General features: G+C 62.4%; 53 protein-coding genes, 1 pseudogene and 1 riboswitch (2 of these 55 only partly in view). Of the genes and pseudogenes, 24 read left to right on the top strand and 30 right to left on the bottom strand.

Translation table 11 applies throughout. The features are described 5' to 3' along the window. Positions 1–2,431 carry the 3' portion of a helicase-associated domain-containing protein gene (locus SB659_RS04545; protein ID WP_410549633.1) on the top strand. The gene continues 32 nt to the left of window position 1, outside the view, so only the last 2,431 of its 2,463 coding nucleotides appear in the window; its start codon lies off the left edge, out of view; the stop codon is at positions 2,429–2,431. 40 nt (positions 2,432–2,471) lie between these two features. Further along, positions 2,472–4,130 carry a DNA repair helicase XPB gene (locus SB659_RS04550; protein WP_410549634.1) on the top strand — a complete coding sequence of 553 codons (1,659 nt, stop codon included), beginning with the start codon at positions 2,472–2,474 and terminating at the stop codon, positions 4,128–4,130. Between the two features lie 477 nt (positions 4,131–4,607). Here SB659_RS04550 and SB659_RS04555 read toward each other — a convergent pair whose 3' ends face one another. Together SB659_RS04555 and SB659_RS04560 are read right to left on the bottom strand one after the other, a co-directional pair. Next, entirely contained in the window at positions 4,608–4,832 is a 225-nt protein-coding gene (locus SB659_RS04555; RefSeq protein ID WP_284977502.1) for a hypothetical protein, read from the bottom strand. A 96-nt stretch (positions 4,833–4,928) separates the two neighbouring features. Then, complete coding sequence (locus SB659_RS04560; RefSeq protein ID WP_410549635.1) at positions 4,929–5,855, bottom strand: LysR family transcriptional regulator ArgP; 927 nt, start codon at positions 5,853–5,855, stop codon at positions 4,929–4,931. 69 nt (positions 5,856–5,924) lie between these two features. Here SB659_RS04560 and SB659_RS04565 point away from each other — a divergent pair, with 69 nt between their 5' ends. The 4 genes from SB659_RS04565 to SB659_RS04580 all read left to right on the top strand — a co-directional run bounded on the left by SB659_RS04565 (position 5,925) and on the right by SB659_RS04580 (position 9,249). Continuing rightward, complete coding sequence (locus tag SB659_RS04565; RefSeq protein ID WP_410549636.1) at positions 5,925–6,557, top strand: LysE/ArgO family amino acid transporter; 633 nt, start codon at positions 5,925–5,927, stop codon at positions 6,555–6,557. A gap of 111 nt (positions 6,558–6,668) precedes the next feature. Next, complete coding sequence (locus SB659_RS04570; protein ID WP_284974162.1) at positions 6,669–7,379, top strand: response regulator transcription factor; 711 nt, start codon at positions 6,669–6,671, stop codon at positions 7,377–7,379. Between the two features lie 2 nt (positions 7,380–7,381). After that, positions 7,382–8,827, top strand: a complete 1,446-nt coding sequence (locus SB659_RS04575) for an ATP-binding protein (protein ID WP_410549637.1) — start codon at positions 7,382–7,384, stop codon at positions 8,825–8,827. A gap of 131 nt (positions 8,828–8,958) precedes the next feature. Beyond that, positions 8,959–9,249, top strand: a complete 291-nt coding sequence (locus SB659_RS04580; protein WP_284974160.1) for a WXG100 family type VII secretion target — start codon at positions 8,959–8,961, stop codon at positions 9,247–9,249. A 114-nt stretch (positions 9,250–9,363) separates the two neighbouring features. On the opposite strand, the gene SB659_RS04585 is transcribed toward SB659_RS04580, so the two are convergent. From SB659_RS04585 to SB659_RS04605, 5 genes are all read right to left on the bottom strand, one after another. Further along, positions 9,364–10,446 carry an RNase H family protein gene (locus SB659_RS04585; RefSeq protein ID WP_410549638.1) on the bottom strand — a complete coding sequence of 361 codons (1,083 nt, stop codon included), beginning with the start codon at positions 10,444–10,446 and terminating at the stop codon, positions 9,364–9,366. A 145-nt stretch (positions 10,447–10,591) separates the two neighbouring features. Then, positions 10,592–12,217, bottom strand: coding sequence for a chaperonin GroEL (gene groL, locus SB659_RS04590; protein WP_284977497.1), 1,626 nt, complete (start codon positions 12,215–12,217; stop codon positions 10,592–10,594). A gap of 310 nt (positions 12,218–12,527) precedes the next feature. Further along, positions 12,528–12,731, bottom strand: coding sequence for a cold-shock protein (locus tag SB659_RS04595; RefSeq protein WP_284974157.1), 204 nt, complete (start codon positions 12,729–12,731; stop codon positions 12,528–12,530). Between the two features lie 185 nt (positions 12,732–12,916). Continuing rightward, entirely contained in the window at positions 12,917–13,531 is a 615-nt protein-coding gene (locus SB659_RS04600; RefSeq protein WP_410549639.1) for a LytR C-terminal domain-containing protein, read from the bottom strand. 49 nt (positions 13,532–13,580) lie between these two features. Beyond that, the gene (locus SB659_RS04605) at positions 13,581–13,892 is read right to left on the bottom strand and encodes a DUF3263 domain-containing protein (RefSeq protein ID WP_410549681.1); all 312 of its coding nucleotides are present in this window, start codon (positions 13,890–13,892) and stop codon (positions 13,581–13,583) included. Positions 13,893–14,019: 127 nt separating this feature from the next. Between SB659_RS04605 and SB659_RS04610 the strand changes: the two genes are divergently transcribed. Both SB659_RS04610 and SB659_RS04615 read left to right on the top strand, forming a co-directional pair. Then, positions 14,020–14,790 carry a uracil-DNA glycosylase gene (locus tag SB659_RS04610; protein ID WP_410549640.1) on the top strand — a complete coding sequence of 257 codons (771 nt, stop codon included), beginning with the start codon at positions 14,020–14,022 and terminating at the stop codon, positions 14,788–14,790. Between the two features lie 161 nt (positions 14,791–14,951). Then, positions 14,952–15,794 carry a siderophore-interacting protein gene (locus SB659_RS04615; protein ID WP_284977493.1) on the top strand — a complete coding sequence of 281 codons (843 nt, stop codon included), beginning with the start codon at positions 14,952–14,954 and terminating at the stop codon, positions 15,792–15,794. 13 nt (positions 15,795–15,807) lie between these two features. Here SB659_RS04615 and SB659_RS04620 read toward each other — a convergent pair whose 3' ends face one another. The 8 genes from SB659_RS04620 to SB659_RS04655 form a co-directional block, all read right to left on the bottom strand. Next, positions 15,808–17,295, bottom strand: coding sequence for a threonine/serine exporter ThrE family protein (locus SB659_RS04620; RefSeq protein WP_410549641.1), 1,488 nt, complete (start codon positions 17,293–17,295; stop codon positions 15,808–15,810). Between the two features lie 28 nt (positions 17,296–17,323). Beyond that, the gene (locus tag SB659_RS04625; protein ID WP_284977491.1) at positions 17,324–18,640 is read right to left on the bottom strand and encodes a peptidoglycan bridge formation glycyltransferase FemA/FemB family protein; all 1,317 of its coding nucleotides are present in this window, start codon (positions 18,638–18,640) and stop codon (positions 17,324–17,326) included. Between the two features lie 107 nt (positions 18,641–18,747). Then, positions 18,748–19,836 carry a lipid II:glycine glycyltransferase FemX gene (locus SB659_RS04630; protein ID WP_284977490.1) on the bottom strand — a complete coding sequence of 363 codons (1,089 nt, stop codon included), beginning with the start codon at positions 19,834–19,836 and terminating at the stop codon, positions 18,748–18,750. Positions 19,837–19,939: 103 nt separating this feature from the next. Further along, a complete protein-coding gene (locus SB659_RS04635; RefSeq protein ID WP_284977489.1) occupies positions 19,940–21,352 on the bottom strand; it encodes an L-serine ammonia-lyase in 1,413 nt (470 codons plus the stop codon). 252 nt (positions 21,353–21,604) lie between these two features. Then, the gene (gcvH, locus tag SB659_RS04640) at positions 21,605–21,991 is read right to left on the bottom strand and encodes a glycine cleavage system protein GcvH (protein WP_284977488.1); all 387 of its coding nucleotides are present in this window, start codon (positions 21,989–21,991) and stop codon (positions 21,605–21,607) included. A gap of 43 nt (positions 21,992–22,034) precedes the next feature. Further along, positions 22,035–23,183: a glycine cleavage system aminomethyltransferase GcvT gene (gene gcvT, locus SB659_RS04645; protein WP_410549642.1), complete on the bottom strand. Its 1,149-nt coding sequence runs from the start codon at positions 23,181–23,183 to the stop codon at positions 22,035–22,037. Between the two features lie 12 nt (positions 23,184–23,195). After that, positions 23,196–26,054: an aminomethyl-transferring glycine dehydrogenase gene (gcvP, locus tag SB659_RS04650; protein ID WP_410549682.1), complete on the bottom strand. Its 2,859-nt coding sequence runs from the start codon at positions 26,052–26,054 to the stop codon at positions 23,196–23,198. Between the two features lie 163 nt (positions 26,055–26,217). Beyond that, positions 26,218–26,315, bottom strand: a riboswitch (glycine riboswitch). 92 nt (positions 26,316–26,407) lie between these two features. Next, positions 26,408–26,947 carry a TetR/AcrR family transcriptional regulator gene (locus SB659_RS04655; protein WP_284974145.1) on the bottom strand — a complete coding sequence of 180 codons (540 nt, stop codon included), beginning with the start codon at positions 26,945–26,947 and terminating at the stop codon, positions 26,408–26,410. A 72-nt stretch (positions 26,948–27,019) separates the two neighbouring features. On the opposite strand from SB659_RS04655, the gene SB659_RS04660 reads away from it, so the two are divergent. Further along, positions 27,020–28,570: an MFS transporter gene (locus SB659_RS04660; protein ID WP_284974144.1), complete on the top strand. Its 1,551-nt coding sequence runs from the start codon at positions 27,020–27,022 to the stop codon at positions 28,568–28,570. A 56-nt stretch (positions 28,571–28,626) separates the two neighbouring features. Here the strand turns inward: SB659_RS04660 and SB659_RS04665 are convergent, their stop codons facing one another. Next, positions 28,627–29,286 carry a cyclodeaminase/cyclohydrolase family protein gene (locus tag SB659_RS04665; protein WP_410549643.1) on the bottom strand — a complete coding sequence of 220 codons (660 nt, stop codon included), beginning with the start codon at positions 29,284–29,286 and terminating at the stop codon, positions 28,627–28,629. 74 nt (positions 29,287–29,360) lie between these two features. On the opposite strand from SB659_RS04665, the gene SB659_RS04670 reads away from it, so the two are divergent. Then, positions 29,361–30,581: an amidohydrolase gene (locus SB659_RS04670; RefSeq protein WP_410549644.1), complete on the top strand. Its 1,221-nt coding sequence runs from the start codon at positions 29,361–29,363 to the stop codon at positions 30,579–30,581. A 26-nt stretch (positions 30,582–30,607) separates the two neighbouring features. Here SB659_RS04670 and SB659_RS04675 read toward each other — a convergent pair whose 3' ends face one another. Beyond that, complete coding sequence (locus SB659_RS04675) at positions 30,608–30,829, bottom strand: hypothetical protein (RefSeq protein ID WP_284977481.1); 222 nt, start codon at positions 30,827–30,829, stop codon at positions 30,608–30,610. Between the two features lie 179 nt (positions 30,830–31,008). Between SB659_RS04675 and map the strand changes: the two genes are divergently transcribed. After that, entirely contained in the window at positions 31,009–31,785 is a 777-nt protein-coding gene (gene map, locus SB659_RS04680) for a type I methionyl aminopeptidase (RefSeq protein WP_410549645.1), read from the top strand. Between the two features lie 293 nt (positions 31,786–32,078). Then, positions 32,079–33,650, top strand: coding sequence for an APC family permease (locus SB659_RS04685; RefSeq protein WP_410549646.1), 1,572 nt, complete (start codon positions 32,079–32,081; stop codon positions 33,648–33,650). Between the two features lie 92 nt (positions 33,651–33,742). On the opposite strand, the gene SB659_RS04690 is transcribed toward SB659_RS04685, so the two are convergent. The 10 genes and pseudogenes from SB659_RS04690 to SB659_RS04735 form a co-directional block, all read right to left on the bottom strand. After that, positions 33,743–34,288 (bottom strand): hypothetical protein, encoded by a 546-nt coding sequence (locus SB659_RS04690; protein WP_410549647.1) that lies wholly within the window; start codon positions 34,286–34,288, stop codon positions 33,743–33,745. A 129-nt stretch (positions 34,289–34,417) separates the two neighbouring features. Continuing rightward, positions 34,418–34,720, bottom strand: a complete 303-nt coding sequence (locus tag SB659_RS04695; protein WP_410549648.1) for a DUF4193 domain-containing protein — start codon at positions 34,718–34,720, stop codon at positions 34,418–34,420. 104 nt (positions 34,721–34,824) lie between these two features. Then, positions 34,825–36,030 (bottom strand): L-2-hydroxyglutarate oxidase, encoded by a 1,206-nt coding sequence (gene lhgO, locus SB659_RS04700; RefSeq protein ID WP_410549649.1) that lies wholly within the window; start codon positions 36,028–36,030, stop codon positions 34,825–34,827. A gap of 118 nt (positions 36,031–36,148) precedes the next feature. After that, a pseudogene (locus SB659_RS04705) lies at positions 36,149–36,643 on the bottom strand (DUF805 domain-containing protein). Between the two features lie 158 nt (positions 36,644–36,801). Beyond that, positions 36,802–38,355, bottom strand: a complete 1,554-nt coding sequence (gene menE, locus SB659_RS04710) for an o-succinylbenzoate--CoA ligase (protein ID WP_410549650.1) — start codon at positions 38,353–38,355, stop codon at positions 36,802–36,804. An 11-nt stretch (positions 38,356–38,366) separates the two neighbouring features. Further along, positions 38,367–39,692, bottom strand: a complete 1,326-nt coding sequence (locus tag SB659_RS04715) for an MFS transporter (RefSeq protein ID WP_410549651.1) — start codon at positions 39,690–39,692, stop codon at positions 38,367–38,369. 37 nt (positions 39,693–39,729) lie between these two features. Beyond that, on the bottom strand, positions 39,730–40,185 hold the full coding sequence (locus SB659_RS04720) for a MaoC family dehydratase (RefSeq protein ID WP_026542563.1): 456 nt from the start codon (positions 40,183–40,185) through the stop codon (positions 39,730–39,732). A gap of 55 nt (positions 40,186–40,240) precedes the next feature. After that, on the bottom strand, positions 40,241–41,461 hold the full coding sequence (locus tag SB659_RS04725; RefSeq protein WP_410549652.1) for an acyl-CoA dehydrogenase family protein: 1,221 nt from the start codon (positions 41,459–41,461) through the stop codon (positions 40,241–40,243). A gap of 1 nt (position 41,462) precedes the next feature. Then, positions 41,463–42,353 carry an amidohydrolase family protein gene (locus SB659_RS04730; RefSeq protein WP_410549653.1) on the bottom strand — a complete coding sequence of 297 codons (891 nt, stop codon included), beginning with the start codon at positions 42,351–42,353 and terminating at the stop codon, positions 41,463–41,465. A gap of 2 nt (positions 42,354–42,355) precedes the next feature. Beyond that, positions 42,356–43,309 (bottom strand): SDR family NAD(P)-dependent oxidoreductase, encoded by a 954-nt coding sequence (locus SB659_RS04735; protein WP_410549654.1) that lies wholly within the window; start codon positions 43,307–43,309, stop codon positions 42,356–42,358. Positions 43,310–43,446: 137 nt separating this feature from the next. Between SB659_RS04735 and SB659_RS04740 the strand changes: the two genes are divergently transcribed. Further along, a complete protein-coding gene (locus SB659_RS04740) occupies positions 43,447–43,905 on the top strand; it encodes a MarR family winged helix-turn-helix transcriptional regulator (protein WP_284974509.1) in 459 nt (152 codons plus the stop codon). On the opposite strand, the gene ftsW is transcribed toward SB659_RS04740, so the two are convergent. Then, complete coding sequence (ftsW, locus tag SB659_RS04745) at positions 43,871–45,103, bottom strand: putative lipid II flippase FtsW (RefSeq protein ID WP_410549655.1); 1,233 nt, start codon at positions 45,101–45,103, stop codon at positions 43,871–43,873. The genes SB659_RS04740 and ftsW overlap by 35 nt on opposite strands. Before the next feature lie 181 nt (positions 45,104–45,284). Between ftsW and SB659_RS04750 the strand changes: the two genes are divergently transcribed. Both SB659_RS04750 and SB659_RS04755 read left to right on the top strand, forming a co-directional pair. Continuing rightward, entirely contained in the window at positions 45,285–46,016 is a 732-nt protein-coding gene (locus SB659_RS04750; protein WP_410549656.1) for a DUF72 domain-containing protein, read from the top strand. A gap of 158 nt (positions 46,017–46,174) precedes the next feature. Beyond that, a complete protein-coding gene (locus SB659_RS04755) occupies positions 46,175–46,477 on the top strand; it encodes a DUF3040 domain-containing protein (protein WP_410549657.1) in 303 nt (100 codons plus the stop codon). 38 nt (positions 46,478–46,515) lie between these two features. Here SB659_RS04755 and SB659_RS04760 read toward each other — a convergent pair whose 3' ends face one another. After that, a complete protein-coding gene (locus SB659_RS04760; RefSeq protein ID WP_284974126.1) occupies positions 46,516–47,277 on the bottom strand; it encodes a DeoR/GlpR family DNA-binding transcription regulator in 762 nt (253 codons plus the stop codon). A gap of 194 nt (positions 47,278–47,471) precedes the next feature. Between SB659_RS04760 and SB659_RS04765 the strand changes: the two genes are divergently transcribed. From SB659_RS04765 to SB659_RS04795, 7 genes are all read left to right on the top strand, one after another. After that, positions 47,472–48,794: an ABC transporter substrate-binding protein gene (locus SB659_RS04765; RefSeq protein WP_284974125.1), complete on the top strand. Its 1,323-nt coding sequence runs from the start codon at positions 47,472–47,474 to the stop codon at positions 48,792–48,794. A gap of 7 nt (positions 48,795–48,801) precedes the next feature. Then, positions 48,802–49,743 carry a carbohydrate ABC transporter permease gene (locus tag SB659_RS04770; RefSeq protein ID WP_284974124.1) on the top strand — a complete coding sequence of 314 codons (942 nt, stop codon included), beginning with the start codon at positions 48,802–48,804 and terminating at the stop codon, positions 49,741–49,743. Beyond that, positions 49,743–50,579 carry a carbohydrate ABC transporter permease gene (locus SB659_RS04775; RefSeq protein ID WP_284977468.1) on the top strand — a complete coding sequence of 279 codons (837 nt, stop codon included), beginning with the start codon at positions 49,743–49,745 and terminating at the stop codon, positions 50,577–50,579. The genes SB659_RS04770 and SB659_RS04775 overlap by 1 nt, the downstream gene beginning before the upstream one ends. Further along, positions 50,576–51,541: an ROK family protein gene (locus SB659_RS04780; RefSeq protein ID WP_284977467.1), complete on the top strand. Its 966-nt coding sequence runs from the start codon at positions 50,576–50,578 to the stop codon at positions 51,539–51,541. The genes SB659_RS04775 and SB659_RS04780 overlap by 4 nt, the downstream gene beginning before the upstream one ends. A 119-nt stretch (positions 51,542–51,660) precedes the next feature. Next, positions 51,661–52,818, top strand: coding sequence for an SIS domain-containing protein (locus tag SB659_RS04785; RefSeq protein WP_284977466.1), 1,158 nt, complete (start codon positions 51,661–51,663; stop codon positions 52,816–52,818). 81 nt (positions 52,819–52,899) lie between these two features. Beyond that, positions 52,900–53,874, top strand: a complete 975-nt coding sequence (locus SB659_RS04790) for a 1-phosphofructokinase family hexose kinase (protein WP_284977465.1) — start codon at positions 52,900–52,902, stop codon at positions 53,872–53,874. Further along, on the top strand, positions 53,865–54,719 hold the full coding sequence (locus SB659_RS04795) for a ketose-bisphosphate aldolase (RefSeq protein WP_284977464.1): 855 nt from the start codon (positions 53,865–53,867) through the stop codon (positions 54,717–54,719). Before SB659_RS04790 ends, SB659_RS04795 begins: the two co-directional genes overlap by 10 nt. Positions 54,720–54,769: 50 nt before the next feature. Here SB659_RS04795 and SB659_RS04800 read toward each other — a convergent pair whose 3' ends face one another. Then, positions 54,770–56,047 (bottom strand): NAD(P)/FAD-dependent oxidoreductase, encoded by a 1,278-nt coding sequence (locus tag SB659_RS04800; RefSeq protein ID WP_284977463.1) that lies wholly within the window; start codon positions 56,045–56,047, stop codon positions 54,770–54,772. A 139-nt stretch (positions 56,048–56,186) separates the two neighbouring features. On the opposite strand from SB659_RS04800, the gene SB659_RS04805 reads away from it, so the two are divergent. Together SB659_RS04805 and SB659_RS04810 are read left to right on the top strand one after the other, a co-directional pair. Then, positions 56,187–56,963: a histidine phosphatase family protein gene (locus SB659_RS04805; RefSeq protein ID WP_410549658.1), complete on the top strand. Its 777-nt coding sequence runs from the start codon at positions 56,187–56,189 to the stop codon at positions 56,961–56,963. Next, positions 56,941–57,671, top strand: the 5' portion of a protein-coding gene (locus SB659_RS04810; RefSeq protein ID WP_410549659.1) for an NAD(P)H-hydrate dehydratase. The gene runs 208 nt beyond the window's last position; only the first 731 of its 939 coding nucleotides appear in the window; its start codon is at positions 56,941–56,943; its stop codon lies beyond the right edge, outside the window. The genes SB659_RS04805 and SB659_RS04810 overlap by 23 nt, the downstream gene beginning before the upstream one ends.

Genomic DNA, 57,671 nt, shown 5'->3' on the forward strand with positions numbered 1-57,671 from the left:
GGAAGCGCGCAGCGATGACTCGCTGCGGGCGTTGTTTGCTGCGCGACCGGACTTGATCTCCCCCATGGCACCGGATTTCGCCGCGCTGGCAGCGCGGGCCAGCGCACGTGTCAGTGTGCAACGGGCCTTGGAACGGCTGAATAAACCGGAAATGCAGGTCCTGGAAACACTGCACCTTTGCACCAATACCGATACCGGCCACAGCGTGTCCGCTGCCGGACTGAAGAAAGTCATCGCCGGGTCCACGTTGACGGCCCTGGACCGCATCCTCGCCAAGCTGCAGGAGCTGGCCTTGGTTCACCGTGCTGATCCACCCGCGGGCTCGCCGGCCGCGACGGCGCGGCAACGCTTCTACCTTCCCGTCGGAAGCCTTAAGGACGTGATCGGCATCTACCCCGCGGGGTTGGGTCGTAGTTATACGGAACTGGTCCGGCTCCAGCCCGCTTACGCCCAGCGCGTGGTCCAGCTCGTGGCCGAACTCCACCACAGCGGTGAAGACATACAAGCGGCAAGCACCCCCATGGACGCGGCGCTTGCCCTGCAACGCTGGACGGCAACGCCGGAGAAGGTGCACGCCATTCTGGCCACCGCACCCGAACGTACTCTGGCGTTATTGGAAAAGTTCGGCGACTGGGCCATGGGCGCTGTGCCCCAAGCGCAACGCCGGGCTTCCGTGACCCACGAAAATTCCGACGTCGGACCCATCGATTGGTTACTGGCGCGCAGTCTCTTGGTCCCCCTGGACGCTGGCCATGTGGAGTTGCCCCACAGCGTGGGGCTGGCTCTTCGCGGCGGCTACATCGTGGAGGACTTCACGCTCTCTCCGCCAGTGCCGGAGCTCGGCAGCACCAGCGCCTCCCTGCGCCGCAACGCTGCCATGGGCGCCATCGCCGAGACTCTGCGCTTGGCCGGGGAGTTGCTCTTCGCGGTCCGTGAGCAACCCTTGGCTACGCTTCGCAGCGGTGGGGTGGGCGTCCGTGAGCTACGCCGTTTGGCTGAATCGATCCGTTGCGGCGAACACCAGACCGCCGTGCTGCTTGAGCTGTGCGCTTTGGCCGGACTCGTGCGCCTGGATGTGGACAGTTCGTCGTGGGTACAGCCACCGTCCCTAGAGTGGCTCGGCTTGCCCCGGCAGGAGCAGTGGCTATGGCTTGTCAACGCGTGGTTGGCCAGTGAGCGCGCACCCTCCTTGGTGGGTCAACGGCTCGCTGGTCCCACGTCTGCCTCCCACCCGGGAGGGGCTTCGGCCACCATTAACGTGCTGTCCGCAGAGGCCCAGCGTCCCGACGCCCCGGTGGTCCGGCGGAGGATCTTGGAAATCCTCAACGAACTCACGGCCGAAGCAGCCGCGCCGGACGGCAAGGCGCCTGTCCTGGATGCCCGCGCCGTGCTGCAGCGTGCCGAATGGGCCCAGCCCCGGATGGCCCGTCGGTTCAGCTCGCTGGTCCGCGGGATCCTGGAAGAGGCGGAGATCCTGGGGCTGATGGGCTCGGGCGCGTTCACGCAGTTGGGCTCCGCGATCGCCGCCGGCCAACCTGAGCGCGCACTCGATATTCTCGGCGAACATCTGCCTGCTGCCGTCAACCACATCCTCTTGCAGGCAGACCTCACGGCCGTGGCGCCCGGGTATCTGGCCCCCGAACTCAGCGAGACACTCCTGTTGATGGCCGACGCCGAAGGCCAGGGCCCGGCGTCGATCTACCGATTCTCCCCCACCACCATCCGCCGGGCGCTCGACGCCGGACAAGATGCGGACTCGCTGTTGGCGTTCCTCCGCGAACACTCCGCGACCCCGGTGCCGCAACCACTGGCGTACCTCGTGCAGGACACGGCGTCCAGGCACGGCCGCTTGCGGATCGGCACGAGTGCCAGCTTCATTCAAAGCGACGACGAAACAGCCATCATGGACCTGCTTCGCGAAGCCCGCACGTCCGCCCTGAGCCTGGTGCGTATCGCGCCCACTGTTTTGACCTCTTCGGCCAGCCCGCGCGAAACGGCGCGCGTGCTGCGTGAGCTGGGACTCTCCCCCGCCGTGCAAGAGGCCGAGCCCGCCGTCGTGCGTTTCAAGCGGACGGCGCCGGCTCCCGGCAGTGCCCGCCCCGTCTATACGGCTCCGCGCACAGCTCCCCCTGACGACGACGTCGAGGCGCAGTTGTCGGTTCTGCGGCGCCAACAGCCGGCTCCGGCTGACTCCACCGGTGAAACTGCCACGCAACTGGGGTTGGAAACACTCCAAAAGGCCATCCGGCTTAAGCAGGCTGTCACCATGAATGTGGTGGACAGCTTGGGGAATGCAAACACTGAAACCGTTGTTCCAGTGTCCGTGTCCGGTGGACGTGTGCGCGTATTCGATCCCGCCAAGGAAACAGAGCGTGTGCTGTCAATTCATCGGATTATCGATGTGGAACCCGCAGGAGAAGTGCATTCATGACGGCTGCCTTCGCCCAAGCCGTGCTAGTGAGGAATCAACCGTGACCGACGGTCCCCTGATCGTTCAAAGTGACAAGACCATCCTGCTCGAGGTGGATCATGAGCTGGCCACGGAGGCCAGGCATGCCATCGCCACTTTCGCCGAACTTGAGCGTGCCCCTGAACATATGCACAGCTACCGTTTGACTCCTCTGGGTCTCTGGAACGCGAGGGCTGCCGGATTGGACGCCGAGCAGGTGCTAGACACGCTGCTGAAGTATTCGCGGTTTCCCGTGCCGCACTCGCTGTTGATCGATGTCGAAGAAACCATGTCCCGCTATGGGCGGCTTCGCCTCGAGAAAGACCCCCAGCACGGCTTGGTGATGCGCACCGACGATTACCCAGTCTTGGAGGAGGTCATCCGGGCCAAGAAGATCGCCCCGCTGCTCGGGCCCAGAATCGATGGCGAAACCGTGGTGGTCCATTCCTCCCAGCGTGGTCAGCTGAAGCAACTGCTGCTCAAGCTCGGCTGGCCGGCGGAAGACCTGGCCGGGTACGTCGATGGGCAGCCGCACCTAATCAGGCTTGATGAAAGCAACTGGCAGCTACGCCCCTACCAGAAGGTGGCCACCGAGAATTTCTGGGCCGGCGGAAGCGGCGTCGTGGTACTTCCTTGCGGTGCCGGAAAGACGCTCGTGGGCGCCGCAGCGATGGCAACATCCTCCACCACCACGCTCATTCTCGTGACCAACACGGTCTCGGCCCGGCAGTGGAGGGATGAGCTGCTCAAGCGGACCTCACTCACGGAGGATGAGATTGGCGAGTACTCCGGTGCCGTCAAAGAAGTACGGCCTGTCACCATTGCCACGTACCAGGTGCTTACCACCAAGCGCGGAGGCCTCTATCCGCATTTGGAACTCGTGGACGGCCACGACTGGGGGCTCATCATCTATGACGAGGTCCATCTGCTGCCCGCCCCGATCTTCCGCATGACAGCAGACCTCCAGGCCCGCCGTCGGCTGGGACTAACTGCAACCCTGGTGCGGGAGGATGGCCGTGAAGGCGAGGTTTTCAGCCTGATCGGCCCCAAGAGGTATGACGCCCCGTGGAAGGACATCGAGGCCCAAGGTTATATCGCGCCCGCGGACTGTGTGGAGGTACGGGTGGACCTCCCCAGGGACGAACGGGTGGCCTACGCCATGGCAGACGACGCGGACAAATACCGGCTCTGTGCTACCTCGCAAACCAAGACCGCCCTGGTGGAGGAACTCGTTGACGTGCACAAAGGCGAACAGCTCTTGGTGATCGGGCAGTACATCGACCAACTGGACGAGATCGCCGAGCGTTTGGGTGCCCCGCTTATCAAAGGCGAAACCACGGTCAAGGCACGCCAGAGCCTCTTTGACGCCTTTAGAAGGGGCGAAATCACCACGCTGGTGGTGTCCAAAGTGGCCAACTTTTCCATCGATCTGCCAGAAGCTTCGGTAGCCATCCAAGTCTCCGGTTCCTTCGGCTCACGCCAGGAAGAAGCGCAGCGGCTGGGTCGGCTGCTGCGTCCCAAAAAAGACGGCCGTGCCGCGCGTTTCTACTCGCTGGTGGCCCGGGACACCTTGGACCAGGACTTCGCTGCCAAACGCCAACGCTTCCTGGCTGAGCAAGGCTACGCGTACCGGATCATGGACGCCAAAGACGTTGGGAAGGGCATCGAGCAAGGGCAATAGCCGCGGCAATCCAAGCCCGGGGGTCTTGCGGTTAACCTCCAGCGACTTTACGATTCGAAGTGAAGCTTTCCGCCCTGAAGGGTTGCCCTTGGTCCAGGCAACTTGGCGGCCAGTCGTCGGCGGTGGGGGTAGCCCGTAGCCAGGGAGCCGACGGTTTAAGGGCCTGAAGTCCTGCGATAGTCCCACGAGCACTCCACCCTGCGTAACGCCCGGTGGTCCACGCTTGGATCTGTGATGTACGCGGGAACTATCCGTTGCTTGCTGTCATCAGTGTCTCTTTCCTGCTTTGGTGGCGGGCAGTTGTTGTCTGGCCCGTTGATCGGGCGACCAGCAACCTGCCTCGGACCGCCATCCGCGCGGCTTGGGCCGCGAGAGCCGGTGTTCCGTCATCGCTGAGGACCCGGAACACCGGCTCCAAACTTGATGCGTGCGCAGTTGCCAGGCAACCATGCAGCCGCTGCGCAGCCATTGCAGTTGCTAGGCAACCATCCTGCTGGTGGCCGTGACCTTGACGTGGTCCACGACAGCCCAGCAGTCGGCGTCGCGAAGTTGGGCACTGGCAAAGCGTTCCGCCGCGGCGAGGTCTTGGAAGTCTTCGCGGCGGACCCGGCCGGTATCGGTGTCCAGGTAAGTCACGTGGAACTCGACACCCTCGAGGTCTTGGAGCTGGTGGATGCTTACTGGAGCTGCTGAGTTTGCCATGTTTTAAGTGTGGAACCGGGCACTGACATTTTTAGCAGCATCCGTGGGCGTGTTCTGAATTTCAACGGACCGTGTTTCAGCATCTGAAGCAGGCGTTCAGCGGATCCGGAGCAGATACTGTCCCGAGACCGCCCGCACCGTGTCACTGAGCGCCTCCAGGACCGGGGATGCCGTCTTCCACCGTTGCCAATACAGCGGCACGTCAAAGGGGCGGTCCGGAAAGAGTTCCGTCAGCCGACCCCTGGCAATATCCGGTGCGCATTGGGCCTCGGGGATCAAGCCCCAGCCAAGCCCCAAACGGATGGCGTCCGCGAAGTCCTGGGTTGCCGGAACATAGTGCCGCGGTCCCTTGCCCTCAGGAACCACACCCCCTGTCGCTTTGCCGAGTGCCTGCACATAGGCCCACTGGTATGTGTCTTTCCGATCGAAATCGACCGCCGGTGCTGCGTTGAGGACGTTGGCGTCCATCCCCTGCGGAAACTCGGAGAACCAGCGCTTGACAAAGGAGGGTCGCGCCACGGCCCGGTACCTCATGACCCCGAGGCTCTCCACGCGGCACCCTTGAACAGCCTCAGGTGTTGACGTAACCGCTGCCATGACCGTCCCGGAACGCAGCAGCGAGGTGGAATGCTGTTCGTCGTCGCGATGCAGATCAAAGGTGAGGTTGAGTTCGTCGGGGACCTGGGCCAGGGCCTTCAGAAACCAGACCGCCAAAGAGTCAGCGTTCACCACGATGGGGACAGCAACCTGCGCCCCGTCCAGGCTGAGTCCCAATTCCCGCCCGGCGTCCGCCTCGAGTTGGGCCACCTGCCTCGCCAAACGCAACACCACCTCGCCGGCTTCAGTGGCCTGGGCGGGGTTGCTTCTCTGCAGCAAAACCCTGCCGGCCGACTGCTCCAAGGCCTTCAGGCGCTGCGAAACCGCCGACGGCGTGATGTGCAGTACCCGCGCGGTAGCATCCAATGTGCCCTCCGAGAGGACCGTGGCGAACGTGAGCAACTGCTCGGAGGAGAAACTGGACATAAGGAGATCTTACGCTAACGAAGTTTCTTTAGCTGGTCTAATTTACCCCTCTATCAGTAGCTTGAATGAGTGACCTACCAAGACTTTCTCCACACCGCCGGCCTCGGCCTTGCCACGGGACTGGCCCTCATCGTTGCCATCGGCGCTCAGAACGCCTTCGTTCTACGGCAGGGAATCCGCGGGGAGCACATAATTCCGATTGTTGCGGTCTGCGCCCTGTCCGACGCCGTCCTCATCGCCGCAGGTGTGTTGGGCGTCGGCGCCCTCGTGACGGCGGCGCCTACCGCCGTCGTCGTGCTTCGCTTTGTTGGTGCAGCCTTCCTGGTGACCTACGGTGCCATGGCGGCCAAGCGTGCACTGACTCCGCAATCGCTCAGCGCGGACGCGGCTCCGGTGCCCGGGGAACCCAAGCGGGGCGCGATTACCCTCGTGACTACGATGCTGGCGCTGACGTGGCTTAATCCGCACGTGTACTTGGACATCGCCCTGATTGGTTCACTGGCCAGCGCACAAGGCGCCTCCCTGCAGTGGTGGTTCGGCGCCGGTGCCATGGCCGCAAGTGTCCTCTGGTTCTGCTCCCTGGGATTCGGAGCCCGCTTCCTGCGCGGCTTCTTCGCGCGCCCGCTGTCCTGGCGAATCCTTGACGGCACCATCGCCGTCACGATGGTGGCGTTGGGCCTAGGGCTAATACTCGGCCGGTGACGGCAGCGAATCCATGTGGGGTCCGCTCCACCAGCGGCACCAACGACGACGCGCAGTAAGCACACATGCGGTATCCAGAAAACTCCCAGAAACTGGGAGCATCATGGATGCATGAAAAAGAACGGTCCGGAAGCAAAGCTGCTTGTCGTCGATGACGAACCCAACATTCGCGAGCTGCTGTCCACGTCGCTGCGCTTTGCAGGCTTCGAGGTCGTTGCTGCGTCGAATGGTCGCGAGGCCCTGGCTGCCGCGGAACTCCACGCTCCGGACCTCGCGGTACTGGATGTGATGCTGCCGGATATGGACGGCTTCACCGTCACCCGGCGCCTTCGCGCGGCGGGCAAGCACTTCCCTGTCCTGTTCCTCACTGCCAAGGACGACACCGAGGATAAGGTCACCGGCCTCACGGTGGGCGGCGATGACTACGTCACCAAGCCCTTCAGCCTCGACGAAGTGGTTGCACGTATCAGGGCGGTCCTCCGGCGGACGCAGCCTCTTGAAGATGACGACGCCGTGATCCGGGTTGACGATCTTGAATTGGACGACGACGCCCACGAGGTTCGCCGCGGCGGGACGGTCATCGAGCTCTCGCCGACAGAGTTCAAGCTCCTGCGCTACCTGATGCTCAACCCCAACCGCGTCCTGTCCAAAGCGCAAATCCTCGACCACGTGTGGGAGTATGACTTCAACGGTGACGCGTCGATCGTCGAGTCCTACATCTCCTACCTGCGGCGCAAAGTGGACATCGATCCTGACGCTGCCGCCCTCATCCAGACCAAGCGCGGCGTCGGTTACGTGCTGCGGACGGCAGAGAAGCGCTGACCTTGCTGCAACGCTGGAAGTCGGCGTCCCTGAGGTCGCAGCTCGTGGCGATCATCATGGGTCTGCTGCTGTTGGCGCTGGCAGCCACCGGCGCTGGCACCTTGACCCTCGTCAAGAGCTATCTGCAAGGCCAGGTGGACGACAAGCTCAAGGCCGCGGTAGCGCTGGCCCAGGACCAGCAATCCTTCGACAAGCTGTCTGAGCCCAACACTGCGGTGCCCACCGATTATTCGCTGACCCTTTACGTACCCAACCTTGCACCCTACCCGTTCGGCGGAAGCCAGAACGACCGGCCGGCGATCTCCAACATCACTCCGGCCGAAGCCAAGGATCGTGGCAATGTCCCCTTCCAGGTCAGGGGCACGGCCGGTACCAACTGGCGTGTAGTTGCCGTGGGAGTGGTCGCCAACGGGCAGAGCGGCGTTGTCATCATCGGACTTCCGCTTACCCCTGTGGACAAGGTTATGGAGCACGCCCTCCTGGTGGTGGTGGGCGTTGGCTTGCTGACGCTGGTGCTGGCGTTTTTCATCGCCACCTGGACGGTTGCGCGGTCCTTCCGGCCGCTGGCGCGGGTGGAGAAAACTGCTGCGGCCATTGCTGCGGGTGACCTGTCCCGCCGCGTGGAATTCGACAACCCGCACACCGAGGTGGGCAGGCTGGGCAGGTCACTGAACACCATGCTCTCCCACATTGAGGCCTCGTTCGCTGCGCGTGCGGCGTCCGAGGGCCGCATGCGCCGCTTCGCCGCTGATGCCTCCCATGAGCTCCGCACTCCTTTGGTGACCATCCGTGGTTTCTCCGAGCTGTATCGCCACGGTGCCTTGTCCACCGAGGAAGACGTTGCCATGGCCATGGGGCGCATCGAAAGCGAAGCAAAACGGATGGGCTCCATGGTGGAGGACCTGCTGCTCTTGGCCAGGTTGGATGAGCAACGCCCCTTGCAGCTCAAACCTGTGGACCTGCAACTCCTTGCCCACGACGCCGTGGTCGACACCAAGGCCTCCTGCGGCGACCGCTCCATCACGCTGCAGGGACTTGCCGGCGCTGCACCAACCCCCGCCCCCGTACAGGGCGACGAAGCAAAGCTCCGCCAGGTCATAGGCAACCTCGTTGGAAATGCCCTGCGGTACACGCCGGAGGGAAGTCCCATCGAGCTTGCTGTGGGAGTTCAGCACACCCCAAACGGCGCGGAATCGATCATCGAGATCAGGGACCACGGCCCCGGCATTCCGGAAGATGAAACCAACAAGATCTTTGAGCGCTTTTATCGGGCGGACACGTCCCGCACCCGGGAAACCGGTGGCAGCGGGCTCGGATTGGCAATCGTTGCCGCGATCGTCGGGTCACACGGCGGCTCCGTCCGGGTCAAAGAGACCGACGGCGGCGGCGCCACCATGGTGGTCAGCCTCCCCTTCCACGAAGCGCCGGCCGAGCTTTTGTCCACGTAGCTGTTCCCCCGACCGTTATCCACATAGAGGTGATGGCTGGTACTGCCCAGGGTGCCGGATACCTAGGCTGATTGATGTGGCCACGCAACCCGCCGCATCCAGCGGAACATCTTCGTCGAAAGGCATCCCCTATGAGCGTCATCTCCGTCGATACCGAACTGCTCCAGCTCAAGTCCGCCAACGTCAAGGCAACAGTGGACAGAGTCAGTACCGACGTCCAAGCCATGAGGCGGGGTTTGGAGGAACTCCAAGCCACCTGGAAGGGTTCCGCCGCTACCAATTTCCAAGCCCTCCTCGTGGAGTGGTCCCTGACCCAGAGCAAGGTGGAAGCGTCGCTCGCATCCATCGACGCCGCGCTGTCCTCAGCTGCTACCAGTTACCTTGAGGTGGAACAGGGCAACACCCAGCGCTTCGCTTTCTAGCTTTTCCTCCCACGGCCATCGGCCGAGATGACTCCTGCGGGGCCCCTCTCTTCCCCCTTGAAGGCGGGCCTCGCAGGTCTTAATTGGTCTGGTCCGGGCGGCTAGCGTGCTCCGCTACTGTTCACGTGTCCCTTGATGGAACCTCAGCCGCCATTGGCCCCGGTCCAGCATCCACACGGAACTGCGTAAGGCAGCACCCGCAGGTGCCAGACTGCGATAGTTCAGGAGTATGGTGTCCTCGTTCAGGCGATCTGCGCTCAGGAGCTCTAGCTCAGTGGGTTCACCGGGATCTTCCTCCAGGGCCATCATCATGGCATCCCGGGTCCAAAATCGCCCCGAGCTTCCGATCTCGGCAAAGTCCGGGTGGAGCAGAACGCCAATCCGGCCGATGTCCGCCCGCACCTCCGGCCTGAGCATCTCGCGTTCCAACGCCAAGACCGTGTCTTCGGCCGACAGCGGCACCACCGAAGTTTGTTCGTCGAGCTCGCTGAACAGGTCAGGCTGGCCAAAGATTCCGGACTCCCCGAAAAGGGTCGGCTCCGAATGCGGCCAGGATGTCCGTCCTGTCCGGGACTGCTGGTCACCAGCGGGGGCTTGCTGTCGGGTGCCCTGGGCTAACGAGGCCAGGGCCTGGGGCTGCGCCTCTTGGGGCCGTGCTTCTTGGGGCTGCGCGGCTTGGCTCTGCAGCCCGGCAGGACGGTCCCCAAGCTCGCTACCCACCCCCGCCGGAGCTCCCGGGAAGCCCGGCCCGCTGCGGGGAGCTACGCCCTGCTGATAAGCAACGGCCACCGCGCGTGCACGCTCGTCCGCCGCTTCATTGAGGTCATGCCCGGCATGCCCCTTTACCCATTCAAAGGTGTACTTGCGTCCGGTGATGGCTTGATCGATGTCCTTGAGCAGATCCACGTTCAGGACAGCCTTGCCGTCTGCCTTCCGCCATCCCTTCCGCTTCCAACCCGGCATCCACTTGGTGATGCAGTTGATGACGTACTGGCTATCGCACAGGATCAGCAAATCTTGCTCGGGAACATGCGCCGTGGACCGGAACAAGTCCAGGACAGCCATCAATTCGCCTTGGTTGTTGGTCCCATGCGGCCATCCCCCTGCCCGCCAACAGGAATCGTCAACGTACCAGGCCCAACCGGCCGGCCCAGGATTACCGAGGGCGGACCCGTCGGCGGCAGCAATAATCGTCATGCACTTAATCCTGCCAGACCTTACTGACACTAAAACGCGCAGCTCAAAGAGCGCACATAAGTACTTGGGTACAGCAAAACGGCGGCCCCCACCAAATGGTGGGGACCGCCGTGGTGATGTTCTTTAGTGCAAAGAGCGGGAGGGCTTAGAAGCCGCCCATGCCGCCCATGTCGTCGCCACCGGCAGCCGGGGCGTTCTTTTCGGGCTTGTCAGCAACCACTGCCTCGGTGGTCAGGAACAGACCAGCGATGGAAGCGGCGTTCTGGAGAGCCGAGCGGGTGACCTTTACGGGGTCGTTGACGCCGGCAGCCAGAAGGTCTTCGTAGACGCCCGTGGCAGCGTTCAGGCCGTGACCGGAGGGCAGGCCGCGAACCTTGTCCGCTACAACGCCCGGCTCGAGGCCAGCGTTGAAAGCGATCTGCTTGAGCGGAGCATCGATAGCAACCTTGACGATGTTGGCACCAGTTGCCTCGTCACCTTCGAGGTTGAGGTTGGCGAATGCCTTGGCGCCGGCCTGGATGAGGGCCACGCCACCACCGGCGACGATGCCTTCTTCAACGGCAGCCTTTGCGTTGCGGACAGCGTCCTCAATGCGGTGCTTGCGTTCCTTCAGCTCTACTTCGGTAGCCGCGCCAGCCTTGATGACTGCAACGCCGCCGGCCAGCTTGGCCAGGCGCTCCTGCAGCTTCTCGCGGTCGTAGTCGGAATCGGAGTTCTCGATCTCGGCGCGGATCTGGGCCACGCGGCCAGCGATCTGCTCGGCGTCGCCAGCACCTTCAACGATGGTGGTCTCGTCCTTGGTGACAACGACCTTGCGGGCGGTGCCGAGGAGTTCGAGGCCGGCGTTCTCAAGCTTGAGGCCAACTTCTTCGGAGATGACCTGGCCACCGGTGAGGATGGCGATGTCGGCGAGCTGTGCCTTGCGGCGGTCACCGAAGCCCGGAGCCTTGACGGCAACGGACTTGAAGGTGCCACGGATCTTGTTGACGATCAGGGTGGCCAAGGCCTCGCCCTCGATGTCTTCAGCGATGATCAGCAGCGGCTTGTTCGACTGCATGACCTTCTCCAGGACTGCAACGAGTTCCTTCACGTTGGAGATCTTGGAGTTCACGATCAGGATGTACGGGTCTTCGAGGACCGTTTCCTGGCGCTCAGCGTCGGTGACGAAGTATGCGGAGATGTAACCCTTGTCGAAGCGCATGCCCTCGGTGAGCTCAAGCTCCAAGCCGAAGGTGTTGGATTCCTCGACCGTGATGACGCCTTCCTTGCCCACCTTGTCCAGGGCCTCGGCGATCAGTGCGCCGATTTCCGGGTCGCCGGCGGAGATGGAAGCCGTGGCTGCGATCTCTTCCTTGGTTTCGATTTCCTTGGCCGAGGACAGCAGTTCATTGATGACTGCTTCAACAGCCTTCTCGATGCCGCGCTTGAGGGACAGCGGGTCAGCGCCGGCCGCTACGTTGCGCAGGCCTTCCTTGACCAGTGCCTGGGCAAGAACCGTTGCGGTGGTGGTTCCGTCGCCAGCGACGTCATCCGTCTTCTTGGCAACTTCCTTGACCAGTTCCGCACCGATCTTCTCGTAAGGATCGTCCAGCTCGATCTCCTTGGCGATGGAAACACCATCGTTGGTGATCGTGGGGGCGCCCCACTTCTTTTCGAGGACGACGTTGCGTCCACGCGGACCGAGGGTGACCTTGACGGCGTCTGCGAGGATGTTCAAACCCCGCTCGAGGCCGCGGCGTGCCTCTTCATCAAATGCAATGATCTTGGCCATAACGGCGGTAGTCCTTTCGGGACAGTCGTTAAGAAGGTACCTGTCTGATGGAGTGCCCGCGACGGACGGCCTTTCGCTTGCGGCCTCTGTATGCCGCGCGCTCCGGACCTCACCCCACCAAAAGGTGTTTCTTGATCCCCCGCCGGTTCGCTGGCTTTTGGGCCGGATTAACCGGGCCGCACTTAGCAGTCGAACCGTTGGAGTGCTAACTCAATAATTAGCACTCACCCGGGGAGAGTGCAAGCAGCGGCTCCATGCTGCGCTATAAACGAAAAGGTTCCAGCCGGCGTAGGCAGCCAGTGTCCGTGGCTCAGGCGACGCGTACACTCTCGGCTTGGGGGCCCTTCTGCCCCTCGCCCAATTCGAACTCAACCCTCTGGCCCTCCTCAAGGGCCCGGAATCCGTCCATTTGAAGGGCGGACCAGTGTACAAAAATGTCGTCGCCGGAATCATCCACAGTGATGAAGCCGTAACCCTTTTCGGCGTTGAACCATTTGACGGTTCCCAAAGCCATGATGCCCACTTTCACAGTAGCCAAAGTCCGGTAGCCGGGATCTCCGGGCCGGAGTTAATCCACTGTAACCACTGTGGTCGCAACGCGGTGCCGCGCTGGCGAAGTGCATCGCTTTTGTTATTGAGGCTTAACCGGGATGGTGCCGTGTTTTCCTGGTGACTCGGCGTTTATTGGTGACCCGGCGTTTATTGGTAACCCGGACCTGCGACCACAACGAGCGGCTGCTGGACGTCAGGGGCCTCGACTACTTGCTGGATCCCGAGAAGGGTACCCAACGCTTCGGCATTAGCCTTCTGGGCCGGCGCGTTATAGAAGATGACGGAAGATTTCTGTGGCAGGCCGCCCCAGTTGCCCACCGTACCCAAGGTCCAGCCGCCGCCTTGGACCAAGCCGGCCACCTTGGAGGCCAAACCGGCCGTGCCGGCACCGTTGTAGACAGCCACCGGGGTGGACTTGTCCACGGGAGCCGCCGTTGGGGTCGCGGAGGGAGTTTCCGACGGCGTCGCGCTGGGCGCCGGGGACGCAGCCGGGGCGATGCTCGATGCGCTAGGGGCCGCTGACGGCGGCGCGCTGCTCTGGCGGGGTGCCGACGTCGAAACGCTAGGCGCTGCGCTCGGTGCCACAAACCCAAGGCGCGGAAGGATCAAGAACGCCACCAAGCCAAGCACCAAGGCCACTGCCCCGACGGTGAGGACCGGCCACAAAGCGGGCCGGGACGTTGCTTGGGCGTCGCGGTGGACGCCTTGCCGGGAGCTGTTCTCTGGGACCTGGTCGAACTCGTCCCTGGCATATTTGGTCATGGTGAAGCGTTGTCCTTGCTGGTTGCTGCTGACAGATCAGCCGGGCGTTTTACGCGTCGGACCCCAAGCGGCGCGCAGTCCGCGCGCGCTGGCGGGACGTACGTAGTCTACGCAATCTCTTGACCAGCATGGGATCGTGCGCCAACGCATCTTCGGTATCGATCAACGCATTCAGGATCTGGTAGTAGTGCGTTGCCGAGAGATCGAAGAGCTCACGAATGGCTTGTTCCTTGGCGCCGGAGTACTTCCACCATTGCCTTTCCAGAGACAACATCTGCTGATCGCGCTCACTGAGCGGGGAATCGGGGCGGGTATTTCCGACAAAGTCCGCACGGTCAAAGTGGGTGGCTTGCTGCGCCATCGGATCCGGTGCTGGTTCTGCCATGGCAGGCTCCTTCGACGCTCAGATGGGAAAAGACCTACCCCCATGGTAGGGGCGAATAACAACGCTGTCATTCGCATGGGCGCCGGACGCAGGGGACAATGGCGTGGTGACTGGCGAGGATGCTCTCTTTGATCTTGAACCGGCGGCGGTGCCGGACGTTGGCTTTGCCGAACTGGCGGGCAGGCCGTTGGATGAGTTGATGGCGCCCGACTGGGCGGCTGCCTTGTCTCCCCTGGAAGGACAGTTCCGGGACGTTTTGGCTTTCGTGGCGGGCCAGGCCGACGCCGGTATCCACGTGCTGCCCTCCGCGGACAACCTCCTGCGGGCATTCCGGCGCCCCCTCGCCGATGTCAAGGTACTGATACTCGGTCAGGATCCATATCCGACGCCGGGACACGCCGTCGGACTGTCCTTTGCCGTGGCCAGGCAGACCCGGCCCATCCCGCGAAGCCTGGCGAACATCTACCGCGAGCTCCACGATGACCTTGGCCTGCCGCCCCGTGTCCACGGAGACCTCAGCGCCTGGTCCGATCAAGGCGTCCTGCTCCTGAACAGGGTCCTCAGTGTCTCCGCGGGAGCTGCCGGCTCGCACCGCGGGAAAGGCTGGGAGGCTATCACGACGGCGGCTGTCACGGCGGTGGCGGAACGCACCGACGGCTTGGGCCGGCAGAGCCCGCTGGTGGCGATCCTGTGGGGAAAGGACGCGTTGTCTGTCGAACCCCTGCTGGCAGGTGCCCCGTCCATCTCGTCTCCCCATCCCAGTCCGCTCTCGGCCTCTCGCGGGTTCTTCGGTTCCAAGCCCTTCAGCCAGGCCAATGAGTTGCTGCGCGAGCAGGGCGCCGCCCCGATTGACTGGGAACTTCCGGTCCTCTAAAGGCCTCACGAGTCAAGGCCCCACGAGCTGGAGGGGTCTGAAGGGCGTCGTTTGCTCCGTTGTGGGGCCTGCTCTGCAGGGTTGGAGGGTGATTTAGGCTGCAGAGCGGGCCCCACAACGAGGGGGCGGTTCCGGACAGGCAGTGGCCTAGGCTTGCTTCTATGAACGCCGTACTCCCATCGACATCCTCCGCCACACGCAAAACCCGCCCGCAGGTCAACCTGACGGTGGTGCGTAAAGAGCTCCTTTCGCCCCACATGGTGCGGATTGTGGCGGGCGGAGAGGGCTTCGCGGACTACGAAAACAACGAGCACGTAGACAGATACGTCAAGATCGTTTTCCCGCAGCCCGGCGTCGACTACCAACTGCCGCTGGACTTGTGGGCCATCCGGGAAAGCATGCCCCGCGAGCAGTGGCCGCATACAAGGACCTACACCGTCCGATGGGTCAACATGGAAGCCAAGGAACTGGCCATCGACTTTGTGGTCCACGGCGACGAAGGCTTGGCTGGACCATGGGCCGCCGCCGCCCAACCCGGAGACGACCTGATCTTCACTGGTCCCGGTGGCGCATACAGCCCAGCGCCCGACGTCGACTGGCACCTTTTTGCCGGCGACGACGCGGCCATTCCGGCCATCGCAGCCTGCGTCGAGTCGCTCTCCGAAGAAGCCCGGGGCATGGTGTTCCTGGAGGTGGACAGCGAGGCCGATATTCTCCCGATCGCGGCACCTTCGGGCGTCGAACTCCACTGGCTGTTCCGCCGCGGAGTACCCGCCGGATCCAGCGAGCTGCTGCTTGAGGCGCTCCGCGGCATCGAGTGGTTACCGGGCCAGGTGGACGTGTTCGCCCATGGGGAGCGCGGCTACATGAAGGGTCTCCGCGAAATCTTCTTCAGCCAAAGGGGCTTGGAGCGTTCTCAGGTCTCCCTCTCGGGGTACTGGGCGCAGGGCCGCGTGGAGGAAGTATTCCAAGCCGAGAAGAAATTGCCCGTAGGCAAAATCTAGGCCTTTCCAGGTACTAGCGCCGCCGTACCCGGCGCCGCTCATTGCTGGACAGCCCCTTGGTCAGCGGCCGGGCAAGGTTGTCACCCAGCACAATTCCGGCGGCCACCCCGAGCACAATCGCACCTGCATTCAGCATGCCGCCGGCCCCCACCAGAATGTTGCCACCCTCAACGGTCAAAACATACATGGAGCGGAATATAGTAAGCCCCGGAAGCAGGATCAGGGCCGCCGGAACAGCGACCACCAGCTGCGGGGCGCCCAGTTTGAGCGCGAGGACCCTGGCCAACAAACCGATGACGACGGCGGCAACCGCCGGAGACAGGCGGTCCCCGACACCCCCTTGGCCGACCCCCCACAGGACAAAGAAGCCCACGATACCTACCGCCGCCGTCGGGAGGAGCAATCGCATCTGCGTCTGTTCGGTGACTCCGATGGCCAACACAGCGATGGCTATCAAGACCGCTTTGCCCCACAAAGGGTACGCGTCCGGGAATGTTTGGGTGACGTCCAGCACCGCGCTTCCCATCACCGTTCCCACCACCACGGCGACGGCGATGCCCGCAACGATGGCGCCAAAGGTGAGCAACGTGGAGAGGAACCGTCCCGCGGCCGTGACGGGGAAGCCATTGATGGCGTCCTGCACGGCTGAAACGAGCCGACCTGTAGGCAACAACAGCAAGATGCCGCCAGCAACCACAATCGAAGGCGCGATGTCTACGCCGGCCCATCGAAGCATCAACGCGATAAAGGTCACCAGGAACGCGCACGCCATGGTGACGAAGAAATCCGCGGTCCGCCACTTGGTCAGTTGACGTGCCAGCAAGCTGACCATGAGGTTTGAAGCGAAAGCAACGGCGGACGCTCCCAGGCCTCCACCCAGGACGCCCACGAAGACCGCGGCAAATACTGCGAAGGCCATGGTTACCATCCAGCGTGGAAACGGCTTGGCGCTGCGAATGATGCCGTTCAGGCGACGAACTGCTTCGTCACGGCCTACTCCCCCTGCGATGATGTCGGTCACCAACTGGTGGACTTGGGCGAGCCCCGCATAATTATTCGTCCAGGACCGGACCACGCGAAGAAGCGTAATGGGCGTCTGGTCCTTGGGCGCGTAGTTGATGGCGACAGACTGGTTGGTGATGTCCACTTCAACGTTTTTGAGGCCCAGGGCTGCTGTCACGGCAATCATGCTGGTCTCAACCTCAAGGGCACCGGCACCGTAACGGAACATGACTTCGGCCAGATGCAGGGCGAAGTCGATCGTTTTCCGGGCGGAGGCGTCCACTCCTGCCACCTGGATGGTGGGATTGGCGTAAGGACTTCCCGCAAGCCGGTCCACGATATTCATGGGCGCGGTGGGCGGACTGTCCCCTTGGACCAATCGCATCAGCATGCGTTTTGCGGTGACGTTCTGCCGCACCTGCGATGGGCGCAGCGGCTGGGTCTTGGGCAAGCCATCCATTGGCGGACGGCCGCCGGACCCTTCGGGCCATTCAGTCACGCAGCGATCCTCCCCTTTGCCTCTTTGATCAGCGATTCCCCCGGAGTTTCCTCAGTACGGGCAACTTCTCTACTGGTAATCTTCCCAGAACGGTCTGGACAGTCCCTGCAAGCTTCCTGGCCGTCCGGTACGCGGTGAAGGCCACGGGATTCACGGGCGCCACGAAATCGCCAATCAGCTGGACAACTTCACCGCCGAACCCCTTCTTGAATTCGTAACCGCCGTGGCCAGTCTCGTCCTGGCCCTGGATTCCGAACGTGCCATAGAAGTTGTAACGGGAGTACCCGTTGTTCAGCGCATGGAGCATCATGCCCCAGTAAAGGGATGTTGCGCCGTTGAAATAGATGTAGTCCTGGACGGTTCCACCTATGACGCACACCAGTTCATCACCTGAGCATGCGAAGTGAATGGCGGCAACGGTGGCCACGCCCACCGAGTCCGGGAATCGTTCGATGTCCTTCAGGCTCCGCTCGTAGCTGTCCACGAGGTCCTGTACAACCTTGATCCGGTTGGCCTTCTTTTTGCTGCCGGTTTCTTCGACCTCGCGCTTGAGTTCGGCCAACGTCTTGGATTCAGCTTCCAGGCGCTCGGTGATGGACGCCCGATACTCAGGGATGTTGATCTTGGCCATCATGAGCTTGGTGAACTCATCGGAGGTGTTGCGGAGAAGTTGCTCGTAGTACTCGCGTTCGCGGTAGGTGAAGCCCTTCTCATCCCCTGCCGTGCTGAGGGCGTTGTAGAAGTCGTCCAGTGTTTCCAGGGTGGCCTGTTCGAGGTAGACGCCGTTCTTCTCGGCTTTACGGATGGCCTTACGCGTCCGATAGTTCATACCCATGATGAGTTCCTCGGAATCCGCGATCCCGTCGAGCTGCTTCACGAACATCCAGTTGATGTTGGCAAAGTTCATATCGAAACCCTGATGCTGGAATCCAAGGCCCTCCAATTCCTTCATCAGAGGCCGGTTGTCCTCAATCTCCGGGTGTTCCGCGCCTTCCTCATCCCGTGCGATGTACCGGACGTTGGGTGAGATCCGCAGTTCAGCAGCTTTCTTGGTAGCCGCGTGCTTCTTCAACTGCTCGACGACGAAGCGCACCGCCGCGGCGTCGGAATAATCCATCAGCGGGCCCTTGGCGCAGTCCACGGTCTTGTAGCCGAAGCGATTGGACGCGTAGACGAGTTTCCCGGCAGCGATGAGGCTTCCACCCCTGGTAACCCCGAAGAGCTCCACTTCCTGCCCGCGTGCGCGCTGGAACCTCGTCAGATCCATGGATTGGATGAAGCTACCCTGAGGGTGTCCTTTGGCGAACGTCTCGTAATCAGTGTCGCTGAGAATCACGAATTCCATTTCGGTTCCAGCCTGAATCGGTGTCAAAGAAATTACCTCACCTAAAAGTAGATTTTGCACCCGTGAGTAGCCGGGGCGGGCCTTGCTTGCTGGCTGTTCTTACGCGCTCAGTAGAACTGGCCGCCGGTACGCATTGTTTCGAGTCGACGGAAGACCTTCTCGGCACCCTTGAGCCACAGCTTGTAGCGGAGCGGGCTCAGGACCATGTCGTAGCACCCGACGAAATCCGTGACGGTCTTGGTGAAGCTCGTCTTGAAGGATCCAAGGCCGTACAGGGGGTGGGATTTGTCTTTGATGCGGGCAGCCGGAGGGGTCCCGCAGAAATCGTACTCAACACAGCCGAGTTCCTGCATCCGCTGGATGGCTGCCCATTGGACCAAGTGCGAGTCGCCGTACTGCTTGCGGTTCTGCGTGGAGCCGCCGTCCTTGTACGTCGCCTTGGAACCGTAATTGATGACGAAAGCGCCCACGCTTGGTGCGCCGTCCTCGTAGACGAAGAAAAAGTGTCCCTGGCCGCGGCTGCAGAACTCGCCCCAGAAAGTGGCGTAGTACTCGTAGCTGCGTAGCGGCATGGCGCCTTTGGCGTTCACGGTGTTCTGCATCAGCGCATAGAGCTTGCGGTAGCTGTCCTCGCCCGGCTCGGCCTGCAGAACCTCGCATCCCTCGCGTTCAGCCCTGCGGACGGCGTTCCGCGCCCGTGATGAGATGCTCCGGAGCACTTCATTGGCCGGTGCCGCGATGTTCAGGATCGCCGTGAAGTCGTTCGACTGGATGTTCGGAGCCTTGACCAAACCGGCTGCGCGCAGTTGCGCTGTCACCTCAGGCGACTCGACGACGTCGGGCTCTATCTTGATGGTGAAGACGTTTAGCTTTTGATCCTTCGCCAGGGCCGCCACGGCCGTGAGCATGGGCTTGATGTCCTCGACAGAGGCGGCGTCTGGTCCCTTGATGAGGTACCAGAGGCGGCCGAGGACCGGGAACTTCTTCTCGAGCAACAGGTTGTAGCTGGTGTAGTCGGCAGTCTCCACCACCAGGCGGCGGACCAGCCAACCGTTGCCGTCCTTGACTGCCGCATAGGCGTCCGACTGCAGCATGTTGCCGCCGTTGGGATTCGCCGTGATGTGCTTGTCCCAGTTATCGGTTTCCTCGGCGGTGGCAAAGCGGGCGGTAAATTCTCGCAAGGTGGCCGTGTCCAATCTCAGGGTTTGGTGCCGTGTTGAGCGTAGGTGTTCAGAGTGGAGCGTGCATGCGGACATGCAGGACCCAGTCTATCGGGATCAAAAAATCAGGCGGTTGCGCTCAGCATTCGACGACGTTGACGGCGAGGCCGCCCATCGCGGTTTCCTTGTACTTGTCGGACATGTCCTTGCCCGTTTCCCGCATGGTCACGATCACCTCATCCAGGGACACCCGGTGTGTACCGTCACCCCACAACGCCATTTTCGCGGCATTGATCGCCTTCGCCGCAGCAATAGCGTTCCGCTCAATACACGGAATCTGCACCAACCCCCCGATCGGATCACACGTGAGCCCCAGGTTGTGTTCCATCGCGATCTCCGCCGCGTTCTCCACTTGACCCGGCGTACCACCCATCACCTCAGCCAACCCGGCAGCAGCCATCGACGACGCCGACCCCACCTCGCCCTGACACCCCACCTCGGCACCCGAAATGGACGCCTGCTCCTTATACAACACGCCCACAGCACCGGCAGCGAGCAAGAACTTCACCACCACGTCATCGCGGTCCCGCTGGGTGGCGTTCTCCATACCGGGGGCGTAGTGCAGCGCGTAATACAACACCGCGGGAATGATCCCCGCAGCACCATTCGTGGGAGCCGTCACCACCCGGCCGCCGGAGGCGTTCTCCTCATTAACCGCCAACGCGATCAGGTTCACCCACTCCTGCCAGTACTTCGGATCATTGCGGTCCTTGTCTTCCTTCAGGAGCCGCTCCAACCAATCAGGAGCACGACGCCGGACCCGCAACCCCCCGGGCAACACACCCTCACGCTTCAACGAAGTCTCAACACAGGCCTCCATCACGGCCCAAATATGCAGCAAACCCTCCCGGATCTCCTCCTCAGACCGGGACGCCCGCTCATTGATGAACATGATGTCGCTGATTCCCAACCCCTTCGAGGCACACCGGCCCAGCAACTCGGCCGCCGTCCGGAACGGCAGCGGCAACTCCTTCCTCGACTCCTCCAACTCAGCCCGGGCCGCGTTCTCCTCACCCTCACGGACAATGAACCCGCCACCCACCGAGAAAAACGTCGCCTCCTTGAGAACGTTCCCCTCAGCATCAGAAACCGCGAACCTCATCCCGTTCGTATGCCGCGGCAACACAGTCAACGGATGCAGCACCATATCCTCCACCGCATACGGCAACTGCACACCCCCACCCGAAGCACCAGCCAGGTTCAACAACCCGGTCTCAGCGATCGCCGCGAGACGCTCCTCCACCTCATCGGGCAGGATCAACTCGGGCTGAAACCCCTCCAACCCCAACAACGTCGCCGTCATGGTCCCGTGCCCACGACCCGTCGCAGCCAACGACCCATACAAATCCACGCGCAAACCCGCAACGTCCCCCAGCACGCCGCTGTCCACAAGCTCCCGGGCAAACACCGCGCCAGCCCGCATCGGCCCTACCGTATGCGAACTCGACGGACCAATACCCACCGTGAACAAATCAAAAACACCAACAGCCATAGCCGTGATTCCTTCATAAAACTTGAGGCGTTCCGGCAGATGGTCCTGCCGGATGGCCACTCCCGCTCGTGACGGAAGGCGACCGAAGCACGACGCCGGACGGCCCCCAAAGGCGGCAATCCGGCGTCGCAAGTTATTCAGTTACTGCATTCAACGCTACGCCCATCCGCGCCCGTTTCGGGGCCTCGCTGCGGATCGTGCCGAGCGTACGGCGTCCTGCGCAGCGGGCCCACGAAATGGCGGGCACAGAGATCAGGAAAGGTCTCCACCGTTCTTGGAGGCGTACTCCTGGGCCGAAAGCAACGGGCCCTCGGACTCAGCGGCTACCTTGAAGAGCCACCCCGCGCCGTAGGGGTCGTTGTTGATCAGGGCCGGATCGCTGACAACGGCGTCGTTGATCTCGGTGACCTCGCCGGTGACAGGCGAGTACAGGTCCGAGACGGACTTGGTGGACTCCACCTCTCCGCAGGTCTGGCCAGCGGTTACGGCAGATCCGACCTCGGGCAAGTCAACGTAGACGATGTCGCCCAGCGCGTCGGTGGCAACCTCGGAAATCCCAACGGACACCGAGTTTCCCTCGCCGCGGGAAACCCACTCGTGCTCGTCGGAGTACTGCAGTTCGGGCGCTACTTTGGGCATTCTGTTTCCTTTACGTGTGGTGACTACAACTAAAACCGGCGGGTTACTTTTGGCGCTTGTAGAACGGCAGTGCTACGACTTCGAACGGCTCGCTCTTCCCCCGGAGATCGATGTCCAGCGGGGTGCCAACCTCGGAGAGTTCGACGTCGACATAAGCCAACGCTACCGGGTAGCCGAGCGTCGGGCTCGGCTGGCCCGAGGTCACCTCACCGACCACTGCGCCGTCCTTCAAGACCGGGTAATGCCCGCGTCCAGCGCGACGCCCCAGGCCTTTGAGGCCCACGAGCCTACGCCCGCTGGTAGAGCCGGCGCCGTCTGCCTTCAAGGCCGCGAGTGCATCCTTGCCGACGAAGTCGCCTTCCTTGGACAGGGCCACCACAGGCCCGAGCCCTGCAGCGAACGGGTCCCCTTCGCGGGAGAGCTCATTGCCGTAGAGGGGCATTCCGGCTTCCAGGCGCAGGGAGTCGCGCGAAGCCAAGCCCGCCGGGACGAGCTCTCCGTCTTCTGCGACCTCGGTGATCGCCTGCCAGAGCGCAGCGGCGGATTCGTTGGGCACGAAGATCTCGAAGCCGTCCTCACCGGTGTATCCGGTGCGGGCGAGCAGCAGGTCCTGGGTTCCGCCGTCGAACGTGAACGGAACCTCGACGGCGGCGTAGTACTTCAGGTCCTGGACCAGCGCGTGCTGTTCGGCCGGCACCAGGCGAAGGAGGATGGCTTCCGCGTTCGGGCCCTGGACCGCAATCAGTGAAGTCGACGCGGAGGCGTCCTCCACGACAACGTCGAAGCCGGCAGCGCGTTCCAGCAGCTCGGCGGCCACAACCTTGGCGTTGCCGGCGTTGGGGACTACGAGGAACTTGTCCTCGCCCTCCACAGGTGACGGGCGGCGGTAGGTGATGAGGTCATCGATGATGCCGCCGTCAGCGTCGCAGATCAGCGAGTACTTTGCCTTGCCCTGGGCCATGGCGGAAATCTTGCCCACCAGGGCGTAGTCCAGGAACGCGGCAGCCTCGGGGCCGGTGACCCAGACTTCGCCCATGTGGGAGAGGTCGAACAGGCCTGCGGACTTACGGACGGCGTGGTGCTCGGCCAGCTCGGAGGAGTACTTCAGCGGCATCTGCCAACCACCGAAGTCCGTGAAGGACGCGCCGAGCTTCTTGTGCTCTTCGTAGAGAGCGGTGTAATTCTCAGTCATTGCAGGAACCCCTTAGTTCTCGAAGTCTTCGATCGGAGGGCAGGAGCACACGAGGTTCCGGTCACCGGCTGCGCCGTCGATCCGGCCGACCGGCGGGAAGTACTTGTCCTGCTTGAGGTGGTGGACGGGGAACGCGGCCTGCTCACGCGGGTACGCGCGGTCCCAATCGGAACTGACGACGGCGGCTGCCGTGTGCGGTGCGCGGCGGAGAGGGGAATCCTGCACGGAGAAGTCCCCGGCGGCGACTTGGTCGATCTCGGCACGGATGGTGATCATCGCCTCGATGAACCGGTCGATCTCGGCCAGGTCCTCGGACTCGGTGGGCTCCACCATCAGGGTGCCCGCCACCGGGAACGCCAGGGTGGGGGCGTGGAAGCCGAAGTCGATGAGGCGCTTGGCCACGTCCTCAGCGGTAACACCCGTTGTGGCCGTCAGTTCGCGAAGGTCCAGGATGCATTCGTGGGCAACGAGTCCGCCCTCGCCCGTGTAGAGGACCGGGAAGTGGTCGTTGAGGCGGGACGCGATGTAGTTCGCGGCCAGCAGCGCGGACTTGGTGGCATCGGTCAGGCCCTGGCCGCCCATGAGCTTCACGTACGCCCAGGAAATCGGCAGGACACCGGCCGAACCGAAACGGGACGCCGAGATCGGGACGCCGTTGCCTTCGGTCCAGGACGTGGCATCGCCGGGCATGAACGGTGCCAGGTGTGCTTTCGCTGCGACCGGGCCAACACCGGGTCCGCCGCCGCCGTGCGGGATGCAGAAGGTCTTGTGCAGGTTCAGGTGCGAAACGTCCCCGCCGAACTTGCCCGGCTGGGCAAGGCCCACGAGTGCGTTGAGGTTCGCGCCGTCGATGTACACCTGGCCGCCGGCCTCGTGGATCGCGTCGCACACCTCACGGACGTCGGCGTCGTAGACGCCATGCGTGGACGGGTAAGTGATCATGATGGCCGAGAGCGCGTCCCGGTGGGCCTCGATCTTGTTCTTCAGGTCCACGTGGTCGATGGTGCCGTCCGGTGCGGTGGCCACAACAACAACCTTCATCCCGGCCAGCACGGCCGACGCCGCGTTGGTGCCGTGCGCCGACGCTGGGATCAGGCACACGTTGCGCTGGTCATCGCCGTTGGAGCGGTGGTACCCGCGGATCGCGAGCAGACCGGCGAGCTCACCCTGGGAACCGGCGTTCGGCTGGATGGACACCTGGTCATAACCGGTGATCTCGGTCAGCTGCGCCTCAAGGTCGCTGATCAGTTCACGCCACCCCTCGGTCTGGGACTCCGGCGCGAACGGGTGGATGGAGGCGAACTCCGGCCACGAAATCGCTTCCATCTCAGCGGTCGCGTTCAGCTTCATGGTGCACGAACCCAGCGGAATCATGGTGCGGTCCAACGCCAGATCCCGGTCAGAGAGCTTACGGATATAACGGAGAAGCTGGGTCTCGGAACGGTGCGTGTTGAACACCGGGTGCTGCATGAAGTCACTCGTACGCTCCACGGACCCCTCCAGTGCGAAGCCCTCCGTAGACTCGGCAACCGAAGCGCCGAACACCGACGCAACGTCGGCCACTACCGCCGTCGTGGTGGTTTCATCAACCGAGATGCCAACCGTGTCGGGGTCGATGCCGCGGAGGTTGATGCCCTTGGCCTCGGCGTCGGCCACGATCTCTGCAGCGCGGCCCGGTACGCGGACGGTGACGGTGTCAAAGAAGGAACCGTGAAGGACCTCGACGCCGGCAGCCTTCAGGGAGGCCGCGAGGGTACGGGCGTGGTTGTGAGCCGTCTCAGCGATCGCTTTCAGGCCGTCGGGGCCGTGGTACACCGCGTACATCGAAGCAACAATCGCGAGCAGCGCCTGTGCCGTGCAGATGTTGGACGTGGCCTTCTCACGGCGGATGTGCTGCTCACGGGTCTGCAGCGCCAAGCGGTAGGCCGGGACACCGGCGTCATCCTTGGAAACACCCACCAAGCGGCCCGGCATGGAACGCTCCAGGCCCTTCTGGACAGCCATGTACGCCGCGTGCGGGCCGCCGAAGAACAGCGGCACACCAAGGCGCTGCGCGGAACCAACCGCAATGTCAGCGCCCTGCTCACCGGGAGGGGTGATGAGCGTCAGGGACAGAAGGTCGGCAGCAACCGTGACCAACGCACCGCGTTCCTTGGCCTCAGCGATCACAGCAGAGTGATCGAACACGCGGCCCGAAACACCGGGCTGCTGCAGCACAACACCGTTGATGGCACCCTCGGGAAGCCCGAGCGAGAGGTCCGCGACCTCAACCTCGAAACCCAACGCCTCGGCGCGGCCCTTGACCACGGCGATGGTCTGCGGGAGGCAGTCGGCGTCGAGGACGGTCTTGCCATCACGCGCAGCTGCGGACTTGTTCGCCCGGCGCATCATCAGGACGGCTTCGGCAACGGCCGTGGCTTCGTCCAACAACGACGCGTTGGCGATCGGGAGGCCAACCAGGTCCTGGACCATGGTCTGGAAGTTCAAGAGAGCTTCGAGGCGGCCCTGCGAAATTTCCGGCTGATACGGCGTGTACGCGGTATACCAGGCCGGCGACTCAAGGATGTTGCGGCGAATCACCGGGGGCGTGACGGTGTCGTAATAACCCTGCCCGATCATCTGCACAGCGGTCTTGTTCTTGGACGCCAGCTTGCGGAGCTCAGCGAGAACCTGCACTTCGCTCAACGCGTCCTGGAGCGTGAGTGCAACGTCCTGACGAATATCTTTGGGAACAGCGGTGTCAACCAGGGCATCGACCGTGTCATAGCCGACGGAGGCGAGCATAGTGTCGACGTCGGCTTGGCGTCGTGCGCCGATATGCCGATCGACGAAGGTGGTGGAGGCAGAACTAACCGTCACGGGGAACTCCATTACTTGGGCGGCGTTTGTGTACGCCACAGCGGCTGGGTCCCTCCCCACTCTGTATTGGACCTGAGAGTTTCCGCGCGTTGTGGACAATCATCGCTTGCACCGTCGGTGAGCACGGCAGCCTGCCCGGAGTTGGGCCGATTGCTGTGCTGCTTTCCAGAGTTGCCTCGCCGCGGCGGTGCATGGGCCTGAGAGATTCCTGGGGAGGATTTGCTCCTACGGCGCCTGCACCTCTTGCTTGCAGGACTCTCCCGCCGCAGATCAAAGGCATGTTCAGTTGTGTATGGGCACCTTGACAGGCACGCCACAAATGTTAATTGTCCTATGCGGCGCCGCTGCCCGCAAATGATGACCCGTTAGTTCCGCAGCCGGTCCAAGACACTGAGAAGAATCTCGACGTCGGCCGCCCGCCCGGCGTTGCCATTGTCCTGCCCGCCCTCGAACATCGCGTTGAAATACAGGCCGTCGCCCATATAGCTCACGGCCTTGGCGACGTCCGGCCCCACGTCCTCCGCCAAGACATCGAGCCACATCTGCTGGATTGCGGCAAACCTGAGCCTCGTTTCTTCATGAGCCACTTCGGCAAGGCGGGTCGCAGCCACGAAGGCGCGGTCCATGGGCGTGTCAGCCCATAGTGAGGAACGAATGAAGTGCACAGCAGCTCCTTCAGGAGCTGCCTTCATCCTTTCCGTGTCCTCTTCCGCGAGCTGGTCCAAACGCGCCAGCAAAGCAGTGATCAAAGATTCCTTGTTCGGGAAGTGATACAGCAACCCGCCCTTGGACACGCCTGCCCGCTTGGCGACGGCGTCGAGGGTGGCGGCGCGCTCCCCGACCTCAATGAGCAGTGCTTCGTAAGCGTCCAGGACGGCGTCCCGGGCAACTGGTTTTCGTGGCATGACTACATCATTCCCTAAAGGATCGGTTGATCTGAATTGAAACTATACCGTCTGGACGGTATAGTAAGTGCCATGTTCACTCCGTCCGCAACTCAGGCTCCCCGCTCCGTTCGGCCCGCTCTGGGCAGGACAGCGCCGTGGCGCGATTGGGCGGCGCTGGGACTGCTGATGTTCCCGGTGTTGCTGGTCGCCGTCGACAACACCGCGCTGACCTTCGCGCTGCCGCAGATCGCCCGATCCCTTGATGTGGGCGGCGTGCAGCTGCTGTGGATTATCGACGCCTACCCCCTGGTGTTGGCAGCCTTGCTGGTTTCCATGGGCAACCTGGGCGACAGGATCGGCCGACGGCGGTTGCTAATGATCGGCAGCACAGGCTTCGCAGCGGTTTCGGCTGCTACGGCATTTGCCCCTTCGGCGGAGTGGCTCATCGCCGGTCGCGCCGCCCTTGGCATCTTCGGAGCCATGCTGATGCCTTCCACGCTGTCTTTGATCCGGAACATCTTCACCGATCCCAACCGGCGTCGGCTTGCCATCGCCGTATGGGCAGCGGGTTTTTCCGGTGGGGCGGCCCTTGGCCCCATCTTCGGTGGTTGGCTGGTGGAGCACTTCTGGTGGGGCGCAGTCTTCCTGGTGGCCGCTTTCCTGTTGCTGCCGCTCTTGGCCTTCGGGAGGGTGCTCATCCCCGAGTCCAGGGACGCGAACCCCGGACGGGTTGATCCGCCAAGCATCGTGTTGTCCATCGTGACGATGGCCCCGTTCGTTTACGGCATCAAGGAATCCGCAATCCATGGTTTTGGAGCCATGCCTGCCGGTTTCCTCGTTTTTGGCCTGGTGATGGGCGTTCTCTTTGTTCGCCGCCAGCAGAGGATCGACAGCCCGATGCTCGATGTCAGCCTCTTCAAGAACAAGGTGTTCAGTACGGCCATTGCGGCCAATGTGTTGTCGCTGTTCTCCATGACGGGTTTCATCTATTTCTTCGCCCAGCATCTGCAACTCGTTGAAGGCCGTTCCCCTATGGAGGCCGGGATCGCCATGATTCCCGCCCTCTTGGCGACCGTGATGGCCGGCATGCTGGTGGTGCCGCTGGTTAAGCGCGTACGGCCCGGCTTCGTGGTTGCCGGTGGCCTGACCCTCAGCGCGGCGGGCTACCTCATAGCCGTGCTCGGGAACCACAGTGAGGGCCCAGTGTTCCTCTTGTCGGCATTGACCGTACTGGCGGTAGGTGTTGGTGCGGCGGAAACCATCTCCAACGACCTCATCCTTGGTTCTGTTCCGGCGGACAAGTCGGGGGCAGCCTCGGCCATCTCCGAGACGGGGTATGAACTCGGTTCGCTGCTGGGCACCGCCGTTCTCGGGTCCATCCTGACCGCGTCCTATCAGCACAACTTGGTCATCCCCGCAGGCGTCTCTTCGCAGGTTGCCGGAAAGGCCTCGGAGACGTTGGCCGGCGCGGTTGACGCCGCGGGCACCCTGCCTGAGCCGACGTCGGCGGCATTGCTGACCGCTGCCCGGGTCGCGTTCGACTCCGGCGTCCACATCACCGCGGCGATTGGGCTGGTTCTGATGGCTGGAGCGGCGGTGCTTGCCGGCGTCGTTCTGCGTCGCGTACCGAAGGCGCAATAACCGTTGTGTGGCCCGCTCTGCATGCTTCCCGCCGGGAATAGCCAGCAGAGCGGGCCTCACAACGCCTCTGTTGGCGCCGCCTTTGCGTCTACGCTGGCCGTGATCCCGTCGATCCGCTCCAGCGCCTCGGTGAGCCTGCCCACGGTCCCCCACAGTTCCGGGTGCTGTTCCCTGACCTTCGCCAAGGGAGTACCGGCCGAGGTCAGGGAGGCCAGATCGAAGCTCACGTTGGTACGGGCGCCGGCGATCGCGGCCCGGAGTGCTCCGAAGGCAACCACCACATCGGCGATCAACGCAGGATTCCCATGCTTGGCAAGCCACGCAAGATCCTCGGTGGCTTCCATGGCACGCTCACCCAGGCTTGCTGACGATTTCGCGGCCTCTATGGAGGCGCGGCGGATTGCCTCAGCGCGTTCCGGACCCGGGTCCAGGCGGAAGGCAGCGCCAAAAGCGTCGGAGGCAACGGCGTCGTCGTCAGCTAATTTCAGCGCCGCTTCGCGCATCTCCTTGGCTCTTCCCCGGATCCCTGCAAGCGCATCGCGATTCTCGCCGTCGGCGTCCGTATACCCGGCCACCATGGACGTCAGCGCTGCTGAAATAGCGAGCATGACGCCGGTGCCGGCTCCGCCCCCGGGGGAGCCAGTGGACTCGGCGAGCGTCTTGGTCCATTCCTCAACAGTGGATTGCTGCGTTGTGATTGAGTCGGATTTCGTCATGTCATCCAGTGTGCTCCGCGACCGGCCACCTACGCAGTTGTTGAAGCAGCGCGGCGTGGTGCAGTGGATAAGCTGTGGGCATGGACCTCCAAGAGCTGTACCGCGACCTGCACACGCATCCGGAATTGTCGTTCCAGGAAGTCCGAACGGCCGGGATTGTGGCCGGCCATCTTGAGCAACTGGGCCTCAGGGTGCATCGAGGCGTCGGGAAAACCGGTGTTGTGGGTGTGCTTGAGAACGGGGCGGGACCGGTGGTCATGGTGCGTGCTGACATGGACGGATTGCCGGTCAAGGAAGCCACGGGCTTGGACTATGCCAGTACAGAAGTTGGCATTGATCCGGAGGGCAACGAAGTTCCCGTGATGCATGCCTGCGGACATGATGTGCATGTGAGCTGCTTGCTCGGGGCCGTGGAATCTTTGTCCTCCGCGCGGCAGGAATGGCGGGGAACACTGATTGCGGTTTTCCAACCCGCGGAAGAATGGGGCGGCGGCGCTGAGGCAATGGTGAATGACGGACTGTACGGTTTGGTGCCAAAGCCCGACGTCGTCCTTGGCCAGCACGTAGCTCCGTTCCCGGCCGGCTGGTTGGGCCTCCGGGCCGGCGCCGCCATGGCTTCCGCGGACTCCCTGACCATCACCTTGCATGGTCAAGGTGGCCACGGATCCCGACCCGAAACAACTGTCGATCCGGTCCTCATGGCAGCTGCCGCAACGGTGCGGCTTCAGGGCATCGTTGCCCGCGAGCTTGCCGCCAGCGATTCCGCGGTGGTCACGGTGGGGCAGATCCATTCAGGGACCAAGAACAACATCATCCCCGAAACGGCCACGCTGGGGTTGAGCGTGCGTTCATTCGACGACGCCACGCGGGGCAAGGTGTTGGGCTCCATTGAGCGGGTGGTCCGCAGCGAAGCCGCTGCTTCCGGGGCTCCCCGGGAGCCCGAGTTCAGCTATGAGGACCACTTTCCGTTGACGTTCAATGATGAGGCGGCCGCAGGTCGGGTGACCGAAGCGTTCCAAGCGAAGTTCGGCGCCGGCCACATCATCGACCCAGGCCCGGTGTCGGGCAGCGAGGATGTGGGCGCCTTGGCAAAGGGTGCCGGGGCTCCGTTGGTCTTCTGGTTCCTCGGCGGCGCTGATCCGGCGTTATTCCAGGAATGGGCGACGACGGGACGCCTTCCGGAAGACATCCCGTCGAACCACTCCCCGCATTTTGCACCTGTCATCGAGCCGACGTTGACTCATGGCACCGAGGCACTGGTGACAGCTGCGCGGGAATTCCTCGCCACTAACTGACGGAACCTCGCCACCAGCGGACGGAACTAGGCGTTCTGGCGGACACGCTCCGTTGCTGGCTCGGTTACCTCGGATTCACGACGACGGCGGACCAGGAACGACCACGGCGATCCTTCTGCCTGCGGGGGCTTCCTTGGCGGAGCCTGCGGCTCCTGTTCCACCTTTGCCTCAGTTGGGTGCATCTCGGGCTTGCGCGCGGAGTCCTTCTTCGTGCGCCGCTCGAAGTTGTCATAGTACGCGTAGCACATGACCAACCTCCTTCCACGGCTGTCCTTTAATGTTCCTCGCAGCTGGACCGGATGTCGACTTGTTTTTAACACTGCCGGTCTATAACACTGCCGGCGTCAGTTCAACTGGTCCGGATGTTGATTTGCGCCCACACTAATATGGCCGGGATAGTTATTGGACGCTTGACGATAGGTGCCGCATGATCGAGATCCTTAGCCCCAACGAATTGCTGCGAGCCAAGGCAGCAGGTGCTTTGGTTGCGGACATTCTGCAGGCACTCAAGGAACGGTGCGCAGTAGGCACGAACCTCCTGGAGATCAATCAGTGGGCCAAGTCGATGATCCTCGGCGCAGGTGCTGAATCGTGTTACGTCGACTATGCCCCGTCGTTTGGTCGTGGACCGTTTGGCCACTACATCTGCACCGGAGTCAATGACGCAGTCCTGCATGGGAAGCCGCACGACTACAACCTTGCAGACGGTGACCTGCTGACGCTCGATCTCGCAGTGACCCTCCGTGGTATAGCCGCCGATGCAGCCATCAGCTTCATCGTTGGAGATTCCCGGCCAGCCGAGAGCGTGGCGCTGATAGAAACAACCCGCCGCGCCTTGGACGCGGGGATCGCCGCAGCCCGGCCAGGGGCCCGCATCGGCGACCTTTCCTACGCCATCGGCGCCGTTCTCTCCGAGGCCGGATACCCGGTCAACGTTGATTTCGGCGGCCATGGCATCGGTTCGACCATGCATCAGGATCCCCACGTACCCAACGCCGGCCGGCCCGGCCGCGGATTCCAACTGCAGCCCGGCCTGCTGCTGGCACTGGAACCGTGGGTCATGGCGGATACGGCCGAACTCGTCACCGACGCCGACGGCTGGACGCTCCGCAGCGCGACGGGTTGCCGGACTGCCCATACTGAGCACACCATCGCAATCACCGAAACCGGAGCAGAAATCCTCACGTTGCCGTCAAAGGGCTGACTCACGGACAGCAATAACTGACACGCCCTGCGACGTCGGAATCAACCGACGGCGGACGCCGCCCAGACGCGTAACAAGAAGCCTGGGAACAGGCGCCCCCTTGCACTTAGGCGTGACAGCGGCCATACTAAATGAACGCTATTCATTTAGTGATCGTCGTCTCACGGAGTAAACGCCCCACATGATTGAACTTTCCTGCCTCGAAGCCCCACGCTCGCGGGCTCGCACCCGGGACGGCGGTATCGACTTCCCCACCCAACAGCAACCGGCTTCTTCAAGAACAGGTCACTGACATGAGCCAAATCATCGGCCGCAAGAACGGCGCTTCCCTCCCCAATGACGGGGCAGACGCCGCCGGAACAGAACATGGTATTAGCGGCAAAGGACTCAAGAGCGGCCAACTGGGCCTCCTCGCCGTCGTCGTCCTCGGTATTTCCTCCGTTGCCCCGGCCTATAGCCTCACGAGCTCACTGGGTCCGGCCGTAGGCGCCGTCGGGGTACAACTGCCTGCAATCTTTATCGTCGCCTTCATCCCCATGATCCTCGTAGCGTTCGCTTACCGTGAGCTGAATGCGGATTCCCCGGACAGCGGCACTACGTTTACGTGGGCCACCAAGGCGTTCGGTCCTTTCGTCGGCTGGATGGGAGGCTGGGGGTTGCTCGCGGCCAACATCATCGTGCTGTCCAACCTCGCTGGCGTGGCGGTGGATTTCTTCTACCTCTTCCTGGCGCAGGTCTTCAACGATCCCGGCCTGGCGGACCTGACTTCCAACAAAGCCTTGAATATCCTCACCTGCCTGGTGTTCGTGGCACTTGCCGTATGGGTGAGCTACCGCGGCCTGCACGCAACCAAACTGGTGCAATTCAGCATGGTCGGGTTCCAGATCGTCGTCTTGGCGCTTTTCATCGTCATGGCCCTCACCCATGCCGCATCCGGTGATTCACCTACCGCTATCGCCTTCAGCTGGGATTGGTTCAACCCCGCCAAGATCAGCAGTTTTGACCAGTTCGCGGCCGGCATGTCCCTCGCCGTCTTTGTGTACTGGGGTTGGGACGTCTGCCTCACGGTGAACGAGGAGACGAAGGGCGGAAAGGGAACTGCCGGTAAAGCCGGAACCACCACCGCAATCGCGGTCTTGGGCCTGTACATCGCAGTCATCGTGGCCACCATGATGGTGGCAGGCGTTGGCGGGGACGGCATCGGACTGAACAACCCTGACAACCAGCAGAATGTGTTCGCCGCCCTGGCCTCCCCCGTCATGGGTCCCCTCGCTATCTTGATGTCGCTGGCCGTACTGTCCGGCACTGCTTCATCGCTGCAATCCACCATGGCTTCCCCGGCCCGGAGCTTGCTGGCCATGGGCCACTACCGCGCCTTGCCGCCCCGTTTTGCCTCGGTCAGCCCCCGTTTCGGCTCCCCGGGCTTCGCCACGATCATGGCCGGCGCGATCTCCGGCGGGTTCTACGCCATCATGAAGGTGGTCAGCGAAAACGTCCTCAACGACACCATCTTGGCCCTTGGCCTCATGATCTGCTTCTACTACGCCATGACCGCCTTCGCCTGCACATGGTATTTCCGGCACAGCTTGTTCTCCAGCGTCCGGAACGTGTTCATGCGCCTGCTCTTCCCGGTGATCGGAGGCGTTGTGCTTACCGTGGTGTTCTTCCAGACGGCAGTGGACAGTTGGTCGCCGGACTTTGGCAGCGGCTCCGAGGTCTTCGGCGTGGGCTTGGTGTTCATCATCGGGATCGGAATCCTTGCCCTTGGCGTTGTGGTCATGCTGATCACGGCGCGGCGACACCCGGGCTTCTTCCGCGGCGAGACCATCCGCAAGGATACCCCTGCCTTGGTGGTGCCTGAGTAGGCTTCCCAGTTCGAGAAAAAGCGGCCGGTCCGCATGGAAATTCCATGCGGACCGGCCGCTTTGGTATGCCCTCCCGTTCGCTGCGGGATCAGTTACCAGTGATGGGCGACGTCGACCACCAGCCGGGAGCCGCCGTCGGGCCCTGCAAGGGTGAAGACCCGGAACGGAAGCCGGGCGCGGACACCCAGCCCCAACGTGGTGGTACCTTCGAAGCTCCCCGCGTATGCCACCTGACGAAACGTCTGGTAACCGGTGACGTTAGCGAGATCCGTGGCGGACGACGGCGTGAAAGTCGGCTGACCACTTGGACCATACGACGGCGCATTCACCACCACACGAAGGGCGGCATCGCCCCTCAACGGCACCGGCATCCCGGACCCGTCCTGAACCACCGCGGGAACATACTGCACCGAATACCCGGCCACTGTTCCCGTAAGGTCAACCACCAACCGGTCAAAACATGCCTGCTGGCCTGTCCGGACGTTGGTGACCTGCGCGGAACTCATGGTGGGATCGGCCTTGGCCAAAGAACCCCACGTGATCCCGCAATATGCCGCTGCCGAGGCTGGCCCCGGCGCCATCAGGCCGAATGCTGCGGCTACGAACACCGCTGCTAAACCGGCCCTGAATTTCCTCATTTTTTGCCCCCTTCAGGCAAGATTGACAACTCAATCGTAGGAGGGCAGGGAGGGTTCAGAGCGGAAAATTGCTGCTTCGGCGCTCAACCGTTAGGGATGCACAGCGAAAGTGACGGCTCCGTGACTTTCTCAGCCTTCGCAGTCCTTGCAGTACTTAAAGCCGTTCTTTTCCAGGGCCACTTGGGAACGGTGGCGGACCAGGAAGCAAGAGGCGCAAGTGAACTCGTCCGACTGCTCGGGGACCACCACAACGGTCAGTTCTTCCCCGGACAGATCCGCCCCCGGGAGGTCGATTCCTTCGGCGGTATCGTTCTCGTCAAGGTCGATGACAGCAGTCTGGGCGCTCGGCACGCGGGAGGCCTGGAGGGCTTCAAGTGAGTCAGCCGGAGACTCTTCCTCAGTCTTGCGCGGAGCGTCGTAATCAGTAGCCATTAAGGGTTCGCTTTCGTCGCTGCAGGGCGCCCATACCGGCACCTCAGTGAAGCAGTTTAGGGCATGTGCTGCGGTAACAGTGAATAGTGTGCTGAAGGCAACATTCAGTCCTGCAATGCCTGCTCCACGATGTACTCCGCAATGGCGAGCGACGACGTTGCCCCCGGCGACGGCGCGTTTCGCACCAAAACCATGTTGCGGCGTCGTGCGATCACAAAGTCGTCCACCAGTGAACCGTCACTATTCATCGCTTGGGCGCGAACGCCCCTGGTTCCGGGCAAAATATCCGCGCCATCCAGTGATGGAACAAAACGCATGGCTTCGCGGATAAACCTCTTCTTGCTGACGACGGTTCTGAATTCGCGGATGGCGGACGGGACATTATGTCCGGCAAAATTCCAGAACCCCGGGAACAGGGCGTAATTGGCGATGTCACGGACACTCACGCGGTTCCATGTGTACGATTCGCGTCCGAAGGAGATGAAAGCATTCGGTCCAAGCATCATTTCGCCGTCGATGCGCTTGGTCAGGTGGACGCCGAGAAACGGGTGCTTGGGATCGGGAACCGGGTAAATCAGCCCTTTGACCTGATCCCGGGATTCCGGTCCGAGCAGGAAATACTGTCCAAAAAACGGGACGATTCGAGGGGTGCCCGGTTCCCCTGCTGCATGCGCCAGCCTGTCTGACTGCAGACCGGCACAGGCCACCACCAAGTCATGGATTTCCTCGCCGCCTTTTGTGCGCACTACCACTCCGGCCCCGCGATGCTCCAGCGAGGTAACCTCCTGGCCCAGCCGGATGGTGCCGCCCTGCTTGCGTACGTCCTCGGCCAAGGCGTTGGTGATGGCCGCGTAATCAACAATCGCCGTTTCCGGGGAATGCAAAGCGGAAAGCCCGACGGCGTTCGGCTCAACCTCGCTAATCTGCTCACCCGTGAGCATCCGTGCACCCGGAACTCCGTTGGCCAGAGCGCGGGCAAAGATGGCTTCCAAGCGCTTGTTTTCTGTTGCCGTCTGGGCGATCACCAGCTTGCCGCAGGCCTCGTAAGGGAGGTTTTTGGCGGCACAGAAATCCTGCAACAAGTCCACCCCCCGGCGGCATAGTCTCCCCTTCAAGCCGCCGGGTTCGTAGTAAAGGCCAGCATGGACCACGCCCGAGTTATGCCCAGTCTGGTGCGCGGCCAGGCGGTCTTCCTTCTCATAGATGGTGACCTGGACGCCGTCGAGCTTGTTGGCCAACTCCCGGGCTACGGCGACGCCGATGATTCCGCCCCCGATGACGGCGCATCGCTTGATCGTTGCGGCAGACATGGCACTCCTCACCGTTGGGGTCCAACTCACTCCACAGCATCGCACGAACGGCACGCGAAAGGGCGGCATGCGAAAGGGGCGGCACAAAAAGTGCGCCGCCCCTTCTTTGCGGGTACTGCTAGCCGGCTGTGGGCCGGTCGAAGCGCTGGCCGGCCGGGTTGGACGGCAAGAGCGAGAGCACAAGTACTGCCAGTGCGCCGAGGAAAGGCACAAGCACCAGCAGCGCCAGCCAGCCGCTGAAGTTACCGTCGTGCAGACGGCGGACCAGCAGCGCCAAGGACGGGATGATCGTCGCAAGGCCCCAGATGACGAGAAGGATGTAGAACGGGATGGCCCCAGCACCCGGAACCGTAGCACCGGAATCGGAGACCGTTGCTCCGGCCGCACCGATAACTGAGGCGAGGATGTTCAGGACCGTGCTGACGATGAACGAAACCAAAGTCCACCACCAGTATTCACTGCGGCTCGCCCGTCCCGTGAAGGCCGTGTACTTCTTGAAGAAACGCTTCACTGCGGCACCAATGGGGGCGCCATAGTAGGGAGCCCAAAGCGGCGGCTCGCCGGCCTGTGCTGAATAAGGTTGTGTCTATTGCGGTTGCTGCGGGTAGCTCATTGGTATATCCCCCGGGGCTAGTGTTGATAAGTCATACTCAGGATGAGTCGTGCTTATCGTAGTGCCCGCAGCAGCGGTAAAGGCATATTGAAAGAAACATTTAACGTCGAATTACCTTAATAGGACGTTATTCGGTCCGGCCCACCCGAAATTTAACCTTAAGTTGCGAACTGACGGCGCAGGTCCATTTTGCGGATTTTTCCACTGGCCGTCCGGGGCATCTCCTCGACAAACACCACGGATTTTGGAATCTTGTACCGTGCCAAGCGACCGTCCAAATGCGAGCGCAACTGCTCTTCCGTGAGCGACTGGCCCTCCCGGAGAGTAACGATCGCCCGTGGAACTTCACCCCATTTATCATCAGCTACGCCAATCACGGCAACACTCGCAACAGCGGACAGTTCCGCGATAGCTGCCTCCACTTCGGCCGGGTAGACATTTTCACCTCCGGAAATGATCATGTCCTTGATCCGATCGGACACGAACAGGAAGCCTTCATCATCCTGGCAGCCCATGTCACCCGAACGGAACCAGGACGAATCCGCGTAGCTTTCCGCCGTGGCTTGCGGCCTGTTCCAATACTGTTTGATGACGTTTGGCCCGGAAATTTGAATCTCCCCTACTGAGCCCGCGGGGGCCGGTCCACCCAGGGGATCGGCGATACGGATGTCAGTAAAAAAGTGTGGCAACCCGGCAGAGCCTGCTTTGTCCTTGGAGCGGGAGACGGGCAACATGGTGGCTCCGGGGGCTGTTTCCGTCATTCCGTAGCAGTTCGTGAAGCCGACGCCCCGCTGTTCATAGGCATCGAGCACGCGGGCCGGAACCGCGGATCCTCCGCAGGTGAGCTTGTCCAAGGAGCTGAGGTCCGCCGTCGACCAGTCCGGATGGTCGCACAGCATCTGGAACGTGGTGGGAACTCCGTTGAGAGTGGTGACTTTGTGGCGACCCACCAACTCCAGCACCCTTCCGGCGTCGAATTTGGACTCCAGCACCACCGTTGCTCCCTTGAGCAGCATCGGCAGCAAACCCATGTCCAAGGAGGCCACATGGAACAGCGGCGAAATCATGAGGGCAACATCGTTCCGGTTCAGGTCCATGTCCACCACGGTGTTGATGCAATTCCACGTGATGTTGCCGTGGGTCAGCAGCGCACCTTTTGGCTTGCCTGTGGTGCCCGAGGTGTACAGGATCATGGCACCGTCGTCGAGGGTCACCGGCTCATCCGTGGGCGCGCCTGCGGCGGCGCTGATCGCTGCATCGTAATGCTCGACGCCGGCCGGCAGCTCAGGGACGACAGCCACGGAGCTGCCGACGTCGGATGCCACCACGAGGCGGTGGGTTACCGCAGTGTCCACCAAGGACGCCGCCGCCACGTTGTCCAGGGCTGCCGCGTTGACCATGAGCCGCGCCCCCGAGTCCTGGAGCTGGAACTGGAGTTCATGCGCAGTCAACCGGGTATTCAAGGGGACGAAGATGGCGCCGAGCAGTCCACAAGCGAAGAACGTTTCCACGAATGAAGGGTGGTTCTCGCCGAGGTAGGCAACCCGGTCTCCTTTCCTCACTCCCCTGTTGTGGAGTGCGTCGGCCAGCCGGTCTGCCCTGTCCGCGAGTTCTGCGTAGCTCAGGGTCCGCTCGCCTGAGATGAGCGCCACCTTTGCCGCGGATTTGATGCGTCGGCGATGCAGCCACGAGCCAACTCCGTTGTTGTCCATGGTGAGTCCTCCTAACTGACCGTGGTGAGGTCGTTGTTCTTAGATTCCCGTGTCAGCAGGATGAAGACAATGGAGACCACTGACATGACCGCCAGGAACACCACCACGGGGACGATGCTCTGGCCGCCGTCCTTGTACAAGCCGGCCACGATGCCCGGCGTGAAGCCGGCACCGATCAGGGTGGCCAGTTGGTACCCCACAGCAGCACCTGTATACCGGTTGGTGGTCCCGAATTGTTCGGAGACAAAGGCGGCGAGCGGCCCGTACAGGGATGAATGCAGGATCAAGGCCACCGTGAATGCCAGGAAGATCAAGCCGATGTTGCCCGAACCGAGCATGCCGAACATTGGGAAGAGATAAAGCACGAACAGTGCCAGTCCTGTCACCATGACCGGCCTGCGTCCGAATCGATCCGACATCCTGCCGCCGAGTAGGACGAAGAGGATGGAAATGGCGGAGGCTCCCGCGAATGCATAGAGCACACCCTGCTGTGGCGCTCCTTTGGACACTGCAAACGTGACAGAGAATGTGGGCAGGACAACCTGGAGGCCGAAGCCTGCCGCTCCAGCAAACATGATCATGAGCAATGCCTTGGGCCTGCGGAGGACTTCCAGCAGCGGGATCTTGCGCTTGGTGCCTTGGGAGTTTTCCTTTGCCACGGCTTCGGCGAAGATCGGGCTTTCAGAAACCCGGAGCCGGACAAACATGCCAACCACCAGGAGCACAAAGGACAGGAGGAAGGGCACGCGCCACCCCCACGCGAGGAAAGCGCCCTGCGGGAGGGCCGAGAAGATTCCCATCACCACAGTGCCCAAGACCGCACCTGTCGGCGCGCCGGCGTTCACGAACGATGCCGCGAAGCCACGGCGCTTCGGGTCCGAATGCTCCAAGGCCATGAGCGCGGCCCCACCCCATTCACCGCCGACGGCGATGCCCTGGCAGACCCGTAAGAACACCAGTATCACTGCGCCCCACGGCCCAATAACACTGATTCCGGGCACTACGCCGATCAAGGTCGAGGCGATACCCATCATGGCCATGGAGATGATCAACATCCCCTTACGGCCAATCCTGTCACCGAAATGCCCGAAGATAATTCCTCCGAGCGGGCGCGCTACGTACCCGGCGGCAAACGTGGCGTAGGCGGCTACGACGCCCACCCACTCGTCGGTTCCCGCAAAGAAGACTTTCGGAAAGGCAACTGCCGCGGCGGTTGCGTACAGCAGGAAGTCGTAGAACTCGATGGTGCTGCCCAGATAGCTGGACAAGATGACCGTACGCGCCTCTTTGCGCTTGGTGGCCGTGCTCGACTGAGAGAGAGCAGTGCGTCCTGACATGGCTGTTCCTTGGGAGAGGAGGGAGGGTTGGGTTTGTTTATTTGTAGAAGCGGGCGAGGAATTCGGCGACGACGGCCGGGCGTTCCTGCCCTTCTATTTCGATGGTGGCGTTGACCTTGATTTGGGCGCCGCCCTTGACCTCGGTGACTTCGGCGATGGAGCCGTTCATGCGGACTTTGGAGCCCACTTTGACCGGGGAGGTGAAGCGGACTTTGTCCAGTCCGTAGTTGACTTTGGTGGTAACGCCGTCGACGTCGAACAGCTCACCCCAGAACGGGATGATCAGGGACAGGGTCAGGAACCCGTGCGCGATCGGGGCGCCGAAGGGGCCGTCCTTGGCGCGTTCGGGGTCAACGTGGATCCACTGCTGATCATCAGTGGCGTCGGCGAACAGGTTGATCTGTTGCTGGGTGATTTCACGGTAGTCAGTGGTGCCGAGGTCCTTGCCGGACATGGTGAGCAGCGTGTCGAAATCGACGACGAGATTGGGCATCATTGCCTCCTGGTAGTGGTTGTTTGTGGAAAGTTGTCCGTAAAAAGCGACCGGGTTAGCGGGTGAAGGCACTCTCGCCCGTAAGCGCCCGGCCGATGATGAGGGCGTTGATCTCGTGGGTCCCCTCGTACGAATAGACGGCTTCGGCGTCGGCGTGGAAACGCCCGACGTCGGCGGCGAGCGTAATGCCGTTGCCGCCCACCACTTCGCGGGCCAGGGCGACGGTCTCCCGCATCAGAAGGCTCGTCTGCATCTTGGCCAAGGCCGAGTCTTGGTCCCGGTAGATCCCCCGGCCCTGCTGTTCGGTCAGGCGCACCACCAGAGAGAGCGACGCGGTGATGTTTCCGAGCATGCGGGCCAGTTTTTCCTGGACCAGTTGGAAGGACCCCACCGGGCGGCCGAACTGTTGGCGCTCTTTGACGTAAGACAATGCGGCCTCGAAAGCCCCGGCTTGGATGCCGGTAGCGATCCAGGCTACGTCGGAGCGCATGGCCCGAAGCATCGCTGCGACGTCCTTGAACGAGTTCACGTTGTGCAGGCGCATGGCCTCGGGAACGCGCACGCCGTCGAGGGTGATATGGGCGTTCTGCATCATCCGCAAGGAGGTTTTGCCTTGGATCTTTTCCAAGCCCACCCCGGGAGCCTGCCGGTCCACGAGGAACGCTTTGACCTGACCGTCGGCGACGTCCCGGGCGAATACACACAGCACATCCGCCGTGGTGGCACCCCCGATCCACCGCTTGGCGCCGTCCACAACCCAAGCACCTCCGCCGCCCCCGCCGTCGACTCCCGGTTCGAAGCGAGCCGTGGTGGCGAGCCCGCCGGCGATGTCCGAGCCGTGCTCCGGTTCGGTCAGCGAGAACACGCCCTTGAGCAAGAAATCCACCACGCGGGGCATCCACTCTTTTTGCTGCTCCTCGGAGGCACCAACCCGGATGGCCGTCCGGAACAGCCCGGCTTGGGCTGTGTACCAGGTGGCCAGTGAGGCATCCGTTCGAGCCAGCTCGAAGATCCGGAAGCCATGGTAAATACCCCGGGCCGGGCCGTTGGTGGTCAGCGCGGCAGGTTCCATCAGGTCCAGATCAATAAGCGGCTGCGCCAGCTGATCCGGGAATTCGCCCCGTTCCCAGTACTCGGCCAGCAGCGGTTTCGCCTCGGCGTCAAGGAAATTCCGTAACCGCGCCAGCACGGCACATTCCTCGGTGGTGAGAAGAGCTTCGGCGTCGTACCAGTCCGCCGTCGGGTAAAGCCGCTCATCGGCAACTGTCGTGCTCATCTCAACCGCCCAGCCCGAGCAGCCGGACAGCGTTGTCCTTGAGGATCTTCGGCCTGACCTCGTCCTTCAGCGGGAGATCCGCGAACGCGCCCAGCCATTTCTGCGGCGTGATCAACGGGAAGTCCGTGCCGAACAACACCTTGTCCTGCAACACGGAGTTGGACAGACGGACGAGAGATTCCGGGAAGTACTTGGGCGACCAGCCCGAGAGATCAATGAACACGTTGGACTTGTGCGTCGCGATCGAGTTCGCTTCGTCCTGCCACGGCACCGAGGGGTGGGCCATGATGATCTGCAATCCCGGGAAATCGGCGGCCACTGCGTCCAGCAGCAACGGATTCGAGTACGCCAGCTTGATTCCAAACCCACCGGGAAGACCTGCCCCCATGCCGTTCTGGCCAGTGTGGAAGATACACGGCAGGCCCAGTTCCTGCAGGGTTTCCCACAACGGATAGAACTGTTCACTGGACGGGTCAAAGCCCTGGAGGGACGGGTGGAACTTGAAACCCCGGGCGCCCAGCTCAATGGCCTGGTGCTTCGCCCCCGCGATTGCGTCCTCCCCCGTGCGCGGGTCCACGCTGCCGAACGGAATCAACACATCGTTGTGCTTCGCGGCCCCGGCGATCAGCTCCGGGATGCTGTTGGGCTCATGCTTGAGCTGCGTCCGGGCGTCGACGGTAAAAACGACGGCGGCCATCTTCAGTTCGCGGTACACCTCCGCGATCCGATCCAGCGACGGAGTGCGGTCTGCGGCCTTGAAATACTTCGCAGAAGCCTCCGTCAGGGCTTCGGGAAGCGAGCCATGTCCGCAGCTGTCCACCTCGAGATGGACGTGCATGTCGATCGCATCGAGTTTCGCGGCGTCGATGCCGAGTTCGTAACGGTCGGACATGGTCAGCGGGCCTGTGCGGGTTCGGGCTTGGCGGGTTCAGGCTGCAGATCCTCAGGCAACGGCAGGAATTCCTCACCGTAGCCCTGCAGGTTTGCCGCGCTGAACAGGGTATCCGCATTCGCGGCCAGCGCCTCGTAGCTCCATCCGCCCTCCCGGTATTCGGTGGTGGCCGCCGTCGGATGCGTCCAAACCTGCAGCCGGTCCCCACCGGCACCGATCGCCTGGCCGGTGATCCCGGCAGCGGAGTCGGAGGCGAGGAACGCGATCAGCCCGGCAACGTCGTCGGCCGTTCCAAAACCAAGGTCATGCCGGAAGAAGGACGGCATCGCCTCACCGCGTTCATCAGCCTCTACGGCCTTCTGGAAGTAAGGGACCGTCTTAGTCATGGCCGTTGCTGCCACGGGGATCACCGAGTTAACCGTCACACCGGCCTTCTTCATTTCCAGCGCCCACGTGCGGACCATGCCCACGATGCCCGCCTTGGCCGCGGCATAATTCGTCTGACCGAAATTGCCGCGCTGACCGGTGGGCGAACCAATGGTGATGATGCGGCCGGGGATGTTGTTTTCCTTGAAGTACGCATATGCCTCACGGACACAGGTGAACGTGCCCTTCAGGTGAACGTTGATGACCAGGTCGAAGTCCTCGTCAGTCATCTTCAACAGGCTCTTGTCCCTCAGGATCCCGGCGTTCGTCACCAGGATGTCCAGCTGGCCAAATGCCTCCACTGCACCGGCCACAAGGGCCTTGGCAGCCTCGGTGGTGCCCACCGGAACCACCACGGCGGTGGCCCGTCCGCCGTCGGCCTCTATCTGGGCGACTGCTTCCGCAGCGGTCTGGGCGTTCACGTCATTGATCACGACGGCGGCACCCTGGCGGGCGAGCTCCCTCGCGTAAGCGAGGCCAAGACCCTGCCCACTCCCGGTAACGATTGCAACCTTGCCGTTCAAACTCATGGCGCTCCTTCGCATGCAGTAACCGGTCGGGACCGGTGGGGACGATCCCACTGCATCGTGAGATCCTTGTCATGATCAATGAGAATACGGATCATTGAAAAAGTCAACGATTGTTTTTCATTACTATTGGAGTTGCCATGGGTCCGCAAAGCACCGACGTCGAAAAGCCGCGCCTGGCCGCGGCAAAAATCGGCAACGACGTGGGCCTGTTGCTCGCCAAGTTGCACGCCACAGGGTCGGTTCTCAACAACCGTGCCCTCAGCGATTACGGCCTCCGCGAGCGCTCGTTCTCGGTCCTTACTCTTGCCTGCAGCGGACTGGAACCCACCCAACGCGAACTGGCCGACTTCCTCAGCCTGGACCCCAGCCAAGTGGTTAGCCTCGTGGACGATCTTGAACACCGGGGCTTGGTGGAACGCGCGCAAGGAAAGCAGGACAGGCGCGCGAAAATCATCGTGTCAACCGCTGAGGGACGCCGAATTCACGCCAAGGCCCGCATCGCCCTGGATGCGTGCGAAGAAACCCAGCTGGCTCGCCTGACCGAGGGCGAAAACGCTGAACTCAGAGCGCTGCTGAAGAAAGCTTTGTGGGGGTAGCCGGGACCTTTGGTTGCTGGCCGGTGCGCGTCACGGCAAGGATCATGCCGATACCCGCCAGCGACGAAACCATGGCAGAACCGCCATAGGAGATGAACGGCAACGGGACGCCGATTACCGGTAGCAACCCGCTGACCATGGCGATATTGATCAGGGCCTGCCCCAAGAGCCAGGTGATCACGCTGCAGGAGAGTACCCGGGCGAAAGTATCCGTGGTCCGGGCAATGACGGTGAAGATCGCTACGGCCAGGACGGCGAAGAGGCCAAGGACCAGCAACGTCCCGGCCAACCCCAGCTCCTCGCCCAAGATGCTGAAGATGAAGTCGTTATGGGCTTCCGGGATCCAGTTCCATTTTTCCCGGCTCTGCCCCAAACCGACCCCAAACCAGCGCCCCGACGCGAGCGCATATTGGCCATTGAGGGCTTGGTAACCGACGCCTTGTGCGTCCTCCGCTGAGCCTGCTCCAAGCCAGGAAAAGATCCGGCCCATGCGGTTTCCGCTGCTGGCCGCGAGCACCAAGGCTGCCGCCGCGCATGCCGCCGCCGCGGCGCCGAAGACTTTCATGGGGACCCCGCCGAAGAACAGCGTGGCACCCAGGATCAGCATGACGATCATGGTGGTTCCCAAGTCATGGCCAAGGGCAACCAGTGCCATGATCATGCCGCCGGCAGGCAGCAAGGGGATCACCGCATGCTTCCATTGGCCCAGCAGATGCTGCTTGCGGGACAGAACGGATGCGGCCCAGACGATCAGGGCCAGCTTGGCGAATTCCGAGGGCTGCGCGGTGAATCCGCCCACGTTGAGCCAGTTCCGGTTGCCGTTGACTGTCATTCCCAGGGGCGTGAACACCAAGCCCAAAGCAACCACGGAAACCATCAGCATTGGCCAGGCCAGCTTGCGGATGAGGCGGGCAGGCAATCCGGCCAGGACCAACATCAACGCGACGCCGGCGAGGGTCCACATGCCCTGCTTCAGAGGCAGATCGTAGGGGTTCACCCCGGACGCGACCGACTCCACGGACGACGCGGACGCAACTTCCACGAGGCCGATCGCAGCCAGCGTCAGGACGACGGCGAGGATGACGGGACGTTGCCGGTCCACGCCTTCCTGCGTAAACCATCGACGCACTGCACCCAGCCGGCCGCGGAGTTGATTCTGAGGAGGCATGGGTGTCTTGGTGGTAGCTGTCATCGTCATGCTTTCCTGGCTTTGGTCCGGCTAGTCCGGCTCTACTCCCGTTCGGCCATTCGTCTGGAGAACCGCAACACAAAGACGATATGCCCACGACGCCCCTTAACCCTCCATACGCACCCTTCGTGCGTGTCGGCAGGGCCGGTGAAGGTGCAGATCCGCACTCGCGACGACTACCATCCCAAACATGGCCATCCACATCGGAACATCGGGCTGGAGCTACGATCACTGGGAGAACGTGCTCTATCCGCCAGGCTTGCCTACGGCAAAGCGTCTGGCCCACTACGTGGCACGGTTCAATACCGTGGAACTCAATGCGAGTTTCTATCGCTGGCCGCGGGACACCACGTTCGCCGGCTGGCGAACCCGGCTTCCCCAAGGTTTTGCCATGTCCGTCAAGGCACCCAGGGGTCTGACCCACGGGAAAAAGTTGTACGGTCCCGAAGTTTGGATCGAAAGGATTTCCCGCTGCTGGCACGAATTGGGCGACAAGAGGGCTGTCCTACTGGTCCAACTCCCGCCCGGTCTTGCCCGCGATGATGCCCGGCTTGATTACTTCCTCGCCGCACTGCCGCAGTGGATCCGGGTCGCCGTCGAGTTTCGCCACGATAGCTGGGACCACCCCGAGGTCTATGCGCTCTTGGAACGCCACAACGCCGCTTACTGCATCATGAGCGGGGCCAATCTGCCGTGCATACTCCGCGCGACAGCTTCGTTTGTCTACATTCGGCTTCATGGGCCCGATCATGAACACCTTTACGGGGGCTCGTACTCGGATGCGGACCTCGGCTGGTGGGCTGACCGGATCCGCGAGTGGAGCGACGGCGGCCGGGACGTCTTCGCCTACTTCAACAACGACGGCGGAGGCCACGCGGTGCGTAATGCGGACACCCTGCGGGCTTTCCTGGGCACCGGCTGACCCCTGCCCGTGGACGGATTCGTCCGGTCCGCGAAAACCCCTTGCGGACTAAATAATCAGCATGCTTAGCTTATCCTACTGCTGGTATCCCGGTCGTAGGGGGAACCGCTGGACCGGCAATTCACATCAGGTTGCCATAGCGTTCAGGAGGGATCACCATGCCGCTATCCGAACGGGAGCAAAGGGTTCTGCAAAGACTCGAACGGGAACTCTTTATCCAAGACCCCAGACTTGCCCGGCAGCTGGAATCGGGCATCCCCGTCCGTGGTCCTATCCAGCCCCGGCTCCGGGACGTGCTCGCGGCGGCTGGCGCTTTGGTACTGATCTTGCTGGCTATCCCCCTGCACGCATTTCTGCTGGCAGTAGCCGGGCTTCTGCTGTTGTTCTCTGCGGTGCGGGCGGACAGGGCTCACCGCGCGAGGGTTGCCCGGATATCAGTAGATCGTGGGCGCCCCAGCTGACCCCGACTCCTCTGAGCACACTCCGCCCGGGTTAGCACTCACACGCAAATGACTTCGCAGCCTTGGTCGCGAATCTGCTGCACCACCCCTTCGGGTGCCCTGGTGTCCGTGATGAGCACATCGACTTCGGCCATGGCGCAAACGGGTGCCAATGCGATTCTGGAAATTTTCGTTGCGTCGGCGAGGACTATTGTCGTGCGTGAGCGCTGCTGCAGGGCACGGTTGACACGGGCACCCATCGGGTCATAGTTCGTGCAACCGGCGTCGGGGTCAACGCCGTCGACACCTAGAAACGCTACGTCGATGTTGTAGTCCGTCAGGAACTGCTCGGCTATCGGACCCACGGTCTCCTGGCTGCTGGCCCTGGCTTCGCCGCCGGCAATGAAGACCCTCAGTCCGGGGTTGGCCAGCAAGCTGGTTGCGATGTTGAGCGCGTTCGTGACGATGCTGAGATGCTCCCTACCCATGAGCATGCGGGCGAATTCGCTCACCGTCGTCCCGCCGGTCATCCCAACAACCCGTGAGCCGTTCAGATAGGTCAGGGCATGCTCTGCGATGCGACGCTTCTCGGGGAGGTCTTGGGCCGTCTTATAGTTCAAGGGCAGATCGTTGAAAGCGGCGTTAGTTGAGGCACCCCCTCGGGTGCGGGTCACGAGCCGCTGCTCTTCCAGTAACTCCAGATCGCGCCTAATGGTCGCCTCCGACACGGTGAAGAGTTCGGCAAGCGTCGGGACATCGATGTTGCCGGCTTCGAGCACGGCTCCCACGATCTGGTTCAGTCTCTGTTTTCTGGCCACCATCCAAGATTAACGCCTTTGCGCATTTATTTGCAAGAAACGCGCACTTTGCGCCTCAACTCTGCGCGTTCGAACGATTCGATCAATAATCGGTGCATATTTATTGCGCGTAATGCACATCACATGCAATACTTGCTCAGAGTTACGGAAATGAGCAGTTTTAGCATCGTTATGCACAGTTTGATGAAAGGTCGACCATGATTTCCAAGCGAAACCGCCTGCGAGGCACCGCTCTGGTCGCGGGAGCAGCGGCGCTCAGCGTCCTTGCGACAGCTTGTACAGGAGGCGCAGGAGCCTCCTCCTCACAGACGAAGGATGTCACGATCACCGTGGCGTTGTTCGGCGCCCCACCTCCCCAGAAGTCACTGGACGCGTTCACAAAGAGCACCGGCATCACGGTCAAGTGGTCGACGATCGACTGGGACAGCCTGCAGACAAAGATCGCCGCCGCGTCGACCTCCAACACCTACTTCGCTGACGCGACCGACGTCGACTGGTCGCGGGTCGGTCAGGAAAGTAAGCTCGGCTGGTTCTTGCCGATGGAGAAGTACATCGACCAAAAGGCCTACGCAGCAGACATGCCGCAGCTGAGTTCCTTCACGTCCAACGGCCACATTGTGGGGGTCCCTTTCGATGCCTCCTATCTGGTGACCACGGTCAACAAAGCGATGTTCGCCAAGGCCGGAATTTCCGCCATGCCCACCACCATTGATGAGTACACCCAGGACCTCCAGAAGGTAAAAGCTGCGGGCGTCGCTCAAAACCCACTCAACATCCCGTTTGCCGCTGCCGAAGGCTTGTCTACCTACTGGTATGAGACAACCCAGGCATTCGGCGGCAAGATTCTGGACGAAAGCGGAAAGCCGCAGTTCAGCTCTCCGGACTCAGCCGGGTACAAGGCGGCTCAGTGGATGGTTGACGCGATCAAGAATGGCCTCGTTCCTGCCGGCAATATCAACGTCAGCGACAGCGAGAGCCAGCAGACGCTGATGGCCAAGGGCGTCACCGCCAGCACATTCGCGGACTACTCAGGCAACGTCGGCAGCTTGTACGACGTCCCCGCTTCATCCTCTGTCAACGGTGCAGTGCAGTACATCCCGACGCCGGGCATGACCGGCGCAACCGCGAACGTCAGCAACCCGGATGGCATCGGCATCCTGAAGACGGCTAAATACCCCGAAGCAGCGGCGAAATTTATCGAATGGTTCACCTCCGCGGAGAACCAAGCGGACTTCGCCGGCGCCAACGGGCCGGACAAAGTGATGCCCGGATACTTCCTTCCCTCCAGGCTGACAGGACTCGAAAAGCTCACAGCGGCCAAGGGGCTCGCTGGAGGGCAGGAACTGACCACAATGCTCAAGAGCAGCAAGCCCGTCTTTCCCGCGGGAGCACCGGTCTGGTACCCCCAGTTCTCCAATTCCGTCTACACCAACCTGCACGCAGCAGCGGCCGGCAGCATGACCGTCGACGCCGCGATCAAAGCCATCTCGGATTCGGCAACCAAATTGGCCGGGCAGTAGGAAACCGATGAGCACGAGCCTGCGCCTCAAGCAAAAGCCGCCAGCTCGGGGTGGACAAGTTCCGGACGCCGCACGCCGTGGGCGGCGCCTGGACTTGCTCCCCTACGCGTTGGTGACACCGCTGACACTCTTCATCGTCGGCCTGGCCCTGATACCGGCCGGGTTCACCCTCGTCGAAGCGTTCTTCCGCGTTCAGCCGTTGAACCCACCGGATGAGTTCAACGGATTGGACAATTTCCGGCAGCTCTTCGCTGACCCGGCCATCACTGCGAGCATGGGCAACACTGCCCTGTACGTCATCATCGGCGTGCTTCTCTCCACTGTGCTCGCCATTGCCATGGCCATAACGCTGCAGAAACAATTCAGAGGACGCTCGGTCCTGATCGCAGTGCTCATTCTGCCCTGGGCGCTCCCTGGAGTCGTGGAGGGAATCGTTTGGGGAAGCATCTGGGATAGCAACACCGGACTCTTGAACAGCATTTTGAGCTCATTCCACCTCATCGATCACTATTTGGTGTTCCTGGGCCAGAACCATTTCCTCACCATCCTTGGCATAGAACTGGTGCAGGTGTGGCAGATTACCCCACTGTCGACGTTGCTGGTCTTGGCCGCGCTTCAGAACATCCCGGCCGACCTTTATGAGGCATCCACACTCGACGGATGCTCGGCATGGACCACGTTCAGCAGGATCACCCTCCCGCTCGCGCGGCCAGGGATCACCATCGCCATGGTTCAGGGCATCATCGCAACCCTGAACGTCTTCGACCAGCCCTACATCCTCAACGGATCAGCCGCGACGGGCGCCTCGGTGACCATGCAGACCTACTTCATCAGTTTCCAAAACCTGAACTTCGGTGAGGGCTATGCCCTCTCCCTGCTCATCACCCTGGCAACCCTCGCGTCCTCGCTACTCGTTTTGAAATTTGTCTATCGACCGGTGGAATTCTGATGAAACAACGCACACCCCTCATGCGCCGACTTGGCATTGCGTTCATCCTGCTCTGGTCATTGGTTCCCCTTTACTGGGCCCTGAACATCAGTCTCCAGACCGATGCCCAAGCCGGATCGAAGCCATCCAACTATTTGCCGCCTACCCCCTCCCTGGACAACTACAGCTCCCTCTTGTCCGGCGGAAGCGACTTGGCGCAGTCAGTACAGCAATCGTCGATCAATATCTTCATTGAATGTGCCGCAGCCACGGTGATCACACTCATTCTGGCTACGTTGGCGGCCTACGCATTTGCCCGCATACAGTTCAAGGGCCGGCGCGTGCTCTTCTACGCCGTGCTGGCCACGATGGCCTTTCCCGCCTACACCACGCTCATTCCGCTGTACCAGATCCTCACGGCCTTCGGCCTGGTGAACACCTATACGGGAATCGTGCTTGTCTACGTTTCGGGTTTCCTTCCCCTCGCAACGTGGATCCTTCATAACTACATGGCTAGCCTGCCGATCGCCCTCGAAGAAGCCGGAAACATCGATGGCGCCAGCCGGATGCAGGTCCTTTGGCACATAGTCCTCCCGCTCGCACGGCCCGGACTCATCTCGACGGCGATCATCACTTTCCTCTTTGCCTGGGGTCAGTTCCTCTTCCCGTTGGTCCTCTCCAGCGACCTGTCCACGCAGCCGCTCACAGTGGTCATCGCGTCCTTGCAGGGCCGGCACCTTGTGCCGTACACGCTCCTGAACGCCGCCGGCGTCGTTGCCCTCGCCGTCCCTGCCGGCATCGCCCTTGTCCTCAACCGCTACATCGTCAGCGGCATGCTCGCGGGAAGCGTCAAATGACCGGAGAGCACCCGCACCGCATCCCCTCTGAGCGGCCCACAGGACCGGGGACGGCGCTGCCAGGCTTCACTACCGGGGAGTTGACGGTCGCCCTCGACGTCGGGGGTACGGCAATGAAAGGCGCCGTCCTCTCCGGGTCAGAAGCCATCTCCTATCACCGGTGGCCCACACCCAGGGAAGAAGGCCCGGACGCCGTGGTCAAAGCCGTCATCAGCGCCGTTGACGAACTTCTGGGACACGCGCCCGGCGCCCGCGCCATCGGACTGGTTGTCCCGGGCCTGGTGGATGACCGGACCGGGACCGCACTGTACTCCGAAAATATTGGCTGGCGGGATGTTCCTTTCGTCAAGATCATCAATGAGCACACCGGGCTGCCTGTTGGATTCGGCCACGACGTAAGAGCGGGCGGACTGGCAGAGCGCGAACTCGGCGCGGCCCGAGGACATGACGACGTGCTTTTTATGCCAATCGGAACCGGGATCTCCGGGGCCATGTTCGTCGAAGGTCACGCCATCGCCAACAAGTACGCCGGCGAAATCGGCCACCTGGACGTCGGTTCCGGTGAACTCTGCGCCTGCGGCGCCATCGGTTGCTTGGAAACAGTCTCGACAGGCCCCTCCATCGCGCGGCGCTACAACCGGCTGACCGGGGCGAACGTTCAGGGCGCGAAGCCGGTAGTAGAACGCATGCATGCCGGGGACCCCGCAGGCCTGAGCGTCTGGGCGGAAGCAACCGAGAGCATCGCACGCGCACTCGCAGCTTACGTAAGCCTGCTCGCCCCTGGCCTGATCGTCATCGGCGGCGGCCTGAGCTCCGCCGGGGACACCCTCCTCGAACCCGTTGCAAAGGAACTCCGCCGCATCCTCGTATGGCAACAGCAACCGAAGCTGGTCACCGCCTCCCTCGGCGACAACGCCGCCTGCCTCGGGGCCGGCATCCTGGCACGGAAGGCCCTCTCATGAGATCCGCTGCCGCCCACGCCCCAGCCTGCCGGACGGCGTGGTTCGCCGGCCCATGACCCCCGCGGCACCCCTACACGGGCCGCGCACCTACACTTCGTCCCAACTCAAGGAGACACGACTTGTCCAGCACGACCAACACCCACATGAATCACACGGCAGGATCAGAGGCAACGGCACGCGAAATCGCCCAGCAGCCGGACGTCTGGCGTGGTGTCGCCAAGCTCATCGAAGACCAACGCGAGAACCTCGATTCGTTCCTTTCGCCACTGCTTGAAAGGCCAAACCTGCGCATCATCCTCGCAGGCGCGGGTACATCGGCCTTCGCGGGACGGATCGCAGCCCCTTCACTCGCACGGCAACTCCAGCGGCGCGTGGATGCCGTCGCCACGACAGACATTGTCTCCAACCCGCACGAGTGCTTCGCTGAGGACGTACCGACGCTCCTTATCTCCTTCGCCCGGTCCGGCAACAGCCCTGAGAGCAGCGCTGCGACCATCCTCGCGGATGAAATTCTCACCGACGTAAGCCACCTGGTCATCACCTGCGACAGGCAAGGAAATCTCTTCAAGATCCACCAGGGCCGTGACAAATCATTCGCAATTCTGATGCCCGAACGCGCGAACGACCAAGGGTTCGCAATGACTTCGAGCTTCACCTCCATGCTGCTCGCCTGCCTCCTGATCCTCCGTGGTGCGGATAACACCGCCGTGAACGCACTCGCCGGAGCCGCCGAACGCATCCTGGGCCCGCAGGAGATGATGGAGAAGCTGGCCCTCAAGGGTTACGACAGGGTCGTCTACCTCGGCAGCGGCCCCCTTGCAGGCCTCGCGCAGGAATGCGCGCTCAAACTCCTGGAACTGACCGCCGGCAAAGTCATCGCGTACCACGACTCATCGCTCGGCTTCCGTCATGGACCCAAATCCGTCCTGACCGACAAGACACTGGTGATCGTTTTCGTATCATCGGACGCCTACACCCGCAATTACGACCTGGACATCCTTGCTGAGCTGCGGTCAGGTATCGCCGCGGAAAACACCGTTGCAGTCTCGGTCCACCCCGAAGCTGACATTTCCGGCCAGTCATGGGTTTTCCCGGAACTTTCCGCTCTGGATGACGCCCTTCTGGCACCGGCATATGTGCTTTTCGCTCAACTCTTAGCGCTGCTTGCTTCCCTGCAGCTTGGCCTGACCCCTGACAACCCTTTCCCGTCCGGAGACGTCAACCGCGTGGTGCAAGGCGTCCGAATTCACCCGCTCGAGCGGACCGAAACTTACTAGTCGGTTAGGGTCCTCGGCCTTCCCCACGCACGCAACCCTGCCGAAGGCCGCCCCGTCCTCCCTGACCGAAAGGAATACTTTGTGATCTCTTCGACCGCCCGCGACGGCCGAAAAATCGTGACCGTGACTCCCAACCCCGCTCTCGACATCACGTACGGCCTTCCCGCGATCCACCTGGGACAAACCCACCGGGTCGACGCACCTCTCCAACGGGCAGGTGGCAAGGGGCTGAACGTCGCGCGTGTGGCTCACCAGACGGGTTCAGCTGTCCTGGCCATTGCTCCCGTGGGCGGTGCCACCGGCGCCCTGTTTCGCGCCGAACTTGAACAGTCCGGGCTTCCACACCTCCTCATACCAGCGAGTACGGAGACCCGCAGGAGTATCGCTTTCGTCGATGAAGAACACCTCCAGACCAGCATCTTCAACGAACGCGGCGAAGAGCTGCCCTCAACAATCTGGGACGAAATCCTGGCGGCTGTGGAGGCTGTTCTCGATAGGAAGGAAGCTTCCGTCCTAGCCGCTTCGGGCAGCCTGCCGCCCAACGCACCCGGTAGCTTCTACCAAGACATGATCGCCCTCGCACATCACCACAAAGTCCCGGTCATTGTCGACACCTCAGGGCCGCCACTGCTCGACGCCGCCAAGGCGGGCGCGGACCTGCTCAAACCCAACCATCATGAGCTGATCGAAGCCACCGGAGAGCAGCATCTGCCTACGGCGGCCCGGCGGCTTCTTCAACTCGGGGCCCGCACGGTAATCGTCAGTACCGGAGAGAAAGGCATGCTCGCGTTCACCCGCGATCAGCCCGAGGCGCACTGGGCCGCCTCGCCCGGCCGCACCCTTACGGGCAACCCCACTGGAGCAGGTGATGCAGCAGTGGCTGCTGCCGCCGTGTGCCTGAGCGACGGCGCTGACCTCCCGACACTCCTGCGCACTGCCTCTGCCTGGGGCTCGGCCGCGGTTCTCACCACCGGTGCAGGCGAAATCGCAGCGAACTATTCAGACCTCCAAAAAGAAGTACTCGTCACCCTGCAAAAGGACATCCCATGCCACTGACTCCCACGGCAGACATCATGGCCGACGCCGTTGCCTCCCGGACCGGACAAGGTGCCTTCAACGTTATTCACCTTGAAACCGTCGAAGGACTCATCACAGGAGCCGAGCTTGCGGGGTTGCCGCTCATTCTGCAAATCTCACAGAACTGCGCAAACTACCACGGAGGCCTGGAGCCGCTTGCGTTGGCCTGCATGTCACTCGCACGGGAAGCCAATGTCCCCATCGCCCTGCACCTCGATCACGCCGAAGACGCGAGCCTCGCCATCCAGGCCGTGGACCTGGGCTTCGGTTCAGTCATGTACGACGGCGCCCATCTTCCCTACGAAGCAAACCTCGAAACGACGGCAAAAGTCACGGAATACGCCCACTCGATGGGCGTCTATGTCGAAGCGGAACTCGGGAAAGTCGGCGGCAAAGGAGGTGCCCACGCCCCCGGCGTGCGAACCGATCCGGAGGAAGCCGCCGACTTCGTCCGGAGAACCGGAGTCGATGCCTTGGCGGTCGCAGTGGGGTCCTCCCACGCAATGACAGAACGGAACGCAGCCCTTGACCTGACCTTGATCCGCCGCTTGAGGGACAGTCTCAACGTTCCCCTCGTCCTCCACGGATCATCGGGGGTGCCGGACGAAACAATCTCGGAGGCGATCACCGCGGGCATGAGCAAGATTAACGTGTCCACACACCTGAATGGATTCTTCACCCGTGCAGTCCGCGACTATCTGGACTCGCATCCAACCGTTGTCGACTCCCGTAAGTACCTGGGCGCCGGCCGTGACGCACTGGTGCCCGAAGTATCGCGGCTCCTGAGGTTGTTCGCAGGCACCGCCCGTTCGAATGAGGCGTAGCCCCCGCGGGTAACTCCGGGCTGAAGGCATCGCCGTGACCGGGCCGCCGACTACGGGTTGTCTGCGGCGGGAGGGTCAGATTCCTTCTCGAACGGGCCACTGACAACCACCTGCGCGGGGCTGTGGAGGAGGTACCCGTTGAGCCAGGAAAACAAGGCTCGGACTTTTTGTTGTGTCCCGGACAACAAGGCAAGGTGCACCAAGAGCCACGACAAAAACGCAAAGGGGCCCTGCAACTGGAGTCGTTTGCGTCCGAGCTCCGCTACGGCTGCACCGCGCCCGACCATCGCCATGTACCCCTTGTCAACGTAGTGGAATGGTTTCCGTTCGTCCCCGTTCAGGTCAGCGATGATGTTGGCCGCGGCCCACTTGCCGGCCTGCTGCGCCACCGAACCCAGCTGGGGCAGCTTTGCGCCGGTCGAGTCGGTAATGTTCGCGGCGTCCCCAATAACGTAAACGCCGTCGACGTCGGGAGCTGTCAGGTCCGGTTGAACATCGATCCGGCCGCCCCGGCCCTGCGACAGGCCTGATCCGGCGATCAGGTCCCCTGCCTTCAAACCGCCGGCCCACACCACGATCCGTGCAGGCACAAAGCTTTCGTCTGCAAGCTTTACCCCGTCGGCCCGCACTTCGGTGACACCGACTCCCATATGCAACTGGACACCGACTTTTTGCAGGTGCTCAGCGGCATACTTTTGGGATTTCGGGGAGAACACGTTCAGGACGCTGGGAACCATATCCACCAGGTGAACCCGGCAGCGGGCTGCGAGTTCGGGCGAGAAATACTTTCCCACTACGTACTTGACGTTCTCGGCCATGGCACCAGCGGTCTCGACGCCGGTGGGACCGCCTCCCACCACCACCACGTCCACCGCTGCATCGAGACTTCTGTCCGCCTGATCAAGAAGCCGGGTGAGACCGGAGCCCAGGCGGGTGGCATCAGTGACCGAGTACAGCGGGTATGCGAACTCTTCAGCCCCGGGAGTGTTGAAGAAGTTGGGCACGGCGCCCACGGCGATAACCAGGATCTCTGCCCGCCATACCCTGCCGTCCGCGGTGGTGACGGACTTTTGGTGCACATCGACCGATGACACCTTCGCCGTCAACACCCTGACACTGCTCAACCTGCGGAAAACGGACCGCAATGGACGGGCGATGGCCGAAACGCCGATCTGGGACGTGGCAACCTGATACAGGAGCGGTTGGAATTGGTGGTAACTGTTTGAGTCGATCAGCAGGACGCGTATACCTTTGCGGCCCAGCTCCTTGGCTGCTGCGACCCCTGCAAATCCGGCTCCGACCACAATGACTTGGTATGTGTCCTCCATCTCAGCAACATACTTCACCTGCCGTCCCGGCAACAGGGGGTCTGCGGCAGGCCGGCGTCGCCCGTTTACTTTTCGGACCGGTGGGTACGCACGAGGATAGTAAACCGAAGCATGCGGGCATTCGAAGGGGTGGTCACTCTTGGAGGAGATCGGGATTTCAGACGTAGCGCATGGGGCGGGCCCTGTTGAGTTGCTGCTTGTCAGGCATGGAGAGAGTGAAGGCAATGTCGCGGCCACTGAGGCCCGCCTCGCCGGAGCAGAGGTCATCGACGTACCTGCCCGGGACCCGGACGTGCACCTGTCCGACGTCGGGCAAGAGCAGGCCAAAGCCCTCGGAGTTGCTTTGTCCCGCATCTCCCCCGAGCTCTGTCCCGACGTCGTGATCTCATCGCCCTACGCGCGGGCACAGCAAACGGCCCGCATCGCCGTCGAAGTCGCAGGCTGGCCGGTCACCGTCACCACAGACGAGCGGCTCCGCGACCGGGAACTGGGCATCCTCGACCGGCTCACGGGGCGCGGCGTCGACAAGCGGTACCCCGAGGAGGCCGAGCGGCGGCTTTGGCTTGGCAAGCTGTACTACCGGCCGCCAGGGGGCGAGTCGTGGGCTGATGTTGCCCTCCGGCTGCGCTCCATCCTGAACGAACTGGATAATCCAGCCCGTGGTCAACGGCTGATGCTCGTGTGCCACGATGCTCTGATCCTGCTGGTTCGATACGTCCTTGAGGGCATGTCTGAGAAGGAAATCCTGGACCTCGCATCGAGCACGTCTGTGTTAAATGCATCCGTTACGCGTTTCGTGCGGCCGTCCGGAGTCGGCCCTTGGACACTGGAAAGCTTCAACGTTGCCGACCACCTGACCGAGCAGAACGTGGCGGTCACCGAGCACGGAGGGGATGCCAATGTCCACCCCCAGTAGCCAGCCCACGCTCGTAACGCCGTCACTGCTTCGGGACTGGGACTTGCCGGCTCCGGGAAGTGACAAGTACTCGCGCGGCTCGGTGTTGGTCCTTGGCGGAGCCCGGGCGACACCTGGGGCAGCGTTGCTCGCCGGCACGGCAGCCCTTCGCGCAGGGGCCGGGAAGCTGACCATGGCTGTCGCCGGTTCCGTGGCGGTCCATGTGGGAGTTGCCCTGCCCGAATGCGGAGCCATGGCCATGCCGGAAACAGCAGAGGGGTCGTTGACCGGCGAAGGGTTGGAGTCCATAGCTTCCTATGTTGACCGAGCCGACGCACTATTGATCGGTCCGGGACTCGATGACTTGGACCTGACCGAAGTACTCCTGAGAGGCCTGCTGGAACGCGAAGAGGGCGACGGCGGGGACGGCCCTGCGATCCTACTGGACGCCTACGCATTGGCCGGACTCACGAGGGTGGAGGACATGATCGGGCCTTGGCGGGGCCGGCTCATCCTCACGCCGAATCCCACAGAGGCCGGTGTTCTCCTGGGCAGGGATGTCGAGGACCTGGAAGCGGATGTGGCTGCAATCGCCCGCCGCTTCGATGCCGTGGTGAGCTGCCAGGGCATCATCGCCGGAACGGTGAGCCGAGGCTCCGTGGAGTCAGCAGGCCCGGAGGAGTCAGCGGGCTCCCCGGAATTGTGGAAGATCACCACCGGGCACGGCGG

Source organism: Arthrobacter sp. SIMBA_036 (assembly GCF_046535135.1).
Taxonomy (GTDB): Bacteria; Actinomycetota; Actinomycetes; order Actinomycetales; family Micrococcaceae; genus Arthrobacter.

Coding starts and splice junctions, on each gene's coding strand:
- SB659_RS04555 (WP_284977502.1), bottom strand. CDS start 4,832: ATGGCAAACTCAGCAGCTCCAGTAAGCATCCACCAGCTCCAAGACCTC.
- SB659_RS04560 (WP_410549635.1), bottom strand. CDS start 5,855: ATGTCCAGTTTCTCCTCCGAGCAGTTGCTCACGTTCGCCACGGTCCTC.
- SB659_RS04570 (WP_284974162.1), top strand. CDS start 6,669: ATGAAAAAGAACGGTCCGGAAGCAAAGCTGCTTGTCGTCGATGACGAA.
- SB659_RS04580 (WP_284974160.1), top strand. CDS start 8,959: ATGAGCGTCATCTCCGTCGATACCGAACTGCTCCAGCTCAAGTCCGCC.
- SB659_RS04585 (WP_410549638.1), bottom strand. CDS start 10,446: ATGACGATTATTGCTGCCGCCGACGGGTCCGCCCTCGGTAATCCTGGG.
- groL (WP_284977497.1), bottom strand. CDS start 12,217: ATGGCCAAGATCATTGCATTTGATGAAGAGGCACGCCGCGGCCTCGAG.
- SB659_RS04595 (WP_284974157.1), bottom strand. CDS start 12,731: ATGGCTTTGGGAACCGTCAAATGGTTCAACGCCGAAAAGGGTTACGGC.
- SB659_RS04600 (WP_410549639.1), bottom strand. CDS start 13,531: ATGACCAAATATGCCAGGGACGAGTTCGACCAGGTCCCAGAGAACAGC.
- SB659_RS04605 (WP_410549681.1), bottom strand. CDS start 13,892: ATGGCGCAGCAAGCCACCCACTTTGACCGTGCGGACTTTGTCGGAAAT.
- SB659_RS04615 (WP_284977493.1), top strand. CDS start 14,952: ATGAACGCCGTACTCCCATCGACATCCTCCGCCACACGCAAAACCCGC.
- SB659_RS04625 (WP_284977491.1), bottom strand. CDS start 18,640: ATGGAATTCGTGATTCTCAGCGACACTGATTACGAGACGTTCGCCAAA.
- SB659_RS04635 (WP_284977489.1), bottom strand. CDS start 21,352: ATGGCTGTTGGTGTTTTTGATTTGTTCACGGTGGGTATTGGTCCGTCG.
- gcvH (WP_284977488.1), bottom strand. CDS start 21,991: ATGCCCAAAGTAGCGCCCGAACTGCAGTACTCCGACGAGCACGAGTGG.
- gcvT (WP_410549642.1), bottom strand. CDS start 23,183: ATGACTGAGAATTACACCGCTCTCTACGAAGAGCACAAGAAGCTCGGC.
- gcvP (WP_410549682.1), bottom strand. CDS start 26,054: ATGGAGTTCCCCGTGACGGTTAGTTCTGCCTCCACCACCTTCGTCGAT.
- SB659_RS04655 (WP_284974145.1), bottom strand. CDS start 26,947: ATGCCACGAAAACCAGTTGCCCGGGACGCCGTCCTGGACGCTTACGAA.
- SB659_RS04660 (WP_284974144.1), top strand. CDS start 27,020: ATGTTCACTCCGTCCGCAACTCAGGCTCCCCGCTCCGTTCGGCCCGCT.
- SB659_RS04665 (WP_410549643.1), bottom strand. CDS start 29,286: ATGACGAAATCCGACTCAATCACAACGCAGCAATCCACTGTTGAGGAA.
- SB659_RS04675 (WP_284977481.1), bottom strand. CDS start 30,829: ATGTGCTACGCGTACTATGACAACTTCGAGCGGCGCACGAAGAAGGAC.
- map (WP_410549645.1), top strand. CDS start 31,009: ATGATCGAGATCCTTAGCCCCAACGAATTGCTGCGAGCCAAGGCAGCA.
- SB659_RS04685 (WP_410549646.1), top strand. CDS start 32,079: ATGAGCCAAATCATCGGCCGCAAGAACGGCGCTTCCCTCCCCAATGAC.
- SB659_RS04690 (WP_410549647.1), bottom strand. CDS start 34,288: ATGAGGAAATTCAGGGCCGGTTTAGCAGCGGTGTTCGTAGCCGCAGCA.
- SB659_RS04695 (WP_410549648.1), bottom strand. CDS start 34,720: ATGGCTACTGATTACGACGCTCCGCGCAAGACTGAGGAAGAGTCTCCG.
- lhgO (WP_410549649.1), bottom strand. CDS start 36,030: ATGTCTGCCGCAACGATCAAGCGATGCGCCGTCATCGGGGGCGGAATC.
- menE (WP_410549650.1), bottom strand. CDS start 38,355: ATGGACAACAACGGAGTTGGCTCGTGGCTGCATCGCCGACGCATCAAA.
- SB659_RS04715 (WP_410549651.1), bottom strand. CDS start 39,692: ATGTCAGGACGCACTGCTCTCTCTCAGTCGAGCACGGCCACCAAGCGC.
- SB659_RS04720 (WP_026542563.1), bottom strand. CDS start 40,185: ATGCCCAATCTCGTCGTCGATTTCGACACGCTGCTCACCATGTCCGGC.
- SB659_RS04725 (WP_410549652.1), bottom strand. CDS start 41,461: ATGAGCACGACAGTTGCCGATGAGCGGCTTTACCCGACGGCGGACTGG.
- SB659_RS04730 (WP_410549653.1), bottom strand. CDS start 42,353: ATGTCCGACCGTTACGAACTCGGCATCGACGCCGCGAAACTCGATGCG.
- SB659_RS04735 (WP_410549654.1), bottom strand. CDS start 43,309: ATGAGTTTGAACGGCAAGGTTGCAATCGTTACCGGGAGTGGGCAGGGT.
- SB659_RS04740 (WP_284974509.1), top strand. CDS start 43,447: ATGGGTCCGCAAAGCACCGACGTCGAAAAGCCGCGCCTGGCCGCGGCA.
- ftsW (WP_410549655.1), bottom strand. CDS start 45,103: ATGACGATGACAGCTACCACCAAGACACCCATGCCTCCTCAGAATCAA.
- SB659_RS04750 (WP_410549656.1), top strand. CDS start 45,285: ATGGCCATCCACATCGGAACATCGGGCTGGAGCTACGATCACTGGGAG.
- SB659_RS04755 (WP_410549657.1), top strand. CDS start 46,175: ATGCCGCTATCCGAACGGGAGCAAAGGGTTCTGCAAAGACTCGAACGG.
- SB659_RS04760 (WP_284974126.1), bottom strand. CDS start 47,277: ATGGTGGCCAGAAAACAGAGACTGAACCAGATCGTGGGAGCCGTGCTC.
- SB659_RS04765 (WP_284974125.1), top strand. CDS start 47,472: ATGATTTCCAAGCGAAACCGCCTGCGAGGCACCGCTCTGGTCGCGGGA.
- SB659_RS04770 (WP_284974124.1), top strand. CDS start 48,802: ATGAGCACGAGCCTGCGCCTCAAGCAAAAGCCGCCAGCTCGGGGTGGA.
- SB659_RS04775 (WP_284977468.1), top strand. CDS start 49,743: ATGAAACAACGCACACCCCTCATGCGCCGACTTGGCATTGCGTTCATC.
- SB659_RS04780 (WP_284977467.1), top strand. CDS start 50,576: ATGACCGGAGAGCACCCGCACCGCATCCCCTCTGAGCGGCCCACAGGA.
- SB659_RS04795 (WP_284977464.1), top strand. CDS start 53,865: ATGCCACTGACTCCCACGGCAGACATCATGGCCGACGCCGTTGCCTCC.
- SB659_RS04800 (WP_284977463.1), bottom strand. CDS start 56,047: ATGGAGGACACATACCAAGTCATTGTGGTCGGAGCCGGATTTGCAGGG.